Consider the following 41879-nt stretch of genomic DNA (forward strand, 5'->3'; position numbering starts at 1 on the left):
TCGTCTCGGTTTGGTTTCGCCACAAATCACGCTTTACGTCCCGGACACCCCACCCTGCGCCCCCGTCCCGCGTCTCTCGTCGGCTGGGTCCGGTGCGGCGAGGGGACGGGGGGTGTCAGGGGGCGTCGCTCGGTTTGGCGTAGGTGGCGAAGCCGGTCCAGTCGACCGCCACGCACGGCTCGTCGCCGATGACCCACGCGTCGTGTCCCGGGGCCACCTGCATGAAGTCGCCCGGTCCCGCTTCGGCCTCCTCGCCGTCGTCCATGACGATCTTCATCCGGCCGCTCACCACGTACCCGGTGTGCGCCGACTGGCAGCTGTCCGTGCCCGCCAGCGGCTTCACATGCTCGGACCAGCGCCACCCCGGCTCGAACACGGCCCGGCCCACCGGTCCGCTGTCGGTCGTGAGCAGCTCCAGCCGGCCCTTGCCGGCCTCGAAGGGGCGGACCTCGTCCGCCTTCTCGAAGTTTCTGAGGACCAGTCCGGCCACGGCAACCGCCTCCCAGGGATGTAGGGCCCCCGAGCCAACGTTTCTGTCCTGCCTACTCCTCACTTTACGCGCCCCCCGCCTTCCGTCTCCGGTCGTGGAGGCCGGGCACGGGCCGGCCTCTGGACCGGCGTGGACGCGCTGATGCCCTCGCGGCGGGCGAGCACCGCGATGCCGATCATGCTGAACATCCAGCTGCCGCTGTACAGGGCCGCCGCGACCCCCGGCGAGGGATGCCACAGCTGGGCCCGGTCCAGGAACAGGTAGCCCGTCAGCGCCGTGACCGCCCAGAACTTGACCAGGAAGAGCCGCCCGCCGAGCGCGGTCAGCATGATCTGGTGGGCGACCAGGCACGCCAGCGCGTACGCCCACAGCGGGTCACGCCGCACGGTCAGCCACCCGACGACCACGAACAGCGGCACGGTGACCACCAGCAGCAGCCCCGTGCGCCAGGCCGCCTCGGCGGTCAGGCGTCCGCGGAGCGCGGGGCGCGACCTGGCCGCGCCGCCGCGCCAGCGCAGCAGCGTGGGGTGGGAGAAGTGCAGGACGGGGGCGCTCCTCTCCTCGTCCGTCCGCGGATCGTAGACCGTCATCACCACCCGTCCGTCCCGGCAGTGGAACACCGCGCCGGCCGGCAGCAGGGCCAGCTTGCGGCGCGCCCGGAGCACCGTACGGATCCGGGTCACGTGCCCGTGGGCGAGCAGGAACAGCAGCAGCTGCACGACGAGCCACACCACCAGGGCGAGCAGCCCGGCGTGGAGCGCGTGCGCGCACAGCTCCCGGAGCGTTCCCCACACGAGGCCCCCTCAGCCGAACAGGTCGTCGACGGAGCCGTCGGATCCGGCACGCGGCGCCCGCCCCGGCAGCAGCGGATGCCGTCCGCCGTCCCCCCGGTGCCCGTCCCGCTCCTCGTCCTCCCGCTCGCCGCCCCACCCCAGGTCGACCGGATGGTCCGGATCGCCCTCGTAGCCGGAACGCTTCTGCACGCCCTCCTCGTCCATCCACTCCCAGATGCGCGCGACCAGGTCGGGATCAGCGGCCGCACCGCCTGCCACGGCCCCCGTCCCCACCCCCAGCAGCCAGCCGAGCAGGGCCCTGGGCGCCTTCCGGGGCGGGGCCGGTACGCGGGCCGCGAGGGCGAGGGCGGTCAGGCAGGCTCCGGCGCCGCGCGGGTCGGCCAGGTCCTCCAGCAGGGCGAGGATCCCGTGGGCGAAGGGCTTGTCCGCGAGCACCCGGGCGAAGGCGTCCACGGCGACCGGCCTCCCCTCGGCCGCCGACGCCCGCGCCTGGGCGACAAGGGCCGCGAGCCGGGGCGTGGTGAGTTCGGCGAGCTGGTCCTGCCAGTCCGGCGGGAGGTCGGGCGCCTGGACGACGGGCCACAGCGCGAACACGGCGACGTCGGCCATCACGACCACGGGCAACGGCTCGGACGGCACCCGGGCGGCCTCCTGGAGATACTGCACGGCCCCGGCCGCGACCAGCCTGCGCACCCGCTCCTTCCCGTCCCGCCGCCCGGCCCCCGCCGCACCCCCGAACTCCCGCTGGAGCGCCTCCAACTGCCGCCGCCCACCGCGCCCGCGCTGCGCCCCGACATGGACGCGGTAGTCGCGGACGAGCCGATCGATCCAGATCCGCAGCTCCGGCAGGCCCAGCGGCACGCCCCCGCCGCGCTGATGGTGGTGCTGGTGCTGGACGACGTACTGCGTCCCCCCGACCACCTGGAAGACCTGCCCACTTCCCCGCGCCCGCGCATCCATCCGCACACTCTCGACGGAACCGGCATGCGGCACCGCCCCGAGCTCCCCGGCCCGGTCCCCGTCCCCGTCCCCGGAAAGGCGCTGACTCATACCGCCCAGTCTCCGCCGTCACCATGATCCCGCGCAGCCGAAAAACCCCTAGACGAGTCATTCCGATGTGATCGCGGTCGTGAGCCATCAGAGGTCCTGCATGTGGTCTTGCGGCTGTGTCAGATCGGCGCGGCCAATACACGCGCCGCGCGACGCGGACGGCGGCGACAACGCCCTCGGGTCACCTGCGCAGCCAACGCTTCTTGGGGGGATCGGCAGGCTCCCGCGCGAGCACCAGCTCGGCGACGCAGATGCGCAGGTGCTGGGTGTGCTTGATCGGATCGGCGGATCGTTCATGCCGCACCAAGCGGGACTTCTCCACGAGCCAGCTCGTCGGGGACGTACGGAACACGAGACGCCCCTCTTCCTCGGGCAAGCTGCCACTCAACGAGGTGCGGCTCATCTCCTCGGCCCGGGCGATGGCCGCTTCCTGTCCGCCTTCGACGGGGACCTTGGCCACCAGGTCCCATGTGTTGTCGCCGCCGTGCGACTCGTTGGCCTCCACCAGCACGTACCAGCTCATGACCCCGTACCCCCTGTGCTCCGCGTGTGCGCGCCCAACCTATACGGGGCACTACACATGTCGACGGTGCGTCCGGGAACGCAGGCAGGACCACTGGACGGCGTGCGAGTCGCCGAGTGAGCGGCTGGCGGAGCCTCGACCGAATGAAGGCTGAAGCCGCGAACTTTGCGGTGACAGGCCTCGGCCTGGAAGTCCGACCCTCCCCCGCCCACCCCGGCGGCATCTGCCGCGCGACGACCGTCCCGTGCCCGTTCTGCCACCGGCCCGGATCCCTTCAACGGCGGTTCGGATCTTCGCTGGTCCACTGCGCCCCCTGCGGGGCCGGGGTAGGCATCACACATGGCCAGGTGCGCTGCTGGGAGTTGCTGCGCCAACAGCCCTCGCCGTCGACACCCCTTGAACTCCGTCCCGGACCGCCCATCTGCCAGGACGACGGCCCGGGACGGGCCAGCACCTCCCGACAACTCGCTCCCTCTCCCGTTGTGGATGAGGGTCGGCACGCCGCCATCTTGCACACCGCGCTGTACGCCGCCCTGTGCGAGCGGCTCGGCCGGTTCGTCCACCACTCCCGCAGCGGCCCGAGGAGGGCGAGTACCGGTCCGACATCATCGAGCACACCCTCCACACCATGCGCACGGCCGGCTACGAGCCGGACCTCGACCACCGGGCCGATCAAGCCCATGCCGACGCGCCCAGCGCCTGACCCACCACGACAGCCCGGCCGCGCCTCGGGGTTGGCCCCCTTCCGAAGGGAGCGACCGTGCGGCCCGCCGACGCCTGGGACGCGTTTGCCCTCCGCGGATCTACCGGCCCCATCCTTCCCTTCTCCTGGACCCCGTACGCGGGCCACGGCCCTCGCCGCGACGCCGTCGTCGAACTCAACGCCGACGACGCGGTGGTGGAGCTGGGGTGCGGTGCCGGCGACCGTCTCGCACACTGCGCCCTGACCGGCGCACGCACGGCGGTGTCGACCTTTCGCCAATGCATGTGGCGCTCGCCCGACAACGCTGCGGCCCGCGTGTCGACATCCACCAGGCTGAGGCAGTGGCATGGCTCGACGCGGCCGACGAGACGTACGACGTCGTCCTCTCTGTGTTCGGTGCGCACTGGTTCACCGACCCCGAGCTTCTGTTACCCGCCATCCGCCGCAAGCCGGGCCGCGACGGCGTCGTGATCCTGGCGCGTGCAAGCCCCCAAAGCGGTCTCGCCCAGCCGGACGGTAGGTGGCTGTCCGCCCCCCGAGAACCGCCCGCCCGGACCGTCCTACGCTGGGAAGGCGAAGCCTGTCAGTGGGCAGCCGCCCTGATAGAAGCTGGATTTCACGACGTCTCATCGCGGACCGTGGTCGCGCCCTCTCCTGACCGCGTTGACACGGTGCTCATCCGGGCGCGGGGGCAGTGAACGTCTCGTGACGCCAAGAGACGGGCTCCGCCGGAAGAGGGGCCGCAAGAGGGCGGCTCCCCAGAAGGGGAAGGGTTTTCGCCCGGAGGGCGCGGCTCTGCTCGGGCCGGGGCGAGGTCCGGGCGTCTCCGCAGAGGCCCGGGTGCACAAGGACCCCCATGCCGCCCTTCCGGGTGCCTGACCGCCAGGCTGTTGGCTGGGCGGGGCGGTGGTCGGGGTCAAGGGTGGAGCGCAGCGGAATCGCGCAGCGACGCGACCGCAGGGAGCGCCCTTGAGGCCGGCCACCGCCCCGCACGGACAATGGACTGGCGGTCAGACACCCCGCCCCACCGACCCCGCCCGGCCAAGGCCAAGGCTCGTCCGAAGCCGAGGCTCGGCCACCGCCCCGGCTCCCACCACGCCACATCACGAGGCAACCGCCCGGCCGCTCAGCCCCCCGCTCCCCCACCCCCACCCCCACCCGCACCCGCACCCGCACCCCCGCCCCCGCTCCCGTCCCCGTCCGCCGGCGGGATCAGGCGTCCCCGGCGGGACAGGAGGAAGCGTTTGAATTCGGCTACCGGTGGGGTGTCGGGATGGCCGTCCAGCCAGGCCACGCCGATCTCGCGGACCGCGCGCGGGGCCGTGACCGTCAGTTCGACGACGCCCGGGCGGGGGAAGGCCGGCGGTGGCAGCAGGGCGACGCCGAAGCCGGCCGCGACCAGGCCGCGCAGGGTCTCGGCCTCCTCGCCCTCGAAGGCGATGCGCGGGGTGAAGCCGGCCTCGGCGCACAGGTCGTCGGTGATGCGGCGCAGGCCGTAGCCCGGTTCGAGGGTGACGAAGGTTTCCTCGGCGGCTTCGGCGAGGCGGATCCGCTTGCGGCCGGACAGGCGGTGGTCCTCGGGGACGACCAGGCGCAGGCGCTGTTCGTCCAGGCGGCGCGCCACCAGGTCGGGGGCGTCGGGGACCGGGGAGGTCAGGCACAGGTCGAGTTCGCCGGCGCGCAGCCGGTCCAGCATGGCCTCGCCGTAGTTCTGCACGAGGGCGAAGCGGACCTTGGGGTGGTCGGCGCGGAAGGCGCGGATGAGGCCGGGTACGGTCTCGGGGCCGAGGGTGTGCAGGAAGCCGAAGGCCACCTTGCCGGTGGTGGGGTCGGCGTCGTCCTGGACGGCGGCGGCGGCCCGGGCGATCTCCGCCAGGGCCCGCTCGGCGGAGGCGAGGAACGAGCGGCCGGCCGTGGTCAGGACCACCGAGCGGCCCCGGCGGGCGAACAGGGTGACGCCCAGGTCCTGTTCGAGGCGGACCACGGCCCGGGACAGCGTGGACTGCGGAACGCCCAGTTCCTGGGCGGCCCGGGTGACGTGCTCGTGCCGGGCCACCGTGACGAAGTACGTCAGGCGCGGGGCCAGCAAGCTTGTCACCTGGATGTCTTCTTCGTAACGGGTCATCTACAGCCGTCCTCGTGAGCTGCGGTGATGCGGGAGAGGAACGATTATCCGGCTTTTGTGCATTGGACGCATGAATGGGGCGGGGCTACGTTCGAGGCATGTCTCCCGCTCATACCGGGGCGCCCGCCACCAGCATGGGTGCCTCTCCCTCGTCGTTCCCCGAAGCCGACACCGCAGCCGACACCGCAGCGGACGCCCCCGCCGGTGGCACCCCCGCCCAGCCCCTCGCCCCCGGTCGGCCCGGCTACCGCCGGATGACCCTGGCGCTCTTCGCCGCGGGGCTCGCGACCTTCGCCCTGCTCTACTCCACGCAGGCCCTGCTGCCGGCCCTCTCCGCCGACCTCGGGGTGACCGCCGGCCGGGCCAGTTGGACCGTGTCGGCCGCGACCGGGGCGCTCGCCCTGTGCGTGCTGCCGCTGAGCGCGCTGTCCGAGCGGTTCGGGCGGGTGCGGACGATGACGGTCTCGCTGCTGGTGGCCGTGGCGCTGGGCCTGCTGGTGCCGCTCGCGCCGAGCATCGAGTGGCTGGTGGCGCTGCGCGCCGTGCAGGGCGCGGCGATCGCCGGGATCCCGGCCTCGGCGATGGCGTACCTGGCGGAGGAGGTCCGGCCGAAGGCGCTGGTCGCGGCGATCGGACTGTTCGTCGCGGGCAACTCCGTCGGCGGCATGAGCGGCCGCCTGGTCACCGGCTGGGCCGCCGACGCGTGGGGCTGGCGGGCCGGCCTGGCGGCCGTCGGAGGGCTGGCGCTGGCCTGCGCCGTCGCCTTCCTGGTGCTGCTGCCGCGGGCGCGGTTCTTCCGCCCGGCGCCGCTGGACGCCGGGGCCATGGCCCGTACGGTCGGGGGTCATCTGCGCAATCCGCTGCTGCTGCGGCTCTACGGGGTCGGGGCGCTGTTCATGACCGTCTTCGGCGCCGTGTACACGGTGATCGGGTACCGGCTGACCGACGCGTTCTCCCTCGGGCAGGGCGTCATCGGGTCGATCTTCCTGATCTACCTGGTCGGGACCGTGTCCTCGGCCGCCGCCGGGCAGCTCGTCGCCCGGACCGGGCGGCGCGGCGCGCTGTACCTCGCGGTGCTGACCACCGCCGCCGGGCTGCTGCTGTCGCTGGCGGACGCGCTGGCGGCGATCGTCGCCGGGCTGGTGCTGGTGACGGCCGGGTTCTTCGCGGGGCACGCCGTGGCCTCCGCCGCGGTGAGCCGTACGGCGTCCCGCGGCCGGGCCCAGGCCTCCGCGCTGTACCAGTCGGCGTACTACCTGGGCTCCAGCGCCGGCGGTACGCTCGGCGCCCTCGCCTACCATGCGGCCGGCTGGCCGGCCACGGTCGGGCTCGCGCTGGTGGCCGTCCTGGGCGTCGTGTCGATCACCCTCTGCGGCACCCGCGCCGCCCGCCTGGAGCGGCGGCTTCCGCTCGCCGCGCGCTGAGCGGATCCCCGTGCGGATCCCCCTGCGGGGCGCACTTCGGCGCCTTGAGCGGATCCCCTGCGGGGCCCGTCGGCGCCCTGAAGGCCCTGGCCCCGGCGCCCGTCGGCGCCTGCCCTCCCCCACAGGCTCGTGAATGCGCAGTGCGCATTCGCGAGCCTTGGCGTCTCTTCTCCGGCCCGCCCCCGGCGGGCGACAGTGCTTCTCGTGAACCGAATTCCGTGAGCCGGAGAGACCGGAGACAACGGGGAGGTAGGGGTCATGAAGGGCACGGCGCAAGCCATTGCCGATATAGACGAGTTGCGTGCGCGGCTGGACCGGATCGACGAGCGGCTTCTTGAGGAGCTGCGGGCCCGGATCGAGATCTGTGTGGAGATCGCCCGCGTGAAGAAGGACCAGGGAATCCCGATGATGCAGCCGCACCGCATCGGCCTGGTCCAGGAAAGGGCCGCGGCGTTCGGGACCGAGCACGGCATCGACCTCGCCTTCCTGCGCCGGCTCTACGACCTCGTGATCGAGGAGACCTGCCGGGTCGAGGACCTGGTCATCGACGGGAGCGCGGCATGAGGACCTTGCTGATCGACAACCACGACTCCTTCACCTACAACCTCTACCAGCTGCTCGGGGAGGTCAACGGCCTCCCGCCGGTGGTCGTCCCGCACGAGACCGACTGGTCGACCCTGGACATGGCGGACTACGACGCCATCGTCGTCTCCCCCGGCCCCGGCCGGCCCGAGCGCGAGCGCGACTTCGGCATCAGCCGCCGCGCGATCCTGGACAGCGGTCTGCCGGTGCTCGGCGTCTGCCTCGGCCACCAGGGCATCTGCCACCTCTTCGGCGGCAAGGTCGGCCACGCGCCGCTGCCCATGCACGGCCGGATCTCCTCGATCACGCACGACGGAAGCGAACTCTTCGCCGGGATCCCCTCGCCCTACGACGTGGTCCGCTACCACTCCCTGGCCGCCATCGAGCTCCCGGAGGAGCTGGAGCCGACCGCCTGGACCGCCGACGGCGTGGTCATGGCGGTGCGCCACCGCTCCCTGCCGGTGTGGGGCGTGCAGTTCCACCCCGAGTCCATCAGCAGCGAGTACGGCCGGGAGCTGCTCGCCAACTTCCGCGACCAGGCCCTCGCCCACGCCGCCCGGCGCGACCGGCCGGTCCCGGCGCAGCGGTCCGGCTCCCTGCGCGCGCACGTGGAGAAGCTGGACCTGCTGCCCGACACCGAGGCCGTCTACCGGGAGCTGTTCGCCGGCAACGACCACGGGTTCTGGCTCGACAGCAGCAGCGTCATCGACGGCCTGTCGCGGTTCTCGTTCATGGGTGACGGCACCGGCCCCCTGTCGGAGTACCTCACCTACCAGGTGCTGGAGCGCACGGTCCGGGTGCACCGCCCGGGCGGCCGCGACGAACTCGTCGCGCAGAGCGTCTTCACGTATCTGGAAGACCAGTTGGCCAAGCGCCGCATTCCGGTTCCCGAGGGCCTGCCGTTCGAGTTCAACCTCGGATACGTCGGATACCTCGGCTACGAGCTCAAGGCCGACAGCAGCGGCCAGGAGGCGCACAAGGCCGACACCCCCGACGCCGCGCTGCTGTTCGCGGACCGGATGGTGGCTTTCGACCACGCCGAGGGCAGCACGTACCTGCTGGCGCTGTCCGCCGAGGGCGACCCCGGCTCCGCCCGGGACACCCGCGGCTGGCTGGACCGTACGGCGGCCCGGCTGCGCGCGCTCGGCCCGGCCGCGCCCGCGGCGCAGGGCGGCGCGCGGACGTTCGCCACCACCGGGATGACCGATCCGGCGCTGGCCGGGCTGGTCTCCATGCGGCACGACCGCGCGGGCTACCTGAGCCGGATCGCCGAGATCCACCAGGAGATCCACGACGGCGAGAGCTACGAGGTCTGCCTGACCAACCAGGTCGCCCTGAAGGCGCGCATCGATCCGCTGGAGACCTACGCGGAGCTGCGCCGGATCAGCCCCGTCCCGTACGGCGCGCTGCTCGACTTCCCCGGGGTCGCCGTGCTCAGCGCCTCCCCGGAGCGGTTCATGACGGTGGGCACCGACCGGACCGCCGAGTCCAAGCCGATCAAGGGAACCCGGCCGCGCGGCGCCACGCCCGCCGAGGACGAGGCGCTGCGCCAGGACCTGCTCGGCAACGAGAAGGACCGGGCGGAGAACCTGATGATCGTGGATCTGATCCGCAACGACCTGAACATCGTCTCGGAGGTCGGCTCGGTCCACGTGCCCAAGCTCTTCGACGTCGAGACGTACGCGCCGGTGCACCAGCTGGTGTCCACCATCCGCGGCACGCTGCGCGACGGCGAGTCGGCGGTCTCCGCGGTCCGGGCGGCCTTCCCCGGCGGTTCGATGACCGGGGCGCCGAAGGTCCGCACGATGGAGATCATCGACCGGCTGGAGGAGGGCGCCCGCGGTGTCTACTCCGGTTCGCTCGGCTGGTTCTCGCTGGGCGGCGCGGCCGACCTGAACATCGTCATCCGGACGCTGGTCGCCACCGAGGACCGGGTCACGTTCGGGGTGGGCGGCGCGGTGATCGCGCTCTCCGACCCGGACGAGGAGTTCGAGGAGACGGTGGTCAAGTCCCGGGCGATGGTCCAGGCGGTCGTCAGCACCGCCCTGCAACCCGCCGGGAGCTCGGTGTGATCCGCCGGGCGGTCATCGTCGGCGGTCAGGGCGCGGTCGGCCGGCTGTTCACCGAGCGGCTGCTCGGCAGCGGGATCCAGATCTGCGTGGTGGACCCGGCCGGTGCGGGCTCGCCCGCCCCGGGCGGTGCCCGCCGCATCCACGGCGACATCACCGACCTGTCGCCGCAGTTGGAGAAGGAGCTCGGCAAGGCCGACATGGTCGTCCTGGCCGTGCCCGAGCCGGTGGCGCTGGCCGCCGTCAAGGGGGTGGCGGCCGCGCTGCGGCCCGGCGCCCTGCTGGTGGACACGCTGTCGGTGAAGCAGCGGGTGGACGAGGAGTTCCGGGCGCACCTGCACGGGGTGGAGGCCGTCGGCCTGAACCCCATGTTCGCCCCGGCGCTCGGCTTCGAAGGGCGCGTGGTCGCGGCGTCGGTGGCGTTCGACGGTCCGCTGACCGCGGAGCTGCTGAAGCTGGTGGAGTCCTGGGGCGGCCGGATCGTCCGGGTGGAGGCCGCCGAGCACGACCGGCTGACGGCCGTGTCGCAGGCCCTGACCCATGCCACCGTGCTGTCCTTCGGACTCGCCCTGTCGAAGATGGGCACGGACGTGGAGGAGGTGGCGCGGATCGCGCCGCCACCGCACAAGACGCTGGCCTCGCTGCTCGCCCGGGTGTCCTCCGGCACGCCGGAGGTGTACTGGGACGTGCAGGCGGCCAACCCGCAGGCCGTCGACGCCAGGTCCGCCCTCGCGGAGGCCGCCCGCCGGCTGGCCGACACCGTCAAGGACGGGTCCGAGGAGGACTTCGCCGCCCTCATGGGCAAGGTCCGGGGCGCGCTCGGCGCCGAGCTGGACAACTACCGCGAGTTGTGTGCGCGGATCTTCGCCAACGTGTGACCGGGGACGGGGCCCGGCCCCGTCCCCCGCGCCCCGCGCCTGTGGCGGGGCGCCCCTCAACGTGGACAACCTCCCCTCACCTCAGAGAGGCACGACATGACCGACTCCCGTACGGGCTTCGCTCCGACCGTTCTGAACCCCGAGCAGCGGGCGGCGCTGGCCGCCGACACGACCGTCGGCGGTGGCAACCTGCTGCGGTCCGCGCTGAAGTGGAGCCCGAGCCCGACGACCCGTTTCGTCCACTCCACCCGGCCGATCACGAACCTGGCCGGGGCCGAGCAGCACGACTGGAGCCTGGCCGAGGTGGACGAGCTGGCCCAGGCGTGGTCCGCCTGGTACCTGGCGCAGGGCGTGCAGCCCAAGGACCGGGTCGCGGTGTGGTTCGAGGACTCGTTCGCGTACTCGGTGCACTTCTACGCCCTGGCCCAGATCGGCGCCATCGCCGTCCTGATCAACAGCAAGGCCACCGCACCGATCGCGGAGTCGCTGATCGAGCAGACCACCCCGGTCGGCCTGTACGCCGACCGCGGCCGGCTGGCCGCCCTGCGCGCCGAGAGCGAGATCCTGGACGGCCTGGCCTGGGTCCAGGAGGAGGAGGAGCTGCCCGCGCCGCCGGCCGGGGCGCTGGCCGAGGAGCAGTACTGGCAGCACGTGGGCGAGGACCCGGTCGTCATCCTGCACTCCTCCGGCACCACGGGCCGTCCGAAGCCGACCATCCACACCCACGGCACGATCGTGGCCGGCCCGCAGTTCCGCCTGGTCGACTTCAAGGAGCAGCCGGGCGCGCTGATGCTCACCGCGCTGCCGCAGTCGCACCTGGGCTGCATCGCCTTCACCGTGTACGCGGTGATAGCGGGCACCCCGCTGGTCGCGCACAGCGACCGCAGTGGTGAGGAGCTGGCCGCGGCCGTGGCCGAGCACAAGCCGACCGCGGTGATGGCGTTCGCCCACTCCTACGCGGAACTGGCCGCGCTGGAGAACGCCGGTGGCCGCCTGGACAGCGTCAACGCGTGGGTGTCCATCGGTGACGCCGTGCACCAGGCGCACATCACGGCCACGCTGAACCACCGCTCCGAGCACCTGCCGTCGGCGCAGTTCTTCGACCGGCTGGGCACCACCGAGCTCGGCTGGGGCGTGCTGCTGAAGATCCGCACGAAGGACTCCGTGCGCAACGACCGCTGCGCCGGTCAGCCGGTCGGGGTCGCCGAGGTGGCGGTCCTGCGCAAGGACGGCAGCCACGCGGACGTCGGCGAGGTCGGCTTCCTGGCCGCCCGCGGCCCGGCCATCACGCCGGGGTACTGGGGCGACTCGGACACCACGTACCGCTACAAGCTGGCCGGGCACTGGCTGCCGGGCGACATGGCGTACAAGGACGAGAACGGCGACTTCTACCTGGTGGACCGCGCCGCGGACCAGATCCGTACCGCGGACGGCCCGGCGTACTCCACGCTGATGGAGGAGGTCCTGCTCAACGACGTGCCCGAGTTCGACGACGTCGCGGTGATCGCGGGCACCGAGGACGGGGCCGTGGTCCCGGTCGCGGTGGTCACCACGCAGGAGACGGGCATCGACGCCGAGAAGCTGCTGCTGCGCGCGAACGAGGCGCTGGCGGCGGCCGGTCAGCCGGCGCTGCGGCTGCTGGAGGTCGCGGCGACCGAGGCGGACTTCCCGGTCGGTGTCACGGGCAAGGTGCTCAAGCGCAAGCTGCGCGAGAAGTACGCGGACCTGACCGCGTACCTGCGCGAGGGCGCCGGCAAGTCGCTCGCCACGGCGGGCTGATCCCAGACCGCCCTGTCCCGGCCCGGCGAGGGGCGGGCCGGGACAGGGCAAGCATCCGTCCGGTCGGCAGGTACGGCAGCCCCTCCCCCTGAGCGAAAGGGCCGGACCCCCCGGTGGGGGTCCGGCCCTTCGGGGCCGCCGGCACACGACGGCAGACCCGGAACGCAGGCAGCGGGTACGCAGAGCGCACTCGGCAGGACTCAGAAGGCTCCGGACGAGCGGGCGAAGGAGGTGGCGACCGTGAGGGCGGTGGTGTCGGCCTCGGGGGTGCCCACGGTGAGGCGGATGCCCTCGCCGGGGAAGGCCCGGACGGCGACCCCGGCGTCGGCGCACGCGGCGGCGAAGGCCTCGGTGGCCTCGCCCAGCGGCAGCCACACGAAGTTGGCCTCGCTGCGGGGGACCTCGAAGCCCAGGTCGCGCAGCGCGGTGGCGGTCCGGTCCCGCTCCTTGACGAGCAGTTCGACCCGCTCCAGCAGTTCCCCCTCGGCCGCCAGGGAGGCCACGGCGCCGGTCTGGGCGACGGCGGTGACCCCGAAGGGCGTGGCGCTGGAGCGGATGACCGCGGCGAGGGACTCGTGGGCGACCGCGTAGCCGATCCGCAGCCCGGCCAGGCCGTAGGCCTTGGAGAAGGTGCGGACGACGACGACGTTCGGACGGTCGCGGTAGAGCTCGATGCCGTCGGGCGAGTCGGGGTCGGTGACGAACTCCCGGTAGGCCTCGTCGAGGACGACGGTGACCTCGGCCGGCACCCGGTCGAGGAAACGTTCCAGCGCGGCGCGCCCGACCACGGTGCCGGTCGGGTTGTTCGGGTTGCAGACGAGCGCCACCCGGGTGCGCGGGCCGATCGCGTCGGCCAGGGCCTGGAGGTCGTGGGTGTGGTCCTTCAGCGGGGCCGTGACCGCCACGCCCCGGTTCATCGCCGTCAGGTGCGGATAGGCCTCGAACGAGGGCCAGGCGAAGGCCACTTCGTCGCCGTCGCGGACCAGGGCGTGCAGCAGGTGCTGGAGCACCCCGCAGGAGCCGGCGCCCACGACCACGTGCGTGGCGGGCACGTCGAGGCGGGCGGCGAGGGCGGCGGTCACGTCGGTGTGGAAGCGGTCCGGGTAGCGGTTGGCGTGCGCGGCGGCCTCGTCGAGCGCCGCGCGGACCGAGGGCAGCGGGGGGTAGGGGTTCTCGTTGGCGTTGAGCTGGTACACCGGGGTGTTCCCTTCTTCGGTGGAGGTGGGACGGCGGAAGCGGTGCGAGCGGGCGGTCAGTCGATCGCCGGGAGGGCGCCCTCGCCCCGGCCCATCAGGTAGCCGAGCTGGAAGCGGTGCTGGGCGCCGTACTGGTCGCGCAGGCACGAGATGTGGCCCTGGACCGAGCGCAGGCTGACCCCGAGCCGGCGCGCGATGGCCTTGTCGGAGCAGCCCTCGATCAGCAGCTTGCGGATGGCCAGGCGCATGTCCGGCACCACCTCGGAGGCGGCGTCGGCGGCCCGTACCGGGCGGAAGGGGAAGGGCTCGGCCCGGTCCCAGGCCTTCTCGAAGACGTCGGCGAGGAAGCCGGTGACCGCCGGGTCCCGGATCACCACGGCCGAGCTGCGCTCGGCGTCGGCGGGGATGAACGACACCGCGCGGTCGATGACGATCAGCCGGTCGAAGAACTCCGGCAGGGTCCGCACCTGCGCGCCGTGCCGCTGGACGGTCTGCACGTAGCGCTTGGTGGGTTCGTGGAACCGGGAGCTGTGCTGGTAGAGCGTGCGCATGGCCACCCCGCGGGAGAGGTGGTCGCGCACCGCCGCGTAGGCCTCCTCCAAGGTGGCGTCCGGGCGGGGGCCGTCGGGCTGGGCGGTGAGGATCTCCTCGCGGGCCCGGCCGAGCGCCTCGTGGATGGCGTACCTGATCCGGTCCGGCCCGTGCACGTACTCGATCCGGGCGGGCGGTCCGGGCGCCGGCTCGGCGGGCCGTGGCGCCGGCACCTGGGCCTGGGTCTGGGCGGCCTCGGCGGCGTAGCGGGACAGGGTGTCGAGGGTGTCGGCCATCTGCTGGAGGGTGTCCAGCGGGGAGACGGTCACGGGCGCGGCGGGCGGGGGGACCAGGGTGACGTTGCTGCTCATCTGACTGCCTTTCCGGTAACGGGAGGTCGACGGTGGACGGCGGGAACGCGACGGCGAGGGCCGCGGGTGGAATCCCGCGGCCCTCGCCGTCGCGCTGTCACGCGCCCGGGCGGCGTGCGGGATTCCGCAACGACGCCAGGACGAGCAGGGTGGCGAGGGCCGAGGCCCCGCCGAGGACGAACCAGAAGGAGTGGCCCAGCTCGGCGAAGAGCCAGCCGCCGGCGACCGGGCCGACGGCGGAGCCCAGACCGAAGGCGAAGTGGAAGCTGCCCAGGTAGTGGCTCTTGAGGTGGTCCGGGGCGACGACGGCCGGGTACGAGAAGATGGCCGGGCCGCCGATGATCTCGCCGAGGGTCCACACCAGGGTCGCGGTCACGATCACGGCCGGGCCCATCGGCAGCCCGTACAGGGCCACCCCGGAGCCGAGCAGCGCGAACGCCAGCCCGATGGTGACCCGCACCGGCCAGTCCTGGGTGACCTTGGTGAGCACCAGCTCGAAGGCGATGACCAGGAAGCCGTTGAGGGAGACCGCGACGGTGTACCAGAACACGGCCAGCCCGGACGCCGCCACGTCGAGCGGGAGCGTGGAGAGGTACTGGGCGTAGACCGCGGTGTGGATCAGCGTGGCGACGAGGTACAGGGAGAACCGCCGGTCGCGCAGGACCGCCAGGTAGCTCCCGGTGGCCGCGTCCTGCCGTCCCCGGGCGGTGCCCGGCGGCAGCGTCCGCCAGGCGAGCACGGCGAAGGCGAGGGCGATCGCCGCCTCGCCCCAGAACAGCAGGTCGTACGAGTCGTGGCCGAGCCGGAACAGCCCGAAGCCGACCAGCGGCGCGGCCATCGCGCCGAGGTTCAGCCCGAACCGGTACATGGCGAAGACCATCACCTGCCGGTCCTCGCCGGCCAGTTCGGACAGCAGCGCCGCCGAGGCGGGCCGGAACATCTGCCCGGCCAGGCCCGCGAGGACGACGACGGCCAGCAGGGCGGCGTAGTCGGTGAGGTAGAGCAGGGCGGCCGTCAGCACCGCGGAGGCGGCCATGCTGACGGCGGTGGTGTTGCGGGCGCCCATCCGGTCGGACAGGGAGCCGCCGATGAGCACGCCGAGGACGGTGCCGGCGCCGTACGCGCCGAGCGCGAGGGTGGCGCGGCCGGCGGAGTGGCCCAGCGAGGTCAGGTACAGGACCAGGAAGATGTTGAGGAAGCCGCCGAGCCGGTTGATGAACACCCCGGCGAGCAGGGTCTTCACCGCGAGCGGTGCCTCGGTGAACGCGGCCCGGACGGTGGGCCTGCGCGCAGCGGTGGTGTCGGCGGCCGGTTCGCCGGCCGGCCGTGCCGGGGACGCGGTCCCCGGCACGGCGGCGGGCGCGGACTGCTCGTCCGCGGCCGCCGAGGCGCGTGCGGTGCTCATCCGGCCTGCTCCCCCACGGGAGCGGTCCGTACGGTGACGGCCGCGCGGACCTTGGCCTCCAGCTCGTCCAGGGCCACCGAGTTGGGCGCGTCGATGAAGAAGTTGGCCACGCGGTCCTCGCTGCTGCGCAGCGGGCCGACGTAGCTGCCCTTCTCCTTCTGGACGAAGACGGCCCGCAGGGTCGGCGGGTCGTCGGGCAGGCCCACGGGGACCTCGGGCCACAGGTCGCCCTCGCCGGCCCATTCGACGCTGACGCCGGGCCAGTCGACGGAGACCTCCTCCAGGATGCCGGGCTCGTGCTCGACGTAGACCTGGCGGGCGTGGCGGACGGGCTTGGGGTAGTCGGCGGTCTCCCCCAGGGCGATCTTGATGATCTCGGGCTCGATGGGCCGGCCCGTGGCCAGGTGGTACAGGACGGTCAGGCCGTCGCCGGGGGTGCGGGCGGCGACCTCCATCAGCTTGGGGTGGCCCTGGGCGTCCAGCCGCCACTCGGAGTGGGTCATGCCGTCCTGGAAGTCCAGCAGGTGCAGCAGGCACTTGTTGGCGGCCAGCAGCGTCTTGCGTTCCAGGCCGACGGCGCCGGAGACGGTGTGCGAGAGCTCGACGAAGGTGTCGGCGTGCACGTCGGTGGTGCCCTTGACGGTGACCGAGTCCCACACGATCCGGCCGTGCTGGATCAGCGCCTCGACGGAGAACTCCTGGCCCTGGACCTTCTCCTCGATCAGGATCGTCTCGTGCTCGGGGTACGTCGCCAGCAGCGCGGCCAGCTGCTCGGCGTCGGTGACGGTCTGCACGCCCGAGCTGGAGTGCCGGGTGGCGGGCTTGACCACGGCCGGGAACGGCACGCCCGACAGGTCGGTGCCGGAGCGGTCGCCGGGCGGGACGACGAGCGCGTACGGGTTGAACTCGCCCAGGTGCAGCCGCTGGAGGTACTTGCTGCGGCAGACCCGCCCGGCGCGCAGGCCCGGCGAGGGCAGGTTCAGCGCGTCGGCGATCAGGCTGGTCGGCTCGACCAGGGTCTCGCCGGCCGCGTAGACGCCGATGATGTCGTAGCGGCTCTCCCAGCCGCGGACGGCGGCGACGACGCCCGCGGTGAAGGAGCCCTCGCGGTCCACGGAGCCCTCGACGAACGCGATGTCGTCGAGGGCGGCGGCGGGGTGACCGGGTTCGCGGAGGGCGGCCCGGGCCTGGTCCCGCCACACCGCGGGGGTGATCAGCAGGATCTTCAGGCCGCGCCGGGAGAGTTCCTCCAGGTAGCGCGGGGCCCGGCAGATGGCCAGGAACGACCCGGTCAGCAGGAAGGCCGCGGGTCTGTCGGAGGCTTCGGCCGGTGCGGCGGCCGGGCCGGCGGGCAGGGTGGGCAGGGCGCTCATGTGGCGGGCCTCCACAGGTCGGCGGCCAGGAAGGCCAGGTCGAGGGCCTGGCCGCGGTTGAGCCGCGGGTCGCAGGCGGTGGTGTACCGCAGGTCGAGGTCGTCGAGGGTGACCGGGTCGGTGCCGCCCACGCACTCGGTGACGTGGGCGCCGGTGAGCTCCAGGTGGAGCCCGCCGGGGTGGGTGCCGAGCTCGCGGTGGATCTCGACGAACGCGCGGATCTCGGCGGTGATGTCGTCCAGCAGCCGGGTCTTGCGCCCGCCCGGGGCGACCCGGGTGTTGCCGTGCATGGGGTCGGTGACCCACAGCGCGGGCGAGCCGGCGGCGGTGACCTTCTCCACCAGGCCGGGCAGCACCTCGCGGATCGCCTCGGCGCCCATCCGGGTGATGAACGTCAGACGGCCCGGCTCGGCGTCGGGGTCGAGGAGCTCGACGAGGGCGAGCAGCTCGTCCGCCGTGGCGGTGGGGCCGACCTTGACGCCGACCGGGTTGGCGATCTGGGCGGCGAAGGCCACGTGGCCGCCGTCGAGCTGGCGGGTGCGCTCGCCGATCCAGACGAAGTGGCCGGAGCCGGCGTAGCGGCGGCCGGTCGCCTCGTCGACGCGGACCAGCGGGGACTCGTAGTCCAGCAGCAGCGCCTCGTGGCTGACGTGCAGCGGCAGCCCGGGTACGCCGGCGACCTCGGCCTCGGCGTCGGCGCCCGGCAGCAGCCGGATGCGGTCCAGGGTGCGGGCGGCGGTGTCGTAGGCGGTCATCATCCGCCACGGGTCGGCGGCCCGGTCCGCGGCGGTGAAGCCGAGGCCGTTGACCGCGTCGCCGCGGTAGGCGGGCAGGGTGACCCCGTCGCGCTCCTCGGTGGGCTTGGAGCGGGGCTTGGCGTACTGGCCGGCCATCCGGCCGAGCGGGACCACCGGTACGGCGGCGCCGTAGGAGATCACCTCGGCCATCTGGCGCAGGGTGGTGGCGGTGCTCTCGGCCTCCACGAGGGCGCGGTCGCCGAACTCCTCGGCGCAGTGGCCGCCCTGGAGCAGGAGTGCCTCGCCGCGGGCGGCGGCGGCCAGCCGCGCGCGCAGCGCGTCGCTCTCGGCGAGAGGGGTCAGTGGGGGTTGTTCGGACAGCAGGTCGACGACGGTGGCGAGAGTGGCGGGGTCCGGCCAGTCGGGCTGCTGTGCCGACTTCAGGGCCCCCAGGGCGGTACCGATCATGATGTGCTCGCTCCTCGTTTCAGGGCCCGGTCGGTCAGGGGACCGGCCGCTCCTGTGTAGTGGGCGGGTTCCAGCAGGTCGCGCAGTTCTTCCGGGCCGATGACGCCCCCGAGCCGCGGGTCGGCGGCGAGGACGTCCAGGAGAGGGGTGCCGGTGCCGTGGGCGGTGGCGGAGGCCTCGGTCAGCAGCTGCCGGGCGGTCGCCTTGCCGATCCTCGGGGCGAGGACGGCGGCGATCCGCTCGGTGACGAGCAGGCTTCCGGTCAGGCCGAGGTTGGCCCGCATCCGGTCGGGGTCGACGGTGAGTCCGGCGGCCAGCTCGACGGCGGTGTGCGCGGCCCCGCCGGTCAGCCGCAGGCATTCGCGCAGGGTGTGCCATTCGCTGTGCCACACCCCGGCCGAGCGTTCGTCCTCGCTGACCAGTGCCTGGGCGAGGGTGCCGGCGAGGGCGGGGACCACCAGGGCGGCGGACCGGATCAGGGTCGCCAGCACCGGGTTCCGCTTGTGCGGCATCGCCGAGGAGGCCCCGCGCCCGGCCGGTCCGGGCTCGGCGACCTCGGCGGTCTCGGTCCGGGCGAGGGCCAGCACGTCCACGGCGAACTTGCCCAGCGCGCCCGCGGTGTGCGCGAGTACGGCGCCGAGGTCGGCGACCGGTGTGCGCAGCGCGTGCCACGGCAGGGCCGGGGCGCACAGCCCGGTCTCGCAGGCGAACGCGGCCGCCAGTTGGTCGGCGTAGTCGTCCGCGCCGGCTCCCCCGGCGGCCCGGCCGGGCCCGTCGAGGCGGGCGTACTCCAGGTAGCCCGCCAGGGTGCCGGCCGCGCCGCCGATCGACACCGGCAGGCGCAGCCGGTCGATGCGCTGGATCGCGTCGAGCAGGAGGTGGCGCCAGCCGGCGGCCTTGAGGCCGAAGGTGGTCGGGACGGCGTGCAGGGCCAGGGTGCGGCCGGCCACCACGGTGTCGCGGTGCTCGGCGGCCAGGGCCGCCAGCGCGTCGGCGGTGCGCAGCAGGTCGGCGCGCAGCAGTTTCAGGGTGCGGGCGGCGACCAGCATGGTCCCGGTGTCGAGCACGTCCTGGCTGGTGGAGCCGCGGTGGACGTACTCGGCGGCGGCCGGGTCGGCCTCCGCGACGACCCGGGTGAAGGCGGCGACCAGGCCCACGACGGGATTGGCGGTCTCCCGCGCGGCCAGCGCCAGCCCCCGGACGTCGAGCCGCCGGGCGTCGGCGGCCTCGGTGATCACCTGGGCGGCCCGGGCGGGCAGGGTGCCCAGCCGGGCCTGGGCCCGGGCGAGCGCCGCCTCGGCGTCCAGCATGGCCTGCAGCCAGGCCGTGTCGCTGGTGGCCGCCTCGGCGGGGGTGCCCGCCCGGACCGGGGACAGCAGGCCGGCGTCGGTGCCCTCCCAGGCCTGCGGCTGCGCGCCGCTCCACCCGGCCGGCGCCGCGGACGCGGGCGCGGGGGCGTGCGCGAGCAGCCTGGGGACCTCGGCCAGGGGAAGCGGCGCGGTCATGCCCGGACCTCGCCGGCGGGGGCGCCGGCCAGCGGCGCCTCGACCGCGGACAGGGCCAGGACGGCGTGCGCGATGGCGTCGGAGTCCTCCAGGGTGACCGAGCCGACGCCGGGGCGGATGCCGGCGGCGGTGACCCAGTGCACGGCCTCGGTGGGGACGCCGTAGGCGAAGCGCCGCGGGTGCGCCCTGCCGGCGCCGTCGATCAGCCGGTAGGGGCGCTCGGACACGGCCAGGCCACCGGTCTCGTACTCGATGCCGGCGCTGCCGCGGATCCGGAACGGCTGGCACTGGCCGGTCTCCAGCAGCTGCACCAGCAGCGCGTCGGTGGTGCGCCGCAGGTCCGGGTGGGGCAGCCGGGCCTCGATGAGCGCGGTCAGCCGGATCTCGTCGGCGTCGACGCCGTCGGCGGTGGCGACGAACACCGGCCCGTCCGGGCCGTCGGCCTCGGTGCGCACCCGCAGGCCGGGCCCGGTGAACTCGACGATGCCGGCGGAGGCCAGGGCGATCAGCTCGTCGATGCGGGAGACCGGCGGGCCGATGGAGAGGAAGGCGTTGAGCGGGGTGTACCAGCCGTCGAGGTCGTCGCGGTGCGAGTCGGCGTGCAGGCCGCCGTGGTCGACGGCGAGCCGGATCTCGTTGCGCAGGTCGCGCAGGACGTCGAGGGCGGCCTTGAGCGGGCCGCTGACGTTGCCCTCGCGGGCCTCCTTGGCGTCGCGCAGCAGGTAGGCCAGCATCCAGCGGCGGAAGTCGTCGCGGCCGGTGAAGCGCAGGTCGCCGTAGGGGCGGGAGAGGGTCTTCCAGTTCCACCGCTCCTCGCCGTCGATGCCGGCCTCGGCGAGCAGCGCCTCCTCGGCCTCGTCGTCGACGGCGGCCAGGTAGCGGGTGGTGAAGTCCTCGATGAGGTCGGGGGTCCAGTGTCCGCCGCGGGCGGCCAGCAGCCGCTCGTAGTAGACGCTCTGCACCTCCTTCTGGATCAGCGGCCAGATGTGGATGCCGAAGTCGATCCAGTCGCCGTCCTTGGCGGCGGCGCGCATCGACTCGACGCGCTCGACGGTCAGCAGGCGCGGGTGGTACCGGCCGTGCGGGCCCTTCTCGTTCTCGCCGCGCGCCTGGTACGGGATGCCGCGCCGGGAGCCGGCGTACATCTTGGGCTCCAGGCCGGAGGGCCGGTAGACGAGCCGGCCGTCCGCTCTGCGCTCGAAGAAGCCGCCGCGGCCGAGGGTGAACAGGGCCATGTAGTCGAAGAAGTTCAGGCCGAGGCCGCGCAGCAGCACGGGCCGGCCGGGGCCGATGGCGCTGAGGTCGACGTCCGCCGGGTTCGAGGGGCCGGTGTACGACAGCCCGTGGGCGGCGGCGAAGTCGTGCAGCCGCTGCTCCTCGGGGCCGAGCTTGGCCGGCAGGTGGCCCTGGGCGAGGACGACGGCGGAGAGCCCGGACAGCCGGCCGCCGTCGGCGAGGTCGAGGGTCTGGGGCCCGTCGGGGGTGTCGGCGTCGTGGAGGGCGACGGCCCGGGTGCGGTGGACGTGCACGGTGACGTGTTCGGGGGCACCGGCGAGGCACTCCTCGAACGCCCACTGGAGGTAGTGGCCGTAGAAGGCGCGGGTGGGGTAGGCGTCGGGGCCCAGCTCCCGGGCCTCGGCCACGGTCTGGGCGCCGTAGCGCCGCTCGGCGGCCTCCGGGTCGGCGGCGAGCCGGCGCGCCCAGGCGTACAGGCTGGGGCCCTCCTCGATGGGGCCCTGCATGGTGACGCTGTCGTCCGTGTAGAGCGTGATCTGCGAGGAGACGGTGTTCATCAGCAGGTGGCGCGGCTGGGCGGTGCGCCACACGGCGCCGGCGCCCGGCGGCGAGGGGTCGATGACGTGCACGGTGAGCTCGTCGTGCGCGGGGGACTTGCGCTCCTGGGCGCATATGCGTTCCAGGACCGACAGGCCCCGGGGTCCGGCGCCGACGATCGCGATCCGGGCATGGCTGTGCTGCGGCATGGGGTCTTCTCCCACCAACGGAAAGGGGATGCTGGCGAATTACGGCGGTGCGGTGTGCCTGTGCGGTGCGGGCGGTCAGCGGGCGGTGTTCCAGCCGACGTCGGTGAGCGCGGGGCCGGTGTGCACGGCTCCTCCTGTGCGGTCGTGGGGTCAGTCGCGGATGACGGTCTTGCTGCGCATGAGGAACTCGGCGAGGTATCCGTCGTGCGGGAGTCCGGGCCCCATCCAGTAGGTGGGGTGGTCGCCGGCGTGGACGTTGCCGATGGTCGGTTCGGCGATCAGCTCGTCCAGGAGCTGTTCGTCGGTGGTGAGGGCGGTCACGACGAGGCTGCCGCGCAGCGGGGCGATCCCGTCGGCGCGGTTCCACGGCGCCACCCAGACGCAGGGGAAGGGCAGTTCGACGCCGGCCTGCGGGGCGTCGGCGCGGTCCAGCTGGTGCACGGCGGGCGTCAGTACGGCGCTGCCGTCGCCGAGGTCCGCGGCGACGCCGTCGCCACCGAGCCACGCCCTGGTGCCCGCGGCCTGGGTGAGCAGGTGGGCTTCCAGGGCGTGGGCGGTGGCGGCGTTCTGCACGGGCAGGACGGCCCGGTCGTCCTCGGGGGGCAGGACGGGCAGGGCGGCGAGCCGGTCGGCGAGGGCTTCGGCGAGGGGGGCCGGGTCGCCTTCGACGAGGACGGTGGTGGTGTTGACGCAGCCGGTGCCGCCGTGGCCGGCCACCGACGCGGTGATGGTGTCCAGGTACGGACGCCAGTCGGTGTCGGCGGTGACCAGGATCTTGCTGCGGCCGGGGCCCTGCAGCAGGACGTCCGGGTTGCCGCCGTACTTGCGGACGACGTCCTCGCCGCCGTACACGAGCGAGCGGTCCGCGGCGCGCAGCAGGGTGTCGGCCTCGGCGTGGTCGGTGGGCAGGAAGGCGATCCGGTCGTCCCCGAAGCCGGCCTCGCGCAGGGCGTTGATCAGGCGGTACGGGGTGAACGGCTCGCGGCGGGAGGGGCGCACCGCGACCCGGTAGCCGAGGGCGAGGGCCTCGGGCCACAGGCTGTGGGTGCCGGGGTGGTTGCCGGCGGCGAGGACGGCGAAGGTCTCGCCGCGCCGGGTCCACACGGCGCGGCCGGTGCGGGTGAGCGGGGAGCTCCAGTGCTCGGCGGTGCCGGCGGGCCGGGCCTGGGTGAGGCTGTCGTAGACACGGCCGAGCCGGGCCCGGATGTTCTGGGTGGTGGCGCGGACGACGGACAGCGGGACCCCGCCGACCCGGCTGACGGTGTGCTCGTACGCGGCGACGCTCTGGCCGGCGACGTCGGCGGTGGCGAAGAGCTCGGCGGCCCGGCCGATCGCCGCGATCCGCTGGTCGGCGTCCATCGGCCGGGCCCGGTGCAGGGCCTTGACGGTGCGGTCGACGAACAGGGACGGGACGAGGCTGAGTTCGGCGACCGGGGCGCCGCAGACGTCGGTGACCGTGGCCCGCTTGCGGGCCCGGAAGGCGCCCTGCGCGCCGAGCGCGTCGAGGTGCGGCGACTGCGTCTGTGCCTGCGGCTGCGGCTGCGGCTGGGACTGGGACTGGGACTGGGCCTGCGGGGCAGGTTCTGCCCGCGGTCCGCGCTGCGCCCCGGGCCGCTCGGGGCGGCCGGGGCCGAGGAGGTCGGCGACGGCCATGTCAGTACACCCCTTCGATGACGGTCTCGTTCTCGAAGGTGGCCACCGGGGCGATGTCGGCGACGGCGTCGCCCGGTCCCCCGAGGGACGGCAGCCGGGTGGCGAGGTCGCGTTCCAGGTTGTTGGGCAGCAGGAACGTCTTGCTGACGTGGCTGACCACGACCTGGCCGCGCTCGCCGTACGCCACGGGCTCGCGGGTGGCCGGGTCGACCACGGAGAAGGTGACGTAGGGGCTCAGCGGGTCGAACACGCACGGGTCCTCGTCCGCCAGCCCGGGCCGCTCCCCGGCGAAGCCGAGGATCATCGTGCTGCCGTAGTTCCCGCAGAAGGCGATGTCGGGGAAGATCTCGGTCCGGTACAGGTGCCGGGAGTCGGGGTCGAGCTGGGTCCCGCCCCAGCGGATCGCCTTGACCTTCTTGTTCACCAGCTCGACGAGGTCCTCGCGGCCGGCCAGCCGCTCCAGCACCGACGGGGTGATGGTCAGGACGCCGATGTCCTGGGTGGTGAGCACGAACTCGGCCTGCTCCAGAAGGTGTTCGGCATACGCGCCGGCGTCGGCACCCCGGCCGGCGGCGATCAGCTTCTTCACCCAGCGCGGGTCGAGGTCGATGGTGAAGCCGCGGGTGCCGTGCGTGTCGGCGGAGCGGCGGAAGAACTCGCCGACGATGTGCGGGCCGGTGGGCACCAGGCCCAGCCAGTCGGCGCCGCGCGGGAAGCCGTGCGCGTCGAGGTTGGCGTTGGACCAGGCCACCATGCGGTCGAGCCAGTCGCGGGTGAGCACGACCCGCTTGGGGGCGCCGGTGGTGCCGCCGCTCTCGAAGACGCCGACGACGTCCGGGCGGGCGCCGTAGCCGCGCGGGACGAGGTCCTGGGCGCGGACGTGGCGCAGCTCGCCGGTGACGTCGGGGAAGCGGGCGAGGTCGGCGTGGGTGCGGATGTCCGTGCGCGGGTCGAAGTCCAAGGTCTCCGCACGCCGCAGCCAGAACGGGGACCCGGTCTCCGGACCGAAGTGCCAGTCCATCGCCGCCCGGACGAACTCGTCCGGGTCGGGCTGCACGTCGAACGGAAGGTCCAGGATCGAGTGGTCTGGCGAGGACACGGTGTCTCCTTACGAAGTGCGGCAGCGGGTGTGCGGAGGAGCGGCGGTACGGCGGAAACGGCGGTACGGCGGAAACGGCGGTGCAGCGGGTACGCCGACGGGGCTCGGCACGGGGGAAGGAAGCGCCCCGTCGGCGTACGCGCTGGTCCTGGGGGTGCGGGTCGGCGCGGACCCGGCTAGACGCGGATCAAGGTGGCGGCCCAGCGCCCGGTGGAGATGCCGCACAGGGCGACGAGGTCCCCGGGCGCCAGCTCGCCGCGCTCGATCTGCAGGCCGAGCGAGATCAGCTGGTCGGCGCCGCCCATGTGGCCGTGGTCCAGGGCGAGGGCCGCGTTGGTCCGCTCCGCGGGGATGCCGAGCGGCGTGGCCACCGCCGCCACGGAGGAGGGGACGTCGTTGAGGTAGATGACGTGGTCGAGGTCGCCGCGGTCGACCCCGGCGCGGGCCGCGGCGGCGTCGATGACCTCCACCAGCCGGACGTACCGCTCGCCGATGAACTTGCGCAGCTTGGCCGGGTCCCCGGAGAACTGCTCGCGCACCTGGTCGTACGCGGACGGGGCGTCGGCCGCGGTCCAGCCGATCGGCGGCAGCGGCTGGACGGCGCCGCCGAAGTCCAGGCGCAGCAGGTCGCTGTACTCGGGGTCGGTGAACTGCTCGGAGGCCAGCCATCGGACCCCGTCGTGGCCGCGCCGGACGACGACGGCCACGGCCGCGTCGCTGAGCACGGTGTTGATGACGTTCATCCGGTTGCGGTGGAACTCGCTGACCCGGTTGACGACCACGAACAGCGCGGTGTCCGCCTCGGGGCGCAGCGCCAGCGTGGAGGCGACGTAGAACAGGCCGCCCACGCCCGCGCCGCAGCCCTCGTTGAGCCACAGGGTCTGGGTGCGCTCGATCTTCAGCTCGCGGGCCAGCGCCGAGGCGGCGTCCCAGTACGAGTACTCGGGCATGTCGGTGGTGGCGACGATCACCAGGTCGAGCGCGTCGGCGGTGAGGCCGGCCCGGTCCAGGGCCTGCTGGGCGGCTTCCCGGGCCAGGTCGGTGCCGGTGACCCCGGCGGCGGCCCGGTGGAAGGTGCGGTAGCCCCACTTGACCACGCGCTCGGGGTCGTCGACGTAGTCCGCGGCGACCGTGGCCACGTCCTGGTCCTCGCCGAAGGCGTAGCCGAAGGAGGCGATGCCGATGCCGGCGGCGCCCGTGGTGGCGCCGGTGGCGGCGGTGTCGGTGTCCACGCTCATGTCAGGCCGCTTCCGGGTGGGCCGCGGCCGTCAGGCGCGCGGTGAGTTCGTCGGCGGCCTCGGCGAGCGTCTTCTCGAACAGGACCAGCAGGTCGTACTCGTCGCCGAAGCGCTCCTTGGCGTACTCGCCGAGCTGGAGGGCGAGCGCGGAGTGCCCGCCGAGTTCCAGGAAGCTGTCCTGCAGCTCCACGTCGGGCTCCTCCAGCAGCTCGGCCACCCACTCCAGGGTCGCGGTGCGGATCTCCTCGGCCAGGGCGGTGGCGGGTGCGGTGCTCATCGGGTCTGGTTCCTCTCCTCTTCCCAGGTCCGGGCGACGGCGGCCCGGTCGACCTTTCCGTTGACGGTGCGCGGCAGGTGGGGCAGCGGCAGTGCCCGGTAGCTCGACGGGTGCATGTAGGACGGCAGGAGTTCCTTCACGTGCGCGCGCAGCGGGCGGGTGCCGGGGTCCTCGGCGCCCTCGGCGACGATGTACGCGCAGACCAGGCGGTCGTCGCCGGGCTTGAACGTGTGCACCCAGACCACCGCGTCGGCGATGTCCTGGTGGGCCTGCACGGCGACCTCGATGTCGCTGAGTTCGATCCGGTGGCCGCGCAGCTTGACCTGGAGGTCGGCGCGTCCGACGTAGCCGTAGGTGCCGTCCGGTCGCGGGACCACCAGGTCGCCGGTGCGGTAGTAGCGGATGCCGTCGGTGTGGGTGGGGAAGCGTTCGGCGGTGAGCTCGGGGCGGCCCAGGTAGCCGTCGGCGACCTGGGGGCCGGCCAGCCACAGCTCGCCCTGCTCGCCGACGGCGGCCTCCCGGCCGGTGTCGGTGACGACGCGGGCGGAGCCGGACAGCAGCCGGCCGATCGACAGGGTGTCGGTGTCGAGGTCGTCCTCGCTGACCGCGTGGAAGGTGCTGAGCACGGCCGCCTCGGTGACCCCGTACATGTTGACCAGGACCGGGGAGGACAGGCCGAACTGCTTGGCCCACGGGCGGACCGTCTCGGGGGTGAGCTTCTCCCCGCCGAAGACGACGTAGCGCAGCGCCGGCAGGGCGAACTGGTCGCGCAGCACGATCGAGGTCATGGCGCTGAACGCGGTCGGCGTCTGGCTCAGCACGGTGATGCCCTCGTCCGCGATGAAGTGCATGCACGCCTCGGGCGAGCGGGAGGTGCCGGGCGGCAGCACCACCAGGCGGGCGCCGGTGGCCAGCGGTCCCCAGATCTCCCACACGGAGAAGTCGAAGGCGATGGAGTGGAACAGCAGCCAGCTGTCGTACTCGTCGAAGGCGAACGGCCCCTGGGCGGCGGCGAACAGGGTGGCCGCGGCACCGTGCGGGACGAGGACGCCCTTGGGGCGGCCGGTGGTGCCGGAGGTGTAGATGATGTACGCGGTGTCGCGGGGGTCCGGTCCCGGCCCGGCGGGCGGGGCCACCGGCGGCTCGGCCAGCAGCCGGGTGATCCGCTCCTCGGGGACGACGGGGACCGGGCCGGTCTCGCACTCGGCGGGGTCGCCGAGGAAGGCGGTCACGGCGCTGTCGGAGACGATGTACTGGTTGCGGGAGGGCGGGTTGCGCACCTCCAGGGGGACGTAGGCGGCGCCCGCCTTCATGATCCCGATCATCGAGGCGATGGCGGCGGCGCCCGGCGGCATCCGCAGCGCGACCCGGTCCCCGCGGCCCACGCCCAGCTCCGCCAGCAGTGCCGCGACGGCGTCCGACCAGGTGTCGAGCCGGCGGTAGGTGTACGTGGCCCCGTCCGCGGTGAGCGCGGGCCGGTCGGGGAAACGCTCGACGGTGGCGGCGAGGACGTCGGTCAGGACGCGGTGGTCGTCGTCCCGCAGGGTGCGCGGGCCGGCGATGGTGGGCAGGGTCATGGCTTCCCCCCAGGGGGCGTGGTCGGGCGGTTCGGTGTCAGGGGTGGCCGGCGGTCAGGCGGCCTTCACGGCACGGGCGAACTTCACGACCCGGTCGGCCTGGACGCGGGCGGCGGCCCGGGTGGTGTCGTCGACGGGTCGGGTGTTGCCGCCGCCCGACCAGTGCGCCGTGCCGTACGGGTTGCCGTCGGCGAACTTGTCGGGGTGGGTGTAGCCGGGGGCGACCACGATCCCGCCGAAGTGGTGGAAGGAGGTGGTCAGCGCCAGCAGCGTGGACTCCTGGCCGCCGTGCTCGCTGGCGGTGGAGGTGAAGCCGCTGTACACCTTGTCCTTGAGCAGGCCCTGGCTCCACGCGGGGCCGAGCTGGTCGAGGAACTGCTTGAGCTGGGCGGAGATGTTGCCGAAGCGGGTGGGCGAGCCGAACAGGACGGCGTCGGCCCACAGCATGTCGTCGGGGGTGGCCACGGGGACGTCGGCGGTGTCGGCCAGGTGCCGGGCCCAGCGGGGGTTGGCGTCGATGGCCGACTGCTGGGCCAGTTCGGCGCACCTGCGCAGGCGGACCTCGGCACCGGCCTTCTCGGCGGTCTCGGCGATCTCCCGGGCGATCTCGGCGACGTTCCCGGTGGCCGAGTAGTAGATCACGGCCACGTTGACGGCGGCGTCGGTGCTCACGGTGACTCCTCTCCTCTACCAGTCGGCGATGTGGGACGCGCGGATGTCCTGCTCGGCCCGGTCGGGGTTGGACGCGGGCCGGGCGAAGGAGCGGTTGTAGTAGACGAGCGGGGTGCGGTCGCTCGTGAAGGCCTCCTCGACGCGGCCGATGAGGATGCTGTGGTCCCCGGCGTCGACGATGGAGTGCATGGAGCAGGCGACCCGGACGCTGGTGTGGTGCAGTCCGGGCAGGCCCAGTTCGCAGGTCTCCATGTCGCCGGCGGCGAACCGGTCGATGCCGGAGGTGGCGAACCGGCGGGCCACCGTGTGCTGTTCCTCGGCCAGGACGTTGATCAGGAAGTGCCGGGCCGTGGTGAACGCCGCGTGCGTGCTGGCGCCCTTGTCCAGGCAGACCGACACCAGCGGCGGGTCCAGCGAGACGGAGCTGAACGAACTGGCCGTGAACCCCCACGGCTTGCCGTCCGCGTCCAGCGTGGTCACCACGGTCACCGGGCCGGGCACCCGTGCCATCGTGCGGGTGAGCAGGGAGCGCTCCATGGCAGGACTCACCTTCCGGTCTCAGGGCTGGAGGCGGGCCGTGCGCCAACGGCCGCCGTCGCGGGTGTAGCTGAGCCGGCGGTGCAGCCGGTCGGAGGCGGCGCTCCAGAACTCGACCTCGGCGGGCTCCAGCAGGTAGCCGGTGAACCGCTCGGGCCGCGGCAGCGGCTGCCCGGTGGCCAGCAGCCGGTACGCCTCGTCGCGCAGGGACTCCAGGTCCTCGATCGGCTCGCTCTGCCGGGACGCGGCGGTCATGGAGTGCAGCGGGACCGGGCGGGCCGTCCACAGCGCGTCGGACTCGGCCGGCGGCAGCGGGGTGACGGGACCGGCGAGCATGATCTGCTGGCCGGTCTCGCGCCAGTACAGCAGCGCCGACGCCCAGCCCGTGGCGGCCAGTTCGCGGCCCTTGCGGCTGGTGCTGTGGGTGGTGAACACCAGCCCGTTCGCGCTCTCGCGGGTGATGGTCACGATCCGGTTGGAGGCGCGCCCGTCGGCGGTGGCGGTGGCCAGGGCCATCGACCGGGGCTCGCGCACACCGTGCCGTACGGCCTCGGCGAGCCACTGCCACACCAGGCCCATGGGCTCGGCGGGCGGGGCGTCGTACTCGGGGAAGTCGAGGTCGGCGGCGCCCGAGAGGGACTCGAACTTGCTGGTGTCGATCCCGGGCCGGGGGCCGGTGCCGGGCGCCGTGCGGGTGCCGTGCGCGGTGCGGGTGCGGGCGGGGTTCGCGGTACTGGTGGTGCTCGTGGTCATGAGGGGAGCTCCCTAGACGTAGATGGTTCCGCGGGCGACGACGGTGCCGTAGCCACCGACCCGCACGCCGTCGACCCGGTCCGACGCCCCGTGCGCGGTGGCGCACATGTGGGACGGGCGGCCCATCTCGACCCCTTGGGTGATCTTGATCCGCTGGCCGTACGGGATCAGGCCGTGCCGGGCCAGGTGGATGGCCAGGGGCCCCGCGGCCGAGCCGGTCGCCGCGTCCTCCACCACCCCGTAGGCCGGGGAGAACATCCGGGTGCGCCACTCCTCGCCGCGGCCGGCGAAGCAGTTGGCGGCCATGTCGGGGAACCGCGACAGCGCCCGGTGGTCGGGCCGCAGCGCCGACAGCGCCTCGACGCTCTCCAGCCCGACGAAGACGTGCCGGGGACCGTTGCGGTAGATCTCCACCGGGGCGACCGACTCCTTCACGCCGAGCGCCTCCAGCAGCTCCTCGGCGTGCTCGTACGGCTCCCAGGTGGGGTGCGGCTGGCGCATCTGCACGATGACCGAGCCGTCGGCGTTGTCCATGCCGACGTCGAACGGGATGACCCCCATCCCGGTCTCCAGGCGCAGCCGCTCCTCCTTGCGGGCCACCCCGAGCGCCTTGCGGCTCAGGCCCAGGGCGACGGCGGTGCCCAGCAGCGGGTGCCCGGCGAAGGGCAGTTCGTTGACCGGGGTGAAGATGCGGATGCGGGCGTCCGCCGCATCGGCCTCGGCCGGGAGGACGAACGTCACCTCGGAGAGGTTCATCTCCCGTGCGATGGCCTGCATCCGGTCGGAGGTCAGGTCCTCGCTGCCGAAGAAGACGGCCACGGGGTTGCCTTCGAGCGGGTTGCGCGCGAAGGCGTCCACGACCATGTAGTCATGCATTGGTGGGAACTCCCTGGCTCAGTGGGAAGGCTGCGCCGAGGCCGTGCAGCGCGGCGAGCGGGTGTACGCCCTCCACGGCGGCCTCGACCTCGAACGACGAGCGGTGCGCCGGTGGCCGGCCGATGAGCTCGGCGGCCCGGTTGGGCGGCAGGAGGCGGTCGTCGGGCCGCTCGGTCCACAGCATCACCGCGCCCCACCGGTTGGCGGTGCGGTCGGAGATCCACACCTTCAGCACCAGCCCGGGCACCTCGGTCCACGCGTCGATGCCCTCGTCCGCCAGCCGTTCGGCGAGCGCGTCGATGCTCTGCCCCGTGCCGTCCAGGTCCCACCAGGCGACGTCCACCCTCATGACACCCGCACCCCCACCACGCCCAGCAGGGCCTCGCCGAGGATCCGCGGGCCGTCGACGGTGAGCACCGACTCGGCGTGGAACTGCATGGACGCGAAGTGCGCGCCGCGCAGCGCGTGCACCTCGCAGGTGCGCGGGTCCCGGCTGACCTCGACCATCCCGAGGTCGCCGGCGTCGAGCTCGTCGTCCAGGCACTGGGCGGCGTACGTGTTGTAGAAACCGACCCGCTCCGGGCTGCCGAAGAGGTCGATCTCGCGCTGCACGCCCTGGTTGGGCACCGCGCGGCGGACCAGGTCCAGGCCGAGGCGGGTGCTGAGCACCTGGTGGCTCAGGCACACCGCGACGAACGGGCGCCGCTCGGCGAGCAGCCGGGCGGCCGCCGCGTGCAGGTGGATGATCCGCGGGTCGCCGTCGTCGCGCGGGTCGCCGGGGCCGGGTCCGAGGACCACCACGTCATGGGCGTCCAGGTCGTGCGGCTCGTCGAAGCGGCGCACGGTGACCTCCAGGCCCAGCGAGGCGAGCTGCTGGCCGATCATCGCGGTGAAGGTGTCCTCCGCGTCGATGACCAGCGCGCTCAGGCCTTCCAGACCCGGCACGGTCTCGGCGGCCCGGTGCGGGACGTCCCGCAGCCAGAAGTCGGCGATCTTGTTGTTGCGCGAGGCCAGCGCCGCCCGGACGGCGGGGTGCTGGGCGAACCGGGTGGGCGCGTTGGACTCCAGGACGCCCAGCAGTCCCGCCGCCTTGGCCCGGGTCTCGGCGACCTCCGACTCCGGGTCGGAGTGGCGCACCAGGGTGGCGCCGACACCGATCCGCATGTCGCCGGCGGCGTCGATGTCGGCGGTGCGGATGAGGATGGCCGAGTCCAGGGTGCGGCCGCCGTCGGCGTCGGTGCCGATCAGCGCGGCGATGCCGCCGTAGTAGCCCCGACCGCCGGGCTCGTACCGGGCGATGACCCGGGCCGCGCTCTCCAGCGGGCTGCCGGTGACCGTCGGCGCGAACATGGTCTCGTGCAGGATCTCGCGCACGTCGCGGTGCGTGGTGCCCTCGATGAAGTACTCGGTGTGGGCGAGGCGGGCCATCTCCTTGAGGTAGGGGCCGGTGACCTTGCCGCCGGACTCGCAGATCCGGGCCATCATCTTCAGTTCCTCGTCCACCACCATGTACAGCTCGTCGGCCTCCTTGCGGTCGGCGAGGAAGCGGGTGACGCCGTCGAGGGTGGGCCCGCCGGCCGGGTAGCGGTAGGTGCCGCTGATCGGGTTCATCACGGCGGTGCCGGAGCGCAGGGACACGTGCCGCTCGGGGGTCGCGCCGACGAAGGTGCGTCCGCCGGCGTGGATGACGAAGGTCCAGTACGCGCCCTGCTCGCGCTCCAGCAGCCGGCGGAACAGGGCCAGCGCGGTGCGCGGGCCGTAGTAGTCGATCCGGGCCAGGTACGAGCGCTTGATCACGAAGTTGGAGCCGGCGCCGGAGCCGATCTCGTCGCGCACGATGCGGCGCACGGTGGCGGCGTAGGCGTCGTCGTCCACGTCGAAGCGTCCGCCGGTCAGGGTGACCGGCACGTCGGTGATCCGGCCCTGGACCTCGCCCAGCGGCACGGTGTCGTGCTCGGTGACGGCCAGCGCCAGCAGCTGCGCCCCGTCGTCGGGCGCGGTGAACCCGCGTTCGGTCAGCTGCCGGTACGGCACGACGACCAGCACCTGCTCCGTGTCGAGGGGGACACCGGCCAGGGCGGTGGGGGTGGTGACGCCGCCGGTGAGCACCGTGACGGTGCCGGGCGCGTCCTCGGGGCGGTGCAGCAGGGCGAAGGTGTCCACCTCGCCGGCCAGGATCCGCTCCAGCAGGTCGGCGCGGGGGCGCCGGGGGGTCGTCCCGCTCATGCGAAGACCTCCTGGGTGGTCAGGACGTAGCCGCAGCGCTGCGCGACGTAGGTCAGGGCGAGCATGTGGTGGGCCTCGGAGAAGTCGGCGACGGCGTCGGCGACGAAGAACGGCTGGATGTCGTGGCTGTAGGCCTCCAGGGCGGTGGCCAGCACCCCGACGTGGGCGTACACCCCGCACAGGACCAGCTGGTCGCGGCCCGCGGCGCGCATCCGCCGGAGCAGGTCGGAGTTGAAGAAGGCGCTGTAGCGCCACTTGGTCAGGACCCAGTCGCCTTCCTCGGGCGCGAGCTCGGGGACCACCTCGCGGTCCGCGGCGTCCGTCCGCATGCCCGGGCCCCAGAAGTCCTTGAGCAGGCCGCGCTGTTCCTCCGTCATGCGGCCCGGCTGCGCGGTGTACGCGACGGGCACGCCGAGGGCGGCGGAACGCTTCCTCAGCTGGGCCGCGTGGTGCACCAGGTCCGCGCGCAGCGGGTCGGGCAGGGCGGCGAGGAAGTAGCGCTGCATGTCGTGGACGAGCAGCACCGCGCGGTCCGGGTCCGGCGTCCAGCGGGCGACGTTCTCCGGAAGGGTCTCGGGGGTCGGCAGGGGGTAGGACTCCACGGTCGGCAGGCCGGCCATCAGGCTCTCCTTAAGTGGGGATTCCTTCGCGCCGGACCTGCGGGACGTCGATCCCGAGGGCGCGGAACTGGTTCGTGGGGTTCATGAACTCGCGCTGCTGCTTGATCCGCCCGTTCTCGAACCGGAACGAGTGGATGAAGTGGTTGCGGTAGTACCCCACCGGGTAGCCGGGGTAGACGATCTTTCCTTCGCCGCGGCACTCCACCCAGAAGCGCTCGGGGTCCTGGGTGTCGTAGATCTCGATGTCGGTCCACCGCCAGTCGGGGAAGCAGCGCAGCGACCACACGGCGTGCTCGCCGAGCCGGTCGCGGCCGGTGATGGTGATGGGCTCGCCGGTCTCGGTGGTCCACAGGCCGCCGACGCCGTCCTCGGTGAAGAGCAGGTGGCGCCGCAGCCGGTCCTCCCCCACGGTGTGCATGTACTGCTCGACGATCGCGCGGTTGTGGGCGCGGACCGCCTGCTCGTCCTGGGGGTCGATGTCTTCGTAGCTCAGGGAGGTCACGGGGTTGCCTTCCTCGGACAAGTCGGGGGTCGGGTCTCAGACCAGCAGGCTGATGTCGCGGGGGTCCTTGCCGACCAGGGCCCGGCCGTAGAGCTGGGCGGGGATGCCCATGCCGAACCCGGCGTGGCGGCTGCCCACGTTCACGTCGCGCCAGATCCGCTGGAGGGGGTTGGTCTCGCTGAAGGCGGAGGAGCCGTAGGCGGTCATCAGCAGGTCGACGGCTTCGCGGCAGAGCTGGGCGACCCGGGTGGAGTTCTGCCGGGCGGCGGCGCGGGTGAGCACGTCGGCGAACTCGCCCGCGTACGCCGCCTCGTCGGCGGTGTCGGCGATCTTCGCGGCGAGCAGCTTCGCCGTCTCGATCTTCGTGGCGGCCTCGGCGAGGTCCAGCTGGAGGGTGGGGGACTCGGCCTGGTTGGGGAACTTCGAGCCGGCGGCCGGCCGGTTCGGGGCGGCGGCGCGGACGAAGTCGAAGGCGGCCGTGGCGCCGCCGATGAGGGAGCCGAGCAGGCCGATGGAGAAGAGTCCCACCAGGCTGTTGCGGTAACGGTTCGCCGGGTCGACCAGGCCGTCGGTCTCGCCGTTGAGCAGCGGCGCGTAGGGCAGCAGCCGGCGCTCGGGCACGAACACCCCGGTGGCGACGACGGTGTTGCTGCCGGTGCCGCGCATCCCGGCGAAGTGCCAGGTGTCCTTGATCTCCACCTCGTCGGCGCGCATCAGCGCGAAGTGGACGACGGCCTCGCCCGACTCGGTGGGCACCGCGACCAGCACCCCGACCCAGTCGGCGTGCAGCGAGCCGGAGACGTAGCCCCACTCACCGGTGATCCGCACCCCGCCGTCGACGTGCTCCACGCCGCGGGCCGGCATGCCCAGCACCAGCGCGGTCCGGGCGTCGGCGTTCAGGCTCCACACCTCGTCCTGGACCTCGCGGGGGAACAGGGAGGCCACGAAGTTGCCCGCGTTGAGCACCCCGGTGACCCAGGCGGCGGAGCCGCAGCCGCGGCCGACCTCGCTGGCCACCTCCAGCAGCGTGCGGATGTCGGCCTCGTAGCCGCCCAGGCGCCGCGGCGTCATCAGCCTCATCAGGCCGGCGTCGGTGAGGGCGGCGACGCTGCCCGCCGTCAGCCGGCGCTCGCGGTCGCTCTCGGCCGCGTCCTCCCACAGCCGCGCGCGCAGTCCGGCGGCCCGGGCCACCAGCTCGTCGCGGCCCGGGACCTGGAGCTGGGGGGCCGTCGCCGTCGTGCCGTTCACCGCTGCTGCTGTCTGCACGGTCGTGTTCCCTTCACGTCGGGTGGTTCGGGTGGATCGGATGGATCAGGTGGAACGGGGGCCCGGTGGATCCGGAGTCGTTCGTCGGGGTCAGGCGCCCTGGGCCGCGCGGGCCAGGCCGTCCCACTGCTTCCAGCCGGCCAGCCGCTCCTCGTAGGCGGCGGTCACGGTGTCCAGCACGGTGGCGCCCAGCAGCACCCGCAGCGGCGGGTTCGGGCTGTCCACCAGCTCCAGCACCGGGCCCGCGGTCGCGGCCGGGTCGCCGGGCGCGGAACCGGCCGACGGCGGCTTGGCCGCCTCGGTGTACGCCTCGCCGGGCTCGGCCCAGACGGCGGAGGCGCCGCGCCAGTCGGTCTTGTACGGTCCCGGCTCCACGAGGGTGACGTGGATGCCGAACCGGCCGACCTCCTGGGCCAGCGCGTCGCTGAGGCCCTCCACCGCCCACTTGGAGGCGTGGTAGAGGCCGAGCATCGGCCAGGACGCCAGGCCCGCGATGGACGACATCTGCAGGATGTGCCCGCTGCCCTGGGCCCGCAGGAGCGGCAGGACCGCCTGGGTGACCCACAGGGTGCCGAACAGGTTGGTGTCGATCTGCTCGCGGGCCTGGGCCTCGGTGACGTCCTCGACGGGGCCGAAGAGGCCGTAGCCGGCGTTGTTCACCACGACGTCGAGCCGGCCGAACCGCTCGTGGGCCGCGGCCACGGCGGCGAAGGCCGCCTCGCGGTCGCGGACGTCGAGGGTCAGGGGCAGCACCGCGTCGCCGTACCTCTCGACCAGGCCGTCCAGGCTGCGGACGTCACGGGCGGTGGCCGCGACCCGGTCGCCCCGCTCCAGGGCGGCCTCGGCCCAGACCCTGCCGAATCCGCGGGACGTGCCGGTGATGAACCAGACCTTGCCAGCCACAGGTAACTCCCCTTCTGACGGATGTCCCGTTGCGGCTCTTATTCACCCCGATGAATTGGCAGGTGTCCATGTGCCTGAATTCGGACAGCTGTTGGAGAAGCGGGCGCACGCGGCGCGTCCTCCGCCGGCGTCCGGATCGATGTCCACGCCGGTGTCCGACCGAGGAAATTCCGCAGCCGGACACCGGACATTCCTGGACGCCCCGCCGGCGGGCGATACTGCCGCGAAAGTCCCGCACCCCAGCCAAGGAGATTCGCGTGAGCGCCACGGAACAGGACTTCGACTACGCCGCCGCCGACTTCAACGCCGTCTACACGGGCGGGGAACTGCTGGAGGGAGCCGCCATCAAGGTCGTCCCCTGGGACATCGGCGAGGCGCAGCCCGACGTGGTCGAGCTGGAGCAGCTGGGCCGCTTCCACGGCGCCGTGCTGGACATCGGCTGCGGCCCCGGCGACAACGCCGTCTTCCTGGCCCGCCGCGGCTACCGGGTGACGGCGATCGACGCGGCCTCGGCCGCCGTCGAGCAGGCCCGCCGGCGGGCCGGGGACCTGGAGATCGAGTTCGCGGTCGCCGACGCCACCGACCTGACCGGCTACGAGGGCCGCTTCGACTCCGTGCTCGACAGCGCCCTCTTCCACACCCTGCCCGGCCCCGCCCGCCCGCGGTACGCGGCCGCCCTGCACCGGGTGACCCGGCCGGGCGCGCAGCTGAGCGTGCTGTGCTTCGCGGACGTGCCCGGCGGCATGCCGGCGCCGCTGTCGGTCCCGGGCGAGGAGCTGCGCGGCACGCTGACCGAGGCGGGCTGGGACATCACCTCCATGGAGCTGTCGGAGTACGCGGGCGTGGCCGTCGGCATGGAGAAGTTCTTCGAGCGCACCGGCCGGCAGCCGCAGCTCGACGCCAAGGGCCGTACCCGGCTGCCGATCTGGAAGGTCTTCGCCGACCGGGTGTCGCGGTGAGCGCGGCCGTCCACCGCCCCTTCGACCCGGCGCGGCGCGCGTTCCCCGTGCTGCGCGCCCGCCGGGTCGGGGACACCGCCGCCTTCTACGAGCGGCTCGGCTTCGCGCCGGGCCACCGGCACCCGGCCAAGGGCGAGCCGGACTTCGTGACGCTGCGGCGGCACGACACCGAGCTGGCCGTCAGCCGTGACGACCGGGCCGCGGACGGTGCCTCCGGCACGGTGGACCTGTTCGTGTTCGTCGAGGCCGTCGACAGCACCGTGGACGCCCTGCGGGCCGCGGGCACGCCGGTGGTGCAGGAGCCGGAGGACACCCCCTGGGGCGAGCGGGTGGCCTACGTCCGCGACCCGGCCGGCAACCGGGTCGGGCTGGGACAGCCCGCCGCCTAGTCCTCCCGCACAGCGGAAAGTGCCCCGGCGCCGAAGGCCCGGGGCACTTTCCGTGTGTCCGGCGGCCGACCGGCCGCCTACGGTCCGCACGGACGGGCGGTGATCACCCGGCGGGAGCGATGTTCAAATTGGTGCGGAACAGGTTGGCCGGGTCGTAGACGGCCTTGAGCTCGGCCAGGCGGGACCGGGTGGCCGGGTCCCACAGTTCGTCGGCGAAGGCGTCGGCCGGCCGTTCACCGTAGACGAAGTTCAGCGAACGCCCCAGCGTCCAGGGCCGCACCGCCGCGTCCAGGGCGGCGTGCGCCGAGCGGATCGCCTCGGCCGGGGCGTCGTCGGAGCCCGACAGCACCCGCAGGATGTACTCGGCCTCGCGGTACGGCACGGCGTTGGGCACCTTCGGCTGCCGGGCCAGGGCCCCGCCGAGGTGGCGCAGGTCCACGATGCACGGCACCGGGGCCCCGGGCCCGGCCAGGGTGCGTACGGCGTCCAGGACGGCCGGGTCCAGCTCGCTGAGCAGCACCGCGTTGCCGTCGTAGGCGTGGCTGAAGGTGGGCTCGGCGTAGATGGAGCCGACCTCGGGGTAGTCGAGCTCGCCCAGGTGCTCGTGGATGATCTCGGCGCCGAACTCCCGCCAGGGCCGCACCAGCTCGGGCCCGGCGGCCAGGTCGGTGGTGGCGAAGCGGACGTGGACGACGTGCCGGCCGCGCAGCGGCTCCGGGAACACCGGGATCGGCGGGTACTCGATCATGCCCAGGGAGGCGGTGACCGTCTCGGGGGCGGTCCGCGTCCAGGCCGCGAAGTGCTCCAGGACCTGCTGGGCCTGGCCCGCGTCGAAGTACATGCCGCCGCCGTAGACCTTGGCGACCGGCAGCAGCTCCACCTCCAGCGCGGTGACCACGCCGAAGTTCTCCCGGCCGCCGCGCAGCGCCCAGAACAGGTCCGGGTCGCTCTCGGCGGTCACCTCGCGCAGCCGTCCGTCGGCGGTGACCACCTCGACGGCCTTGACCAGGTCGGCGGCGTAGCCGAACTCGCGGGCCAGCAGGCCCAGTCCCCCGGCCAGGGTGTAGCCGACGACGCCGACGTGGCCGGCGGAGCCGCTGAGCGGGGCCAGGCCGTGCGGGGCGGTGCGTTCGACGACCTGCTCCCAGCGGGCGCCGGCCCCGATCCGGGCGGTGCGGGCGTCCGGATCGACGGTGACGGTGTCGAGCCGCTTGGTGGTGATCACCAGGCCGCCCCGGTCGAGGACGGTCACCCCGTGGCCGGTGGACTGCACCGCGACGGGCAGGCCGTGCTCGGAGGCCCAGGTGACGGCGGCGCGCACGTCCTCGGCGGCGGCGGCGCCGACGACCACGGCGGGGGCGTGCCGGTAGCCCGCCTGGAACTGCGTGAGTTCCTCCTCGTAACCCTCCTGTCCGGGTGTCCGGACGGGTCCGGTCACCTTCTTCACGAGCTCGGTGACATCGATGTGTGCAGGGTCGCCAGACATCAGCGGTATTCCTTTCCTGGCGCTTTTCTACGGTGCTTCGACTTGCGTCGACGTACGGGTGGGACGTGTGCGGGGTGTTCGGTTCCGCCTGCCTCATCCGACCTTTTGCAGGGCGGAACTCCCGGAATTGCGTTCCGGTGTCGCGGATTTCTTTCCGGGGGCCGATTCCGAAGGCATCACCAGGCAGGCGGCGGCTCCGACGAGAAGGACCGCCACGGGCAGCAGCAGGGTGTTTCCGGCGGCCCGGCCGAGGTCGGCGGGATGAGCCGCGAGCTGGTTCTGCATCAGCACGCCCACGGCGGCCGAGCCGATGACGCAGCCCACCTGCCGGATGGAGTTGTACATGCCGGCACCGGCTCCGATGACCTCGACGGGCAGGGTCCCGGTGGCGACGTTGGCCATGGGGGCGAAGGCGAGGCCGGTGCCGATGCCGGCGAGGAACAGCGCCCCGGCGGTCGGCCAGACCCCGGCGTGGGCGTCCATGGCGGCGACGATCAGGCCGAGGCCGGCCGCGAACACCAGGAAGCCGCCCAGGACCACCCACTTGCCGGGGATCCGGTCCGAGAGGATGCCCGCGAGCGGGCCGGCCAGGCCGCTGGAGACGGCGATGGGCACCATGAGGACGCCCGCCTGCTGCGGGGTGAGGCCCATGACGTCCTGCATGAACAGGGTCAGCGGCAGGTAGAGCCCGGTGACGGCGAAGCCGATGGCGGCCGCGGCGAACGCGGCGGAGCTGAAGTGCCGCCGCCCGAACAGCGACAGCGGCATCAGCGGCTCGCGCGGGCCCAGGCGCTGCCAGATCAGGAAGAGGACCAGCAGGACGAGGCCGGCGGCGATCACGGTGGCCACGTTCACGGGACCGGCGACGGTGCCCCAGTGGTAGTGCTGGCCGTTCTGCAGGCCGAAGACGAGGGCGAACAGCCCGAGTCCGGACAGCAGCGTGCCGAGCACGTCGAACCGGCGGTGGTTGCGGGGCTGTCCGCCGGGCAGCAGCCGCGCCGCCATGGCGAGGCCCACCAGGCCGATCGGGACGTTGATCAGGAAGATCCACTCCCAGCCGGCCGCGCCGGTCAGGAACCCGCCGAGCAGCGGTCCTGCGGTGGTGGCCAGGCCCGCGACGGCGCCCCAGACGCCGAGGGCGGCGCCCCGGCGCCGTGGCGGGAAGAGGGTGGTGACGAAGGCCATCGTCTGCGGGGCCATCAGGGCCGCCCCGATGCCCTGGACGGCGCGGGCGGCCATCAGCATCGCGGCGGTGCCGGACAGGCCGCACCACAGGGAGGCGCCGGTGAAGACGGCCATGCCGGTCAGGAAGACCTGCTTGCGGCCGTACCGGTCGCCCAGCCGTCCGGCGACCAGCAGCGGGACGGCGTAGGTGAGCAGGTACACGCTGTGCACCCAGGTGATCTGGTTGAGGTCGGCGTGCAGGGACGTCAGCATGCCGGGGATGGCCACGGTCACGATGGTGGTGTCCATCATGATCAGGAAGAAGCCGACGCAGAGCGCCGACAACGCGGCCCAGGGGTTGGGGGTACGGGGGGTGGGGTTCGAGGCGACGTCCGTCATCTCATCATCTCTCAGGGGTGGTTACGGAGACTGCGTACCGCGCTGCTCCAGCTCGGTGGCGATCTCGTCCCAGTAGGCGGCGCAGGCGCGGGCCATGGCCGCGATCTTCGGCGCCTGGTGGGCGGGGGCGCGCAGCAGCAGCCCGCTCTCGCCCTGGCGCACGATCCGGGCCTCCAGCCAGCGGATCAGCGCCCGGCCCTCGTCGCTGTACTTGAGGGTGGGGTCGCGCTTGAGGGAGTCCAGCACGGTCGGCAGGTCCACGGGTTCGGCGCACTCGCGCGGCCGGGGCGTCCGTACGGCGGCGCGGCCGCCGGCCCCGCCGGTGGGCAGCGGCCCCTCGCCGCGGGCGAGCCGGTCGCGGACGTCGCGCGCGGTCTCCACGGAGATCCCGGCACTCCGGGCGATCTCGCGCAGCGAGGCGTCGGGGCGTACGGCGAGGTAGTCGACGGCGCGCAGGCGGCCCTCGGTGGCGCTCAGCGGCCGGGCCCGGCCGTCGCAGCCGACCCGTACGGTGGGCAGTTCGCCCGCCTCGGCGGCGCTGCGGCGCAGCACGCCGACGGTCTTGCCGGACAGGCCGACCTTGGCGGCGACGGCCCGGTCGGACCACTCGGGCCAGGTGCGCAGGATCCGGCGGGCCGATTCGCGGCGGTCGGCGAGGGTCAGGGGCAGGCCGTGACCGTTGTTGGCCTCGACGGAGTACAGGAAGGCTTCCGGCTCGGAGCCGTCGAACCAGCGCACCGGGATGGTCTCGCGGCGGTTCAGGCGCGCCGCGTGGAGGCGGTGCATGCCGTCGACGACGCGCAGGGTGGGCCGGTGCACGACGATCGGCGGCAGGGCGGTCTCCAGTCCGGCCAGCAGCAGGACGTGGTCGTGGTCGACCCCGGCCAGGCGGGGTGACTCGGCGTCCAGCAGCGTGTCCACCGGCACGTGCGTCACCGCGGCGCCGTCGGGCGCCGCCACGGCGTCGCGGGGCGCGGGGGCCTCAGCCGTCAGGACAGGCATGGTCGACTCCTCGGATTCCTGATCAGAGCGCGGTCGCGGCGAGGGGGGCGGGGGGCTGGCCGAGCAGCCGGTGGGCGGCGGCGGCCGCGACGAAGGTCATGTGCCGGTGCCAGCCGGGGTAGGAGCGCCCCTCGAAGTCGCGCAGCCCGCAGTCCTCCAGGACCTCCATGGGCAGCGTGGCCGTACCGAACCGGGTCAGCCGGGCGCAGGTGCCGTCGGTGCCGGCGATCCAGTACCGGGCCGGCCGGTCCCCCTCGGGTCTGAACTCGGTCAGCAGGGCGAGCGGCCCGGCGACG

At 73.5% G+C, this 41879-nt stretch carries 39 protein-coding genes and 1 pseudogene; 9 read left to right on the top strand and 31 right to left on the bottom strand.

What is annotated here, in order from left to right; translation table 11 throughout:
• Positions 1-115: 115 nt before the first annotated feature.
• The 4 genes from LG632_RS14325 to LG632_RS14340 form a co-directional block, all read right to left on the bottom strand.
• Positions 116-490 (bottom strand): cupin domain-containing protein, encoded by a 375-nt coding sequence (locus LG632_RS14325; protein WP_226727428.1) that lies wholly within the window; start codon positions 488-490, stop codon positions 116-118.
• 59 nt (positions 491-549) lie between these two features.
• Entirely contained in the window at positions 550-1284 is a 735-nt protein-coding gene (locus LG632_RS14330) for a hypothetical protein (protein ID WP_226727429.1), read from the bottom strand.
• Positions 1285-1293: 9 nt separating this feature from the next.
• Complete coding sequence (locus LG632_RS14335) at positions 1294-2334, bottom strand: hypothetical protein (protein WP_226727430.1); 1041 nt, start codon at positions 2332-2334, stop codon at positions 1294-1296.
• A gap of 181 nt (positions 2335-2515) precedes the next feature.
• A complete protein-coding gene (locus LG632_RS14340) occupies positions 2516-2857 on the bottom strand; it encodes a hypothetical protein (RefSeq protein WP_226727431.1) in 342 nt (113 codons plus the stop codon).
• A gap of 535 nt (positions 2858-3392) precedes the next feature.
• On the opposite strand from LG632_RS14340, the gene LG632_RS30545 reads away from it, so the two are divergent.
• Both LG632_RS30545 and LG632_RS30550 read left to right on the top strand, forming a co-directional pair.
• The gene (locus LG632_RS30545) at positions 3393-3560 is read left to right on the top strand and encodes a hypothetical protein (RefSeq protein ID WP_226727432.1); all 168 of its coding nucleotides are present in this window, start codon (positions 3393-3395) and stop codon (positions 3558-3560) included.
• A gap of 206 nt (positions 3561-3766) precedes the next feature.
• Positions 3767-4258, top strand: coding sequence for a class I SAM-dependent methyltransferase (locus LG632_RS30550; RefSeq protein ID WP_226727433.1), 492 nt, complete (start codon positions 3767-3769; stop codon positions 4256-4258).
• A 428-nt stretch (positions 4259-4686) separates the two neighbouring features.
• On the opposite strand, the gene LG632_RS14355 is transcribed toward LG632_RS30550, so the two are convergent.
• Entirely contained in the window at positions 4687-5685 is a 999-nt protein-coding gene (locus LG632_RS14355; protein ID WP_226727434.1) for a LysR family transcriptional regulator, read from the bottom strand.
• 98 nt (positions 5686-5783) lie between these two features.
• Here LG632_RS14355 and LG632_RS14360 point away from each other — a divergent pair, with 98 nt between their 5' ends.
• From LG632_RS14360 to LG632_RS14380, 5 genes are all read left to right on the top strand, one after another.
• The gene (locus LG632_RS14360) at positions 5784-7109 is read left to right on the top strand and encodes an MFS transporter (protein ID WP_226727435.1); all 1326 of its coding nucleotides are present in this window, start codon (positions 5784-5786) and stop codon (positions 7107-7109) included.
• 258 nt (positions 7110-7367) lie between these two features.
• A complete protein-coding gene (locus tag LG632_RS14365) occupies positions 7368-7673 on the top strand; it encodes a chorismate mutase family protein (RefSeq protein WP_226727436.1) in 306 nt (101 codons plus the stop codon).
• Complete coding sequence (gene pabB / locus LG632_RS14370; RefSeq protein WP_226727437.1) at positions 7670-9763, top strand: aminodeoxychorismate synthase component I; 2094 nt, start codon at positions 7670-7672, stop codon at positions 9761-9763. Before LG632_RS14365 ends, pabB begins: the two co-directional genes overlap by 4 nt.
• The gene (locus LG632_RS14375) at positions 9760-10638 is read left to right on the top strand and encodes a prephenate dehydrogenase (RefSeq protein ID WP_226727438.1); all 879 of its coding nucleotides are present in this window, start codon (positions 9760-9762) and stop codon (positions 10636-10638) included. The genes pabB and LG632_RS14375 overlap by 4 nt, the downstream gene beginning before the upstream one ends.
• A gap of 96 nt (positions 10639-10734) precedes the next feature.
• Positions 10735-12417 (top strand): class I adenylate-forming enzyme family protein, encoded by a 1683-nt coding sequence (locus LG632_RS14380; RefSeq protein WP_226727439.1) that lies wholly within the window; start codon positions 10735-10737, stop codon positions 12415-12417.
• A gap of 200 nt (positions 12418-12617) precedes the next feature.
• On the opposite strand, the gene LG632_RS14385 is transcribed toward LG632_RS14380, so the two are convergent.
• The 22 genes from LG632_RS14385 to LG632_RS14490 form a co-directional block, all read right to left on the bottom strand.
• Positions 12618-13613 carry a histidinol-phosphate transaminase gene (locus LG632_RS14385; RefSeq protein ID WP_308108430.1) on the bottom strand — a complete coding sequence of 332 codons (996 nt, stop codon included), beginning with the start codon at positions 13611-13613 and terminating at the stop codon, positions 12618-12620.
• A 56-nt stretch (positions 13614-13669) separates the two neighbouring features.
• Positions 13670-14515: a LuxR family transcriptional regulator gene (locus LG632_RS14390; protein ID WP_226727441.1), complete on the bottom strand. Its 846-nt coding sequence runs from the start codon at positions 14513-14515 to the stop codon at positions 13670-13672.
• 97 nt (positions 14516-14612) lie between these two features.
• On the bottom strand, positions 14613-15920 hold the full coding sequence (locus tag LG632_RS14395) for an MFS transporter (RefSeq protein WP_226727442.1): 1308 nt from the start codon (positions 15918-15920) through the stop codon (positions 14613-14615).
• Positions 15917-17293 carry an ATP-grasp domain-containing protein gene (locus LG632_RS14400; protein WP_226727443.1) on the bottom strand — a complete coding sequence of 459 codons (1377 nt, stop codon included), beginning with the start codon at positions 17291-17293 and terminating at the stop codon, positions 15917-15919. Before LG632_RS14400 ends, LG632_RS14395 begins: the two co-directional genes overlap by 4 nt.
• Positions 17290-18498, bottom strand: coding sequence for a 3-deoxy-7-phosphoheptulonate synthase (locus tag LG632_RS14405; protein WP_226727444.1), 1209 nt, complete (start codon positions 18496-18498; stop codon positions 17290-17292). Before LG632_RS14405 ends, LG632_RS14400 begins: the two co-directional genes overlap by 4 nt.
• Complete coding sequence (locus LG632_RS14410) at positions 18495-20003, bottom strand: nitrosuccinate lyase (protein ID WP_226727445.1); 1509 nt, start codon at positions 20001-20003, stop codon at positions 18495-18497. The genes LG632_RS14405 and LG632_RS14410 overlap by 4 nt, the downstream gene beginning before the upstream one ends.
• Complete coding sequence (locus tag LG632_RS14415; RefSeq protein WP_226727446.1) at positions 20000-21985, bottom strand: FAD/NAD(P)-binding protein; 1986 nt, start codon at positions 21983-21985, stop codon at positions 20000-20002. The genes LG632_RS14410 and LG632_RS14415 overlap by 4 nt, the downstream gene beginning before the upstream one ends.
• Positions 21986-22135: 150 nt before the next feature.
• A complete protein-coding gene (locus LG632_RS14420; protein ID WP_226727447.1) occupies positions 22136-23638 on the bottom strand; it encodes an aldehyde dehydrogenase family protein in 1503 nt (500 codons plus the stop codon).
• Between the two features lies 1 nt (position 23639).
• Positions 23640-24737, bottom strand: coding sequence for a phenylacetate--CoA ligase family protein (locus LG632_RS14425; protein ID WP_226727448.1), 1098 nt, complete (start codon positions 24735-24737; stop codon positions 23640-23642).
• A 176-nt stretch (positions 24738-24913) separates the two neighbouring features.
• The gene (locus LG632_RS14430) at positions 24914-25975 is read right to left on the bottom strand and encodes a 3-oxoacyl-ACP synthase III family protein (RefSeq protein WP_226727449.1); all 1062 of its coding nucleotides are present in this window, start codon (positions 25973-25975) and stop codon (positions 24914-24916) included.
• A gap of 1 nt (position 25976) precedes the next feature.
• Positions 25977-26252, bottom strand: a complete 276-nt coding sequence (locus tag LG632_RS14435; RefSeq protein WP_226727450.1) for a phosphopantetheine-binding protein — start codon at positions 26250-26252, stop codon at positions 25977-25979.
• Positions 26249-27829 (bottom strand): amino acid adenylation domain-containing protein, encoded by a 1581-nt coding sequence (locus tag LG632_RS14440; RefSeq protein ID WP_226727451.1) that lies wholly within the window; start codon positions 27827-27829, stop codon positions 26249-26251. Before LG632_RS14440 ends, LG632_RS14435 begins: the two co-directional genes overlap by 4 nt.
• A 54-nt stretch (positions 27830-27883) precedes the next feature.
• Entirely contained in the window at positions 27884-28501 is a 618-nt protein-coding gene (gene wrbA / locus LG632_RS14445) for an NAD(P)H:quinone oxidoreductase (protein ID WP_226727452.1), read from the bottom strand.
• Between the two features lie 15 nt (positions 28502-28516).
• Positions 28517-29038: a flavin reductase family protein gene (locus LG632_RS14450; RefSeq protein ID WP_226727453.1), complete on the bottom strand. Its 522-nt coding sequence runs from the start codon at positions 29036-29038 to the stop codon at positions 28517-28519.
• A gap of 21 nt (positions 29039-29059) precedes the next feature.
• Positions 29060-29791, bottom strand: coding sequence for a phenazine biosynthesis FMN-dependent oxidase PhzG (gene phzG / locus LG632_RS14455; RefSeq protein ID WP_226727454.1), 732 nt, complete (start codon positions 29789-29791; stop codon positions 29060-29062).
• Between the two features lie 12 nt (positions 29792-29803).
• Complete coding sequence (locus tag LG632_RS14460) at positions 29804-30667, bottom strand: PhzF family phenazine biosynthesis protein (protein WP_226727455.1); 864 nt, start codon at positions 30665-30667, stop codon at positions 29804-29806.
• Positions 30660-31016, bottom strand: a complete 357-nt coding sequence (locus tag LG632_RS14465; RefSeq protein ID WP_226727456.1) for a hypothetical protein — start codon at positions 31014-31016, stop codon at positions 30660-30662. The genes LG632_RS14460 and LG632_RS14465 overlap by 8 nt, the downstream gene beginning before the upstream one ends.
• Positions 31013-32893: an anthranilate synthase family protein gene (locus LG632_RS14470; RefSeq protein WP_226727457.1), complete on the bottom strand. Its 1881-nt coding sequence runs from the start codon at positions 32891-32893 to the stop codon at positions 31013-31015. The genes LG632_RS14465 and LG632_RS14470 overlap by 4 nt, the downstream gene beginning before the upstream one ends.
• On the bottom strand, positions 32890-33513 hold the full coding sequence (locus LG632_RS14475) for an isochorismatase family protein (RefSeq protein ID WP_226727458.1): 624 nt from the start codon (positions 33511-33513) through the stop codon (positions 32890-32892). Before LG632_RS14475 ends, LG632_RS14470 begins: the two co-directional genes overlap by 4 nt.
• A gap of 10 nt (positions 33514-33523) precedes the next feature.
• Positions 33524-34015, bottom strand: coding sequence for a PhzA/PhzB family protein (locus tag LG632_RS14480; RefSeq protein ID WP_308108435.1), 492 nt, complete (start codon positions 34013-34015; stop codon positions 33524-33526).
• Between the two features lie 36 nt (positions 34016-34051).
• Positions 34052-35281, bottom strand: a complete 1230-nt coding sequence (locus tag LG632_RS30555) for an acyl-CoA dehydrogenase family protein (protein WP_226727459.1) — start codon at positions 35279-35281, stop codon at positions 34052-34054.
• A 90-nt stretch (positions 35282-35371) separates the two neighbouring features.
• The gene (locus LG632_RS14490; protein ID WP_226727460.1) at positions 35372-36184 is read right to left on the bottom strand and encodes an SDR family NAD(P)-dependent oxidoreductase; all 813 of its coding nucleotides are present in this window, start codon (positions 36182-36184) and stop codon (positions 35372-35374) included.
• Positions 36185-36441: 257 nt separating this feature from the next.
• Between LG632_RS14490 and LG632_RS14495 the strand changes: the two genes are divergently transcribed.
• Positions 36442-37143 (top strand): class I SAM-dependent methyltransferase, encoded by a 702-nt coding sequence (locus LG632_RS14495; RefSeq protein ID WP_226727461.1) that lies wholly within the window; start codon positions 36442-36444, stop codon positions 37141-37143.
• Positions 37140-37532, top strand: a complete 393-nt coding sequence (locus tag LG632_RS14500; RefSeq protein ID WP_226727462.1) for a VOC family protein — start codon at positions 37140-37142, stop codon at positions 37530-37532. The genes LG632_RS14495 and LG632_RS14500 overlap by 4 nt, the downstream gene beginning before the upstream one ends.
• Before the next feature lie 103 nt (positions 37533-37635).
• On the opposite strand, the gene LG632_RS14505 is transcribed toward LG632_RS14500, so the two are convergent.
• From LG632_RS14505 to LG632_RS14520, 4 genes and pseudogenes are all read right to left on the bottom strand, one after another.
• On the bottom strand, positions 37636-39018 hold the full coding sequence (locus tag LG632_RS14505; protein ID WP_226727463.1) for an FAD-binding oxidoreductase: 1383 nt from the start codon (positions 39016-39018) through the stop codon (positions 37636-37638).
• A gap of 93 nt (positions 39019-39111) precedes the next feature.
• Positions 39112-40581, bottom strand: a complete 1470-nt coding sequence (locus LG632_RS14510) for an MFS transporter (RefSeq protein WP_226727464.1) — start codon at positions 40579-40581, stop codon at positions 39112-39114.
• A 21-nt stretch (positions 40582-40602) separates the two neighbouring features.
• On the bottom strand, positions 40603-41583 hold the full coding sequence (locus LG632_RS14515; protein WP_226727465.1) for a ParB/RepB/Spo0J family partition protein: 981 nt from the start codon (positions 41581-41583) through the stop codon (positions 40603-40605).
• A 22-nt stretch (positions 41584-41605) separates the two neighbouring features.
• Positions 41606-41879 (bottom strand): annotated as a pseudogene (locus LG632_RS14520) (IS701 family transposase); the annotation flags it as partial.

Source organism: Streptomyces antimicrobicus, from assembly GCF_020532625.1.
Lineage (GTDB): Bacteria > Actinomycetota > Actinomycetes > Streptomycetales > Streptomycetaceae > Streptomyces > Streptomyces antimicrobicus.

What these genes read in the sequence shown, in the direction of transcription:
- LG632_RS14405 (WP_226727444.1), bottom strand. Translation starts at nt 18,498, where the DNA reads ATGATCGGTACCGCCCTGGGGGCCCTGAAGTCGGCACAGCAGCCCGAC.
- LG632_RS14440 (WP_226727451.1), bottom strand. Translation starts at nt 27,829, where the DNA reads ATGACCCTGCCCACCATCGCCGGCCCGCGCACCCTGCGGGACGACGAC.
- LG632_RS14340 (WP_226727431.1), bottom strand. Translation starts at nt 2,857, where the DNA reads ATGAGCTGGTACGTGCTGGTGGAGGCCAACGAGTCGCACGGCGGCGAC.
- LG632_RS14430 (WP_226727449.1), bottom strand. Translation starts at nt 25,975, where the DNA reads ATGAGCGTGGACACCGACACCGCCGCCACCGGCGCCACCACGGGCGCC.
- LG632_RS14435 (WP_226727450.1), bottom strand. Translation starts at nt 26,252, where the DNA reads ATGAGCACCGCACCCGCCACCGCCCTGGCCGAGGAGATCCGCACCGCG.
- LG632_RS14380 (WP_226727439.1), top strand. Translation starts at nt 10,735, where the DNA reads ATGACCGACTCCCGTACGGGCTTCGCTCCGACCGTTCTGAACCCCGAG.
- LG632_RS14395 (WP_226727442.1), bottom strand. Translation starts at nt 15,920, where the DNA reads ATGAGCACCGCACGCGCCTCGGCGGCCGCGGACGAGCAGTCCGCGCCC.
- LG632_RS14400 (WP_226727443.1), bottom strand. Translation starts at nt 17,293, where the DNA reads ATGAGCGCCCTGCCCACCCTGCCCGCCGGCCCGGCCGCCGCACCGGCC.
- LG632_RS14390 (WP_226727441.1), bottom strand. Translation starts at nt 14,515, where the DNA reads ATGAGCAGCAACGTCACCCTGGTCCCCCCGCCCGCCGCGCCCGTGACC.
- LG632_RS14460 (WP_226727455.1), bottom strand. Translation starts at nt 30,667, where the DNA reads ATGCATGACTACATGGTCGTGGACGCCTTCGCGCGCAACCCGCTCGAA.
- LG632_RS14410 (WP_226727445.1), bottom strand. Translation starts at nt 20,003, where the DNA reads ATGACCGCGCCGCTTCCCCTGGCCGAGGTCCCCAGGCTGCTCGCGCAC.
- LG632_RS14335 (WP_226727430.1), bottom strand. Translation starts at nt 2,334, where the DNA reads ATGAGTCAGCGCCTTTCCGGGGACGGGGACGGGGACCGGGCCGGGGAG.
- LG632_RS14415 (WP_226727446.1), bottom strand. Translation starts at nt 21,985, where the DNA reads ATGCCGCAGCACAGCCATGCCCGGATCGCGATCGTCGGCGCCGGACCC.
- LG632_RS14475 (WP_226727458.1), bottom strand. Translation starts at nt 33,513, where the DNA reads ATGGCCGGCCTGCCGACCGTGGAGTCCTACCCCCTGCCGACCCCCGAG.
- pabB (WP_226727437.1), top strand. Translation starts at nt 7,670, where the DNA reads ATGAGGACCTTGCTGATCGACAACCACGACTCCTTCACCTACAACCTC.
- LG632_RS14470 (WP_226727457.1), bottom strand. Translation starts at nt 32,893, where the DNA reads ATGAGCGGGACGACCCCCCGGCGCCCCCGCGCCGACCTGCTGGAGCGG.
- LG632_RS14515 (WP_226727465.1), bottom strand. Translation starts at nt 41,583, where the DNA reads ATGCCTGTCCTGACGGCTGAGGCCCCCGCGCCCCGCGACGCCGTGGCG.
- LG632_RS14355 (WP_226727434.1), bottom strand. Translation starts at nt 5,685, where the DNA reads ATGACCCGTTACGAAGAAGACATCCAGGTGACAAGCTTGCTGGCCCCG.
- phzG (WP_226727454.1), bottom strand. Translation starts at nt 29,791, where the DNA reads ATGACCACGAGCACCACCAGTACCGCGAACCCCGCCCGCACCCGCACC.
- LG632_RS14420 (WP_226727447.1), bottom strand. Translation starts at nt 23,638, where the DNA reads ATGGCCGTCGCCGACCTCCTCGGCCCCGGCCGCCCCGAGCGGCCCGGG.
- LG632_RS14360 (WP_226727435.1), top strand. Translation starts at nt 5,784, where the DNA reads ATGTCTCCCGCTCATACCGGGGCGCCCGCCACCAGCATGGGTGCCTCT.
- LG632_RS14465 (WP_226727456.1), bottom strand. Translation starts at nt 31,016, where the DNA reads ATGAGGGTGGACGTCGCCTGGTGGGACCTGGACGGCACGGGGCAGAGC.
- LG632_RS14510 (WP_226727464.1), bottom strand. Translation starts at nt 40,581, where the DNA reads ATGACGGACGTCGCCTCGAACCCCACCCCCCGTACCCCCAACCCCTGG.
- LG632_RS14505 (WP_226727463.1), bottom strand. Translation starts at nt 39,018, where the DNA reads ATGTCTGGCGACCCTGCACACATCGATGTCACCGAGCTCGTGAAGAAG.
- LG632_RS14450 (WP_226727453.1), bottom strand. Translation starts at nt 29,038, where the DNA reads ATGGAGCGCTCCCTGCTCACCCGCACGATGGCACGGGTGCCCGGCCCG.
- LG632_RS14365 (WP_226727436.1), top strand. Translation starts at nt 7,368, where the DNA reads ATGAAGGGCACGGCGCAAGCCATTGCCGATATAGACGAGTTGCGTGCG.